The following is a 56,187-nucleotide window of genomic DNA, read 5'->3' as shown; positions in this document are numbered from 1 at the left end:
GACACTGCTACCAAATAGCCGGTCGCAACAGCCTGTTCGAAGAATTCCTCGAGGGTGACCTTCTCCTCTCGCGCCCGCTCTAAGCCCTCAACTGAATAGCCAGTGAGCCAGGAGATAACTTCGTGGAGCTCGTTGACAGTCCTGCCTTTGCGCTCTACTTTGTTGACGTAGTGCGGGTAGATGTCGGCGAAGGGCACGGAAAAGATGCGGTGGGACATAGGGGCGCAGTATATCCATTGTTGCTGGTTTAGCCGTGCCACAGCGTGGAAATGGGCATTGCCCATAGGTTCTTGCCCATTGGTAGGACGTCTTTGCCCGTATACAGGACGATTCCTGCGCGGAAGGAAGCGCCTGCAACCTGCTGAAGATAGCGCAGGCCGGCAAAGTCTTTCGGCTGGATCGACATCGCAGCTTTGACTTCGATGCCAACGATGTCCCGGGATCGCGATTCCAATACGAGGTCCACTTCTTTGCCAGTGGACGTACGAAAGTGGAAGAGGCGATAGTCAATCGAAGACCAGGCCTTCTGCTTCAAGAGCTCGTTGGCGACGAAAGCTTCACAGATACCTCCAGTGATCGTGCTGGAGATATTCATCTCCAAAGCCTCTGGATCGAGTCCTGCAAGGCTTGTAGCAAGTGCGGTATCCGAAAGAAAGACCTTGGGCTTAGAAATTGCCCGCTTCTCTAGATTGGTTCCCCAAGACGGCAACTGGTTGAGCAAGAATACGTCACTCAATGCAGTCACATAGGTAGGGACCGAGCGTTGAGGAATATCGAGCGCGCGCCCAATGTGTGCAGCTACAAGCTCCGCAGTTCCTTGTGCCGCCAACTTGTTGAGAAGATTGCTCAAGCGGTCGGGGAATTGAATGCCGTAGAGCTCGGCAGCATCCTTCGACAGTACTCGTTCAATGTAGGCGTCGAACCAGCGGTGCTGTCGCCGCCGGCTAGCATCTCTAAGCCCTGGGAAACTCGGTGTGCAGAAGAGCTGAAAGTAGTCACTCCGGGAAGGAGTAAACGTGGGATTCAGCCCTGAATCCCCTAATGACCACACCCGTCCGGCAAAGTCATCGTAGATGCCCAAGCGTTCACCCACGCTAAGGCCGTGAAGGCGGATTGTTTCTGCACGGCCAGCGAGCGACTCTTCAGCTCCTGTGAGACTGAGGAGATTCGACGACCCGGTGAGGATAAAGCGTCCTGGTCGTCGATCTTCTTCGAGTGCGCCTTTGACTGCGCGAAAGAGCTCGGGCGCGCGTTGAATTTCATCAATTGCTAGTGTCCCCTCGGGGATCTGCCTGACAAACCCGTCTGGGTCCTCTTGTGCAGATGCCAGCGAAGCGCTCTCATCAAGATTAAAGAACCTATGCTCTTTATCTTCGAGCAATTGATGAACGAGGGTGCTCTTTCCTACCTGGCGTGCGCCAGAAATGGTCAGCACAGGCGTATCCGACAGGATTTCCTCCGCCAGATCTTGTGCGTTTCTATGTAGAAAAGAATCAGTCATGACAGTCAATCTACCTGCGATGTTGCGGTTCTGCAAGGCTCTCGTTGCCGTTTTGCAAAGAACTCATTGCCATTCTGCAATTCCCGCGTTGCCGTTCTGCAAGGGGGCCGTTGCCGTTCTGCAATGCTTGCGTTGCCGTTCGATCACGCTATGAAACGCCAAAAGAGGGCACCCCCTCAGCCGTCGTAAAGCAGCGCGAGGGGTGCCCTCTGTGGCGGGGCCTGGGGGAGGTGAGCTAGTTCAGTTAGTTCCAGACGGGGGCGTCGCCAAGCTGCAGCTCGGAGTAGCGCGCCTCCGGAACGGTGGCGGAGTAGGGCTTGCCTACGGCCTCCCATTCCTGGTCGGCGTTGCAGCGTACGTCCTGGCCGTCAGTGTCGAGCATGGTAAAGCCCCACACCAGCTTGCCCTGGGAGTTCGCCGGCAGCGTGTACGGGCCGACCTTTTGGTTGAGCTTCCAGTGCTGCTCGTGGACGTAGGTGAAACCGTAGGTCTGGGTGAGCACCTTGGCCAGCTCGCCTTCGCCCTTGATGGAGCCGGAGACCTCGATCGTCTGCGTGCGCGCTTGGGTCACGGTGTGGCTGACCGGCACGGGCTCATCGTTGCGGTTGGCCACGCTGGTGGCATCCGTCTGCTTGAACCAGCGGCGTGTAGCGGTGACGTAGGTGCCGTTCTTACCGGGTGTCGAACAGTGCGTGCCCGGCTTGTGGTCCTCATTCCAGCGCTGGGGCAGCTCGAAGTCCCCGCCGAAGTCCGCGGCGTGGGCAACGGGAGCGGCCGCCAGCAGGCTCAGCGCAGCGAAAGCGCTCGCGGCAGTGCGCGCGATGGACTTCTTCAGCACGACTTAGCCCCAATCGTTGTTGTCGCGGGTGGAGACCTCCACGTGGCGCTCCTTCGGCAAGGTAGCGGTGAAGGTCTCACCGTTGGCCTGCCAAGTGTTATCGGAACCGCAGATGGTCTTCTGGCCCTCAAAGTCGGAGACAACCCAGCCAGCGCGCATGACGGCGGTCTTGCCCGGGGCGATGTTGTACGGGCCGACCTGCTCGCCGACCTCGTAGGACTGGGAGTCGGTGTAGCTGGAGGAGAAGGTGAAGTTGATCAGATCCAGCAGCTTGAAGTCCACGCCGGCGGAAACGTTCCAGGTCTTGGTCTTGGTTTCCTTGATGGAGCGGGTAACCGGCAGCGGCTCGTCGTTGTAGTTGGAGATGGTCCAGGAGCCGGCGGAGCCGTCGAAGTAGGTGCGCTTGATTTTCACGGTCTGGCCGGTATCACCCGGGTTGGTGCAGTGCTCACCAATGGTGGTCGGGTTAGCCGGGCCCAGGTCACGTGCCGGAAGAGCGTTGGCGGCTGGGGTAGCGATCAGGCCGCAGGCGATGGCCACGGCGGCGGTGGTGGAAGCAATCTTGGTCTTGAACATGTGGGTGTACTCCTTGGATGAAAAGTAGGGAAGTGCTTAGTAGATGGTTTGGGTCGGAACAGGAAGGTTGCGGTACTCCTCCGGGGTGACGTCCTCGGTGCGAGTGGAGCCGTCCTTGCCCGTGATGGTGGCCTCCGCCCAGAAGCCGCTGGGAGCGGTGGTTTGCTTGTAGTTGGAGGTCAGGCTGTATTTTCCGTCCTTGCCGCAGTGGATTTCGCGGTAGTTGATGCGGGTCATGGTGGTGCCGTACTCCACGCGCACGCGCTCACCAGGGGCCAGGTCGATGTGCTGCAGCTCGGTTCCCACCGGCATGTAGGCGCGCTTGACCGCGCCGACGGATTCCAGCCAGCCCTTCGGGATATCGCCGCGGTTGCCCTGCCAGTTGGTGTAGGGGGCGTGCTCTGCGCCAACGACGAAGTCAGTAACCGGTGCATACTCATAGTCACCCTTGGACCAGTTGAGGAAGTCCGTGGAGTAGCCCGGCTTGCGGAAGGTCGGCGCCACCGCGGTGATATCCAGCGGGTACCAGGAGCTATCGCGACCCTCGCAGGTCTCGCCCTCCTTGGGCCAGGAGGGATCGCGCTGCAGTTCCTCGGAAGGCTGCATGATTTCATCCTTCTTCGGATCCGCAATCTTTTCCAGACTGGGGCCAGATACGGAGGTGTAGTTGCCCTCGATGGGCTTGGAGTTCGCGCCCGGGGAGCGGGAAGGGATTTCCATGGCCAGGTCCGAAACGGAGCCGTCCGCCTTGATGATGTAGGCAAAGGCATAGCGCTCGGCCGGGCCCTTGCCGCGAATGACGTTGGCACCTGGCATGTTCTCTAGGCGGTCGTCGTTGCAGCCGACGAACATAGAGATGAAGTCCTTTTCCACCACGCCGTATTCCACGCGGAAGGACTCGCCCGGCTTGAGCGTGATGGGGCCGAAGGTTTCCTTCTCCTGCCAGCCGTTGCTTAGCTTCAGTCCGATATCGGACTTGGCCGTGGTGTCCCACCCGGAAGGCATCGCGGCCTTGGAGTTGGCCTCGATCTTGTGGTTGGTGCCCGTTTCCACCGAAGCGGTATAGGGCACTTCTTGGTCAGTGGTGTTCTTAAACTGCAGGGTGCCGTCGCTTAAGTAACGACGGCCGGTTTCTGCGAAGTGCCACTCCGGTGTGGCGTTGTCTTCGCCTGCTGCGCTGCAGCTCTTGTAGAGGTTAGTAATGGGGTAGGCCTGTGGCATGGGCGGAATGCTGGCCGCCTGTGCCGCAGGGGTAATGCAGGCCGCGGCTGCCGCCAGCGGTGCAAGCGCACGCAGTCCCTTAATGAGCACCTGTGTACCGTCCTTATATTTTGTTAAAGAGTAAGGAAAGATTCATAAAATCTGGGTACATCTTAGGAGGCGCTGGGTAGTCCGGCAATAGGTTTGTGCGGGCCTTCAAGGAAAAGTTAGGGGTGTAAAGTAACTTCCTTCCAGCCTTTTGACCTTTCGTTCACAAACTTGTGATTACCCAATATGGAGGGTAGTCACACGCCGGGGAGGCGGCTTTTGTTCTTAGAACAGGTCCCAGATGGTAATGCCCAAAATGACTGAACCCAGGGCAAAGACAAAGTAATTCCATGGGTCATTCCGGAATTTCTTGTACTCCTTGACCTTGTGAAACATGTACACCGGCAGCAAGAAGATGAGAATTGCATCAAACACGCCGCCCACCAGGTAGATGAGATTGAGAATCGGCGGATTAAACACGGAGACCGCAGTGCCGGTGATGAAAATGAAGACGTAGACAATGGTTAGCAATGTACGTCGGTTGACCCGGTTTGCTGTACGCGGAGCCAGCAGGCCAACCATGTAGGCGGTACCTTCTTCTGCGCCGAGCATTGTTCCAAAGTAGGAGGTCACGATGGCGAAGATGACAATTAATGGGGCCAACACGGCCAGCGCGTGAACTCCGGTGACATTGGCAAAGTAGGACAACACCGGAATGTTTTGCTCGGAAGCCTCCCGCATACCGTCAGCCCCCAGCGCCAAGACGCATGACCAGACAAAGAACATGGTGAAGATGACCAGCAGCGCGGCCGTGTAGAGCTCAATGCGCGAGACTCGCTTTTCGGTGTTCTTGCCGTAAGTGGATTGCATGTCCACTGACATTTGCGATAGCGCCGCCATGTGGGAGAAGGAGAAAGCCAGCACGGGGAGAATAAGAACGGCGCCGAGCAAGATATTTGGCCAGCTTCCGTCTTTGTAGTCCACGTCCAGGAAGGAATGAAAATCCCACTGGGGGATGAGGTAGATCGACGTTGCTGCAAGCGAAATGATGAGCGGATAAACCAGAATTTGTGCCAACCAGAGCATGGGTTTGCGCCCGATGGCGAAAATTCCGGTGAGGGTGCCCACGCACAGCACCGAAAGCACCCAGCGGTTGATGGAAGGTCCATGGAGCTGGTTAACAATGAAGCTATCAATGGCATTTGTTACGGAGATGGCATAGATGAACACCGTGGGGATGTTGGCCAGGGAGTACATCAATGCCACGAACAAACCTGTGTTGCGTCCAAGGTACTTGCGCACCAGTTCCAAGATGTCCAGCCCGTAGTCCTGGGCAGGGGCGCCGGCGACAATGCGGGCATAGGTTCGGTGGGAGAAATACACCAAAGGGAAAATGATCACCGTGGCGAAGGCGAGCGGCCAGAAGCCAAAGGCTCCTGCCTGTAGCGGCAGAAAGAGGATTCCGGCACCCATCGCGGTGCCAAAAAGCGCAAGAACCCAACTCAGCGCCGTGCCTTCGGACTTCGGTGGTGTGCTCGCAGGTTGTGTGGAATCCCCCAAGTCGGTGGTATGTGCAGTGGTGTCGGCTTTGGACGAAGTCATAAAATTCTTTCTAGTAATCGACGGCCTCGCGGACAATTGGGCAGGTCATACAGTGCCCGCCTCCTCGGCCGCGCCCCAGCTCTGCCGATCCGATCTCCACTACCTCAATGCCGGCGGCACGCAACTTGGCGTTGGTGTGTTTGTTGCGGTCATAGGCCACCACCACGCCGGGTTCGATAGCCACGACGTTGTTGGCATCATCCCACTGCTCACGGGCGGCAGCGTAGGTATCGCCGCCTGTTTCGATGACTTCGAAGGCGCCAATGCCCAGCGCCTTGGCGACGACCTCGAGGAAGGACTCGGTGGGCAGTTCGACGTCGAAAGGCGCCGTGCTTGTCGAAGGATGCAGGACTATCGGCCGGATGGTGTCTACCACCTTGGGGTAGGCGGTGACCTTGTCGGCGTCAAGGAACGTAAGCACGGTGTCGAGGTGCATGGAGGCGCGCTCCTTGGCCATGGCCGCAATGATGACCTTGGTGGCGGCGCCTTCCTCAAATAGGCGCATGGCCAGCTGACTTACGCCCTGCCAGGTGGTGCGCTCACCCATGCCTACCAGTACGATGCCCTTGCCAATCGGCATGATGTCACCGCCTTCCAGTGCCGCAAGCCCCGGTTCCTCATCGGTGTTGCCGTACCAGAACTTGAAGTCTGCCTGCGCAAACCGCGGGTGATAGTTATAAATAGCGCGGGTGAGCAGCGTTTCCTGGTGGCGCGCTGGCATACGCATGGGGTTAAGGGACACGCCGCCATAGATCCACGCCGAATTGTCCCGCGCGTACTGCGTATTGGGCAATGGGCGCAGCGCAAAAGCGGACGGCCCGTAGACCTCACGCATGGCGTCGATGGTGCCGTGACCCAGGCCCTTCGGGATTTCGGCGAAGGGTAGTCCGCCAATGAGGAGTTCGGCCAGGCGTGCAGTGGGCATCTCATTGAACCAGTGGCGCAGCTCGCCGCCAATGCCCGCACCCACATTCTTATCGAGGAGCTTGTAGTCGAGGATGAAATCCCGCCCACCCGGGGTGTCCAGGGTCTCTTCCAAAAGCTTGTGCATTTCCAGAACCTCGACACCGTAGCTGCGCAGCTCGGCGACGAACTCCGCATGGTGTTTCTTGGCTTCGTCGACCCAGAGGACGTCGTCGAAAAGCAGCTCAGCGCAGTTACTGGGGGTGAGCCGCTCGTGCGCGAGCCCGGGTGCGCACACCATGACTTGGTGGAGTTTGCCGACCTCGGACCAGACTCCTAACGGGGAAGCTGCCATGTTTCTGAAACCTTTCTTGACGCCTGCACGGCGCCATCCTGCAACGTGGTGAACTGGTTCACCGGAACTATTGGTCTGTGAACTACACGACAAGTTTATGGACGCCGAATATTTTTTCAAGCCTCGCGTGGGTGAAAGAAAGCCCACGTAGATGGAGGTTTTACGGCGCTCTGCATAATATTATTCACTTTTATTCATGTATTGCGGTGGGGGAGTGGGCGCACTCTTGCTGGGCTTGCCGACGCCCCACCCCTCCACCACTGCGACGACCCTAGCGGTGGCGGAGACCGCAGACCGACAGTGAGCCGGATGCATAACTTTGGGTGGGGTGGAAACTCTGCGCGAATATTAGGGATCGGGGTGCGGGGGTGGGCGTGGCGTGCAGCGCACGGGGGATCGGGGCGTTTCCGCTACTGCGAATCGAAGTCCTCAACAATGAGGCTTGCCGCATGCGCACGGAGGTAGTCGCGCATGTATGGCAAGGCGAAGTCGACTTCGCCGTGGCCCGTGGTGGTGATCATTTCGGCGTCGAGAAGCCGGCGGCGATAGTTGCCTACATAAGAATCAGTCTTATTGAAGCGTGCCTTGATATCCGCCATCTTGGCAGGGCCATCGCTTTGGGCCATGTAAACCAAAAAGCTTCGGTCGACAGTGGAGAGATCCGAGAGCGCGGGCTCATGAACAAGTTGGCCGAGCTTTCGCTGTGCTGTTGCGACTCCGCGTTGGGCAGCGTCGATAGAAATCTCGGTACCTCCGTCAGCGGTACGTTCCTTTTCCCTGAATGAGCACTGGCCGACTAGCTGAATCATGAATGGATATCCATGGCACGCCTCAACCGCGGTTTCCAAAGCGTCCTTTGACCATGAGGTGGCGGCGCTGTGAAGGGGTTCCTCCAGTGCTTCACGTACATCCGAATCGGAGACCCTGCCCAGCTCAATGCGGTTGGCGCGGCGAAGAAAGGTTACTGGATTGGCATCGCCGCGACTGTTCAGCTTTCCGGATAGCAACGGTCTAATTGAAGATGGGATGCCCGCCATGACAACGGAGATGTCTTCACCTTCGCGAACCAGATGCTGAATTGTGCTGCCGAACTCTATGAGCTCCTGGCTGCGTTGGTGGTGCATCTCATCTAATGTCACGAGCACACCACCGGGTTCTTGGCGGGATTTTCGGTCGAGTTCGCGCTTATAAGCCAGTAAATCCTTTAGTGCATTGCGCAGTGAATATGTGGACTCTGCAATAGCTCGAGTATCCCAATTGAGCCCGCCTCCAATGCCGAGGATAGAGACGTTAAGGCCTTTGAGCTGCTTCCTCTCCTTAGCCAAGAGCTGAATGATACTGCTGCGCAAGCGCTCTACAAAGCCGGTTGTTGCAGTGTCACTGAGCGTGAGCCAACCGCGCTCGAGCGCTTCGTCTTCGAAGGCGTTGAGAAGGACTGTCTTTCCGATGCCGCGTGGTCCGATGATGAGTGAGATCCTCTCGTGGGCACCGGGGCCCTCATCGAGTGCAAAACCGAAATCACGGATGGCATCGCTGCGGCCAACCAACAACGGGGGAGTGGCGCCGAACGTAGCCCTAAAAGGGTTGGCGCGCTTCGGATTCATGTCCTTCACCCTAGATCACAGAGCTTTTGAAGTCTTGTGAAGTTTATGAAGTGTATGAATTCTTTGAAGTTTATGAAGAGCTGTGAAGTTTGAAAGAGGGGCCGCACCGCTAAGCAATGGGAAGTGGCAGCGCGGCCCCGGAGTGATAGGGAAGAAGGGCGGAATCTCAGCCTTGAATCCCAGCCTTTCCGTGTAGGGGCATCGTTGACATTAGGAGAGGGGCCGGACATCGCTGCGAATGATTCGAACGCGCGGATCGAACATCCAGTCAGACAAAACGCCAAGTAAGCACGTGCTTGGCCAACAGCATTCATGATCCATGTACTGTAAACGTATGGCGCAGGACGCTTTGGAACCTATATCGGAACTGCCCCGCGGCGAGTTTGCCTTTCCCGGTCCGCTTCGCGACGCCCTCGTCACCGCCATCCTGGACGGCACCAAAACCACCACGTCATCCTTGCTGGTTGAGCACCCGCGCGACCACGATCCGCAGGAGGGTGTGGGTACCCTTGAGGCCGTCCTCGATTCACACGACAACGTGGTGTGCGTCATCCGTACTACCGAGGTCCAGGTCTGCCAGCTCGCAGACGTCAGTGACGAGCACGCCATCGCCGAGGGTGAGGGCTACGCCGATGCCAGTGAATGGCGCGCCGGGCACGAGCAGTTCTGGCGTTCACCCGAGTTCGTTGAGTACATCGGAGAGCTAGATATCAACGATGACACCCAGGTGGTGTGTCAGCGTTTCACCGTTGATGGGCGGTACCCGACCAGGGGCCTAGAGCCGTGGAAATCTTGAGGGAATAGTGGAGATTTACTGCTAAGGACACGAGTCAAGCAGTGTGGAGGTTTTCTTGAGCCGAAACCGCGATGTGTAGCTATCCGCAAATCAAGAAAGATTGATCGAGCGCAGTACCGATTCCCGAAAGGCTCGTGGTGTTGAATTGAGCGACACGCTGCGAAAGGAGATACGGTGTCCGTCGAGATTGAAGTCAACGTCGTTTTCGCTAGCTGCGCTTGCATAAAGCATCAGTCCAGAGGCATGCGTCCATTCCCCACCACGGTGTTCTTGACTGCGCAAGTAGGCATATAGCTGATACATGTGCTCGTTCTTGAGTGTGAGTGCGTCTGTGAAACGAGAGGTAGCAAAGAGATCGGTGAACTTGGCGTCCACAGTGACTAGCTTTCCCTCTGGTGATCGGAGCATGATGTCCGTCAGCATTCCTGGGATAAAAGGTGAAAAACTGTCGGCGTTCCAGGCAAGGCGCTCTGCACCAGAGACGCGCCACCCTAAAGGGGAAAGATGATAGCGAAAAACACCTAGTAGAGCGCGTTCAAATAGAGCACGCAACTGCGGCTGAGTCATTTCGGCCCGAGCAAAAGCGTGCCCCGTCTTGCCTTTGGCAGGAATTGCAAAATCGAGGAGAAGTTGCGCGATATCGAGCACGCCTCGGTCTGCGGGGAGTAGACGCGCGGGAAGTTGAGGAGTAGTTGTCGGTAGAGAGACACCTGCAGCGGCGAGGCGTGAGGAGAGCCGCCGACAGCGTTGGGCGAGCTCGGGTGAGCTCTGGGTGTGCATAAGAACGAACCCTGTTTCGAGTGCTGTGCGTAGAAACTGATTGACCGGACTATCGGTAGTCAGTTCATTGAATCGGCAGGCTACGAGCCCCTTTTCCAAAAGCTGTTCGCGGGCTGTTGTCAGCGTATCGATACGGCCTCGCACGCGTGCTAGGTTGCGTTCCCCAATGGTGAAACCGCGGGTGAGATCGTGGCGCAAGCGCTTTTCGACGCTGTCACACAACATTTCTACCGCAAGTTCTGCAAGTTCAGTGTCGTGTTTGTCCACGTCGCCATCGACAATGCTGCCGTGGGTGTAGGCGTGTGAGGCATAAAGCTGTAGTAGCCACACGCTCCGAATTGGAACGTGTATCTCCTCATTCCGAATTTCTTTAGCGAAGGACATGGAGAGCGTTTTCCAGCGCAGAACCGTTGTCGAACCAGTACTCGGTCAAAAGAGGCTTGAGCTCCGATTCAATGACGTTGTCGAACCATGACATCGTGGTGGCGTAAGAACTGTCCTTGAGTTCGCGCAGCGGAGTGACAAAACTATGCCCAATCTCGTACGCAGGGCCCAACGTGAAATCATCGGAGATGAGTTCGTTGACAGTGTTGAGGCGCTGGGCAATATCGACCAGAGCCGAATCGTCACATTTGCGATGCTCTATACAGAAGCGACGCCACGCAGCATTGAGTTGAGGGCGCAACGTGATGAAGGCAAAGCGGCGGCGCAGTGCCATGTCGAGCATGGCCAAAGACCGATCTGCTTGGTTCATTGTGCCGATTATGTAGAGGTTCTTCGGCAAGAAGATCGTCTCTCCGTCGGGCGAGTACAGCGTGGTTAGCGCATTTTCTGGGTTGCGCTTGTCTGCTTCAAGGAGTGTGAGCATGTCACCGAAAATCTGGGCTGGGTTTCCCCGGTTGATCTCTTCGATGACGACCACATGCGGTGTGGTTTCATCCTCGTTGGCTTTGTCTACTGCTTTGAGGAGCGGGCCTTTAGCGAGTGTGAGTTTGCCGTCTCCACTGGGGCGGAAACCTTGAATGAAGTCTTCATATGACATTGAAGGGTGGAACTGAACCGCAGTAGTGGATTCATCGGAATCTGTACCGCACAGGATGTGCGCTAGCTGACGAGCGACCCATGTCTTACCGGTACCAGGAGGACCTTGAAGAATGAGATTCTTTTTCTCACGTAGCCGATTCATCATGAGTTCAATTTCTTCGCGGGGGATGAAACAGCCCTGCTCAAGAAGATCGTCGATGGTGAAACGTTCATCCTCGTCAGGTTCTTCCGCGGCGGTAATGGATTCCCCGGCTTCGGCAGCATTGGCAAGATCCCATGCTTCATAGGACAGTGCATAGAGCGTCGCCGGTTCTATCTCGGAATCCGCGATATAGGCCCGGACCTCATCAATAAAGTCAAGATATTCCTGTCCATTCGTGACAGTGGTTGAAGGGTTGCGTCCGAGCGCAGCTGTGCTTCCAAGGAACCGGCTGTTAACTGAGTCCAAGGACAAGAAAACATCTGGAGACGCCATGAAAAGGACCATGGTATATCGGACCATGCCTCTGCTTGCTGTTGCGTTATCGAATGATGACGTGAAGGCAGCCGCATTTTCAGTTGAAGGCTGCGAAGAGTAGGCAAGTGCGGCATCAAGAAGTTTCCAGATTCCGTCATAGAAACTTTTGTTCCCCACATCATCGGTTTTTGCTTCAAAACGTGAGTTGAGGTTATTAATGCGAGGAAGTCCGGAGAAGTCCCGCGGCACTGGGGACCCAAGGTTAAAAGTCTCTTTTATGGCGGAGCATAGAGCGATACGGTTTGGATCGGAGATCTGTCGGGCTAACGTGCCGAGCACCGTGAAGGGATCGATGTCGTTTGCTTCTTCAGCTCCTTGTTCGGTGTACCAGGTCCATAGGTGTTTGAAGAGGGAAGGCCTGTGTGACAGGTTTGCGGCGTCTCGCAGCGCGGATAGCAGAGCTCCTCGATCTCCCGAGTAATCGAGGAGCTTGCGTGCGAACTCACCAAAGAAAGGAACCCAATCGAATGAGGGGGCTTCGCTGTGCTCATCCGAAGAAAGCGCGTCAGGGTCCCCAAGGCCGGCGATCACTGAGTTCAATCTTTCGAAAGCATTGTTGCGCTTTATTTTTAGCAGCGTTTGAAGAGCTCCGAGTGAGTTCTTTAGATCTTCCCCTAGGTCGTCTCGGTAAAAGTAGTCAGAAGCCCACTCAATAGGCCTGGCATGCCGGAACTCCATGGGTGCTTCTGGGCGATATTCATATGGGCCAGATACATAGCCGTAGTAGATCCGGTTTCTTTCATGCTTACTGGGCATGAGAACGAGATCGCCCAATTGCATTTCATTCTTAAACCGGTTGAGCTGCCCGGCAAGGTTGCTTATAGTCCCAGCTTTCATTTCAGGATGCTCGGTACGCATTGCCGACTTAATATCCGCTAGTGTCGGTGCGGAATTCGTCAGTGGACCGTAGTCCATGCCGGGAAGCCCTTGATTGCGTTCTAACGCGGCGTGCTCTCGTTCACCAGCTCGGCCTGTTCTAAGAACCCAAGCAAAGTCCGCGTCCCGACCTGTATCTGAGGATTCATCTTTTTCATCATTCGCGCTTGATGTCTGTTTGGATTTGATGGCCTCATTAGCTTGGCTGCGAGTATGTGCAATTTCTTCTTTGCTCAGTGGGTAAGGGTGTGTTTCTACCCACTGAGTTCCTTCATCAGTGATGCTAAAGACGCCGTGACTTATGGTCGTGATGAATCCCAAGTGGCGACCGTTAAAAATCGCCCACCTTGTCCGGTCCTCGGTAACTGACCTGTTCTTGAGCTGGCGTTGTGCCTGGTCGGGGAAGTCTTTCTCAGCCAGAGCCTGAACAACTGGGATCAGCTCGCTAGTTGTGGAAGGGCCCCGTGAGTTGAGCGCATCAAGAACTACAGGAAGAACAGTTGTCCAGTTAAAGGGGCTAAGGGGGAGAGACATCGTCACCTAGGTTCGGTAGCTAGAGGAGGCATTGAGTTCTGTGCCTATGCTACCGACGAAGCACAGCGGTTCAGCGCATTTCGGAATTTTGTGGATTCTGTGAGGCCAACGAAAAGCTGTTTGGCGCAACCTATCTCTTGTCCGGAGACTCCGATAAGTTAGTTTCTGTTGAATCTCTCTTGGACTCGTTCACTCTCTCGGAGGAATCGTGGCAATCACGCTAACTGAAGAATTTCGCCATGCTCTTGATTTAATCGGCGCAGGACGGAACGTTCTCATCTCAGGTAAGGCCGGAACCGGTAAGTCCACGCTGTTGCGGGAATTCCTTGAAAACACGGGGCACAAGGAAGTACTCGTTACCGCACCCACTGGTGTTGCTGCCCTCAACATCGAAGGCTTCACCATTCACCGAGCCTTTGGTTTTCGGCCATCGATGGTCCCCAGTGATCTAGAAAGAGGCGGTGCGTGGCACCCGTCCACCGTGACATGGGACGTGCTTAAGAAAACCGACATTCTCGTCGTGGACGAGATCTCAATGGTTCGTGCGGATCTCTTCGACATGATGGACCAGGCTCTTCGCCGTATCCGCAGGAATGGGAAGCCCTTTGGTGGAGTACAGCTTGTTCTCGTCGGTGACTTGTTGCAGTTGCCACCTGTCGTTACCCCGAATGAAGCCGAGCTTTTCAACTCGATGTGGGAGAGTCCCTATTTCTTCTCCGCCCAGGTGTACACACAGCTCGACCTGGAAGAAGTGAACCTAACCCAGGTCTGGCGTCAGGCCGACCCAACGTTTATTGACCTTCTTAACGAAGTGCGTGAGGGAAGTGTCGGCGAAGAATCACTAGAAATTCTGAACCGTCTGGTTGTTCCTGATTTTGATGCGCCAGATGACTGGGTGACGCTGACGTCACGTAAGTCGACGGTGGCAAGGATTAACCGGCAAAAGCTAGCTAACCTTCCTGCAGCAAAGTTCGTCTCGGTTGCGGAAGGCACCGGCGAGCTTCCAGCCAATTCCTTTAGCGGTGAGGATGAACTTCACTATGCCGAGGGAGCGCGCGTCATGACCGTGATTAATGATCCGAAGGGCCGATTCGTCAACGGTAGTTTTGGCCAGATCGTGCGGGCTACTGAGCACGAGATCGATGTACGAATTGACGCGACTGGTGAAGTGGTCACCCTGACCCCGCACACCTGGGAAATTAACCGGCCAGGAGTTGATGGCTCGCGCTTGGTTAGTGAGACCATCGGAACAATCAGACAGTTCCCAGTCATCCTGGCTTGGGCCATCACCATCCATAAGAGCCAGGGCAAGACAATTCCTAAGCTCTACATCGACCTTGCCGGCGGCACCGCCACCGATGGGCAGTTCTACGTTGCACTATCACGTGCAGTTGATTTGGAACATCTACGCTTTTCCACTCCGGTGGAGCCTCGTCACATACGCGCCAACAATGCTCTTGTCCGTCGGGTCCGGAGAGAAGTAAGTAGCGGTGTCAATACTGACCGCGTGGTGCTCGTGTCATTCAACGGCGTGAGCTTCGGCATGAGTGAACACATCGCACGGATTCATGCGGTTGTGTATCACAACGGTGCTCGGGTAGCGAGCTTTGGCTCGTGGATTAATCCGATGGCTGACCTCGGGGAATTTGGACAGCGCTACAAGGTTCCGGTGGGCGGTCTCGCAATGGCACCGACCTTGGGAGATTTCTGGCCGCTTCTGCTCCGTCAGGCACAAGGAGGCATCGTCGTTGGTGACCGCCTAGCCATGCTCGAGCGTGCCGTTCGCCACCAAGAAAAGGGCATGGATGTTGCGCTCGGAATCGGCTACGAGGTGGGGGACTTTAGCTTTGAACCGGAGGGTGATGACGTCGTCAGCCGGTGTGAGTCGATGGCGGTTGCCTATGAGAAGGGCACGATTGCTCCGTCACGTGGACAACTAGTTCCTCCCGCAGAACGAGAAACCGAAGGCGCAGTGCTTATTCCTTCCTGGGCACCGAAAGCGCCGATGACCCTGGACCAGTTGCAGGCCACGGATTCGGATAATGCGTGGGCAGCGATGTCTGGTGGCACCGTGATGCCGCGTTCATTCGCTGAAGTGGAAGAGTGCGCCGAGCTTCTCTCTGCATGGGCGGTATCAAGGGGCTTGTGGACGCAGGAGCTTTACGACGACATCCTAGCCCGCGTCGCACGCATCGATACCCGCACCGTGGAACTGCCAGCAGTCGAAAACACCACTGTGGATGTCCCGAGTCTCCTTGTTCCGGGAACCCGAGTAGCCTTCACCGGCCGTAACGAGCTGCTCGGCGGCCCCGCTGACGACGAGCGTCTCGACCGCATCTGTCGTATCCGCCGTCTTGAATACAAGAAGGGAATGTCGAAGACACGGTGCGATGTTCTCGTCGCCCGCGACGTGGCATCGATGTCTCGTAAAGCTCAAGCAGCTCGCGAGTTCGGGAAGCCGATCATCTCGCAGGAAGATTTCGAGTACTGGTACGAGCACGGCCCGTTCCTCGAAGCACCCGCCTACGCTGCGGAGGCCGACGTAGCGAACACCGGCGCAGTAGTAGTAGAGGAACCAGTCAGTGCTCCAGTGAAGGAAACTGAGGCTGCTCCGGCAGCTGCTGCCGGCTCGCACGTTGCGCAGGCAGAAAACAATGTTGCGCGGGCCGCGGACGTCCTCACCCCTGGCACCCGCGTGGCATTCCGTGGCTCCACCATCATTGACAATCAGCTTTACCCGCAAGGACCGGTGCTCCAAGAATTCTGTGCGGGGCTGGGTCTGGTCTACAAGCAGTCCGTAACGAAGACGCGGTGCGATGTCCTCGTAACTGATGACCTCACTGCTCAAGACGGCAAGACGAGTCTTGCGGTGCGCTATAAAAAGCCGCTGGTGACACGTGAAGACTTCGCCGCATGGGCGCAGGAGCAGCTGCGACAGGAAGAGGAAGAAAAGGACGTTATGGCGGCCGCAACAGTCTCAGAACTGCAGGCGGCTAATCCATTCATTGTGGACGACGAGCCGACTACTCCTACGGAGACAGTAGAGCCGGAGACGACCACGGAACCTGAGCTTGAGGATGCCGCCGACGCCTCAGCTCCGCTCCAAGACTGGAGCACTTCTCATGCACCTTGGGTGCCAACACCACAGGCACAACCAGAGCCGTCGCCTGAGCAACAACCATCACCGTGGGCAGAGACGCCAAAGCAGCGTGAGCAGAACACACAGGATGAATCTTTATCTTGGTTCGCGGAACCGACGCCGAAGCAAGAGTCCCCCTTCGCACCGGCACCATCAGCGGAGCCAGCTCAGCCCACCCCTGCCGCAGCATTCCCGGTACCCGACCCTGGTGCAAAGCCACTTCCGGAAACCCCTCAGCCGCGCAAGGAGAGAAAGTCTCCACGCTGGTTCAAGCGCTCAGCTCTAGGTTTGCTCGCGTTGACAATCGCAATAGTCGTGGGAGCAGTTGCTGGCGCCCCAGATGTGTTTCTAGCATTGATGATGCTCGCGTGGATGGTTGCGGCATTCGGCACCGTCCTCTTTGGCGCAGTCGCCCTTGTTACCTGGAAACGCTAGACAAGAACCGCCTCGTCGAGGCGGTTCTTTATCAGCCGAGTCGGTACACCTCGTAGTCGCCCGGCACTCCTGCGCCGGGGACGTGCTGAAGCCCGAGCTTCAAGGCTAGGGCTATCGACGCCTCATTAGTGGGATCGATGATGGCGACAACGGGCAGCCGCGGAAAACGTTTGCGCGCACTGGTAATCGCAGCGGCCGCTGCCTCCTTGGCATAGCCCCGGCCTTGCGATTCGGGTGCGAAGCGGTAATAGAGGTTGAGTACTTCTTCACCGGCTTCCTCGCTATGGCGCACACCGGTGAACCCAATAGTGGTGCCATCAAGCGTAGACACCACGTAGTAGCCCAGCTGCTTCTTACTCCAATTCTCTTGCCACGAGCGTGCCAGTTCCGCAGCTTCTTCCCTGGACTTCATAGCTAGTTCGGGCCGGTGCTCGTACGTACGCGCATCCGAGTGAATCGCGAAGATGGCATTAATGTCGGCATCCGTAGGCACCGACAATGCAAGCCGCGGTGTGTTCAGAGCATGGGTGTCATTCATTGTGAGTCCTGACGCTTAGAGTTATGGCCTGCTAAGACTACACAATCTGTGTGTGCATGGTGCAGGTTCGTTAGATCTGCAGGTAGCCTACAGGGGCAATGAGGTAAGCCCAGTTTTCGAGGGCCCAGAGACACCCAAGCAGTATAGAAACGTAAACAGCGGTTTTCCACAGCTTTAGTTGGGCAATGGTTATCAAGAAGGCTATGGCAAAAATACCCGTTCCGACATACAAGCCGAAGGCAAATACCAGCCATACAAAAGCGAGAACCCAAAGTAGTGATTTAGCGACAGTGATTACTGTTTCGCGCCACTCTCGCTTTTGTGTCTCAGAGACGCTGAGCGTGCGGATTTTTAAAATATCTTCCACGATAGCTATGACGGAAAGCGCGAGCCCGACGCTACCTACCGCATATGGGAACAGCGAACCATTTCCTGAATATTGTGAAGAAAGCAGCAGCTGCACCAAGAAGAAAAGAAAGAACACTCCCGAAATTGCTAGGCGGATAGTTGGAGGAGCTCCGAGCCCTTCTGCCTTATCGGCGGCTTCTGATTGTTCATGATGAATAGTTCGACCGAATCGTTTTTGAGCCCATGGCACTGCCAGAACACCGACGAGAATGATGATTACGACAATTACAAAGGGGCGCGTAAGCCATTCAGATGGGGAAAATGCCTTCACAGTTAGGAAAAAGTAACGTTCAAGTGGCTCGGCCAGAACGAAGGCGATAAGAAATGGCGCGCGTGGGATGTTGCAGACCTTACAAATCCAACCGACAATGCCAAGGCCGAGCATGACATAGAAGACATTCAAATTATAGGAATCTTGAAAGCCGCTCATAAAAAGGATTGGAATGAGCGTGGCAGCCAATAGCGGGAAACTCACAAAAGAGAGCTTTGCTAGAGGTCGAGCGAGAAGAAAAGCGAGTGCTGCACCTACAACGCTTGCAATCGCAAAGGACCAAACCATGAAGTACACCAAATCAAGGTGTTTGGTAACCATATTCGGTCCGGGTTGGATTCCGAAAATCAGTAGGACTCCGAGCAACAGGGCGAATGGTGCGGCGCCTGGAACACCGAATAGTAGCGTTGGAATGAGGGCGCCCGACTCGATACCGTTGCTGGCTGCTGAAGGGGCGATGACTCCACGAGGGTCTCCTTTTCCGAAACGTGAGTTGCCCTTCTTAGAAGCAAATGCTTGGGCTTGTCCGTAAGAGAGCCAGGAACCTGCGGTGGAACCTACACCAGGGAGGAATCCAACTCCGACGCCAACTGCGGATCCTCGAATGACATCCAATGGGTAGCGGAGGATGTCCTTCGCTCCTTCCTTCCATCCACCTCCTAGCTCGATCTTTGCATCAGCTACCGAAGCTTTCTTAGCCACGAGGTCGATAATTTCTGCAAGGCCAAAGATACCCAGTGCAACCGCAACAAGTCCTAGGCCTTCTGTGAGATATTCCGAACCAAAAGTAAACCGATATTCAGCACTTGTTGGGGATACGCCAATCAGCCCTAACGCCAAACCAAAAACTGAGATCATCAACCCCTTAGCCATGTTTCCTTTTGAAAGCATCGCGGTAAGGAAAACACCAGCGACAATCAATGAAAAGATCTCAGGCGAACCAAAAGTGGAAACAATGGGTTTCGCAATAGGAACAACGACTGTCAAAGCAACAATTCCTATCAAGCCGCCAATCATCGAAGAAAGGAAGCTGACGCTTAGGGCTCTACCTCCCTCGCCCTTCTTCGCCATTTCGTGTCCATCTAGTAGGAAAACTGATGCAGCGGCTGAACCAGGGATTCCTAGGACGACGGATGTGATGACATCGGATGTATGAACGACCGCTACCGCACCAATGATCATTGCGATAGCTTGGTTCGGTTCTAGGACAAAGACGAAAGGCATTAGAACGGCTACGGCACCAGTGCCGCCAAGGCCAGGAATAACGCCGATGATAATGCCTACGACTACGCCGGCAAACAGGTAGAGCAGCATTGCAGGATCTGCGAGCTGCGCGAGTGCCGTTGTGATAGCTTCAAACATGTTCTTTCATTCCTTAATGAATAGCTGTTCCGTATTTGTCGAGTAAAAGATCGACGATGTATTGCTCGACTTCGGGACTGATATTCATCGCTTTGTCGAAGTTTCTTTTGGCTTCCTTTCCAGAGACAAGGTCGTAGCCACCCAGCGCCGTGTTTGCCCGTTCGGAAAACTCTTTATCTGCGTTTAGGTCTTTGACAAGTTTGTCGTACTGATCAATGACTTCGGGATCCGTTCCTTGGTTCGCCCATAGGCCTTTTTGATAATAGAAACCAGGGACAACAAAGGACTGGAATGCTTCGTAAGCTAGTTGTTGCTCCTTTGTTGGGGATTCCTGTTGATGATAAAGCTCGTCAAAAGTGGGAAGCGCTGAAAGATTTGGATCGCGCTTTACTTTGTCACCATCGGGGACTCCAATGCTGAACAGTGGTACTACTTCTCCGTCGTCTTCGCCCTCTTTTAATTGCGAAAGATAGGTAGCCGTAGTTTGAAAGTCGAGGTCTGTCTCTCCACGTTGGGTAGCAAGGCGAGACGCCCCGCGCCCTTCGAATCCGAATACTCCCTTGTTTTCAACGCCCAGTGCTTCGAGGGCGAGCAAAGCGACTAGATCGAGTCCCGACGCGGACATTCCTCCAAAGACGTACTCTTGCTCAGAGTTGAGTAAATCATCGATGCTCTTAATTCCAGAATGATTCGAGGTCCATAGAACTGCACCAGTGCCATTGAAAGCAAGAGGCTCCATTGATGCGAAATCGAACTCTGCTGCTTTGTGGTTAAGCATGTCCTGGAAGTAAGTAGTAGCTGACGCTACAAGTACATAGTCGCCATTGGTTACTCCACTCTTAACGTAGGAATTCGCTCCAGTGATCGTTTCTCCGCCAGGAACATTCTCAATCTGGAATCGATCGACACCGTCTAGGCGCGTGGCGAACTCCTGCGTGATAAACCTTCCCCAGGTATCGGTTCCTCCTCCGGCTGAGTATGGAACCATGACATCTATAATTCCCAGTCCGGATGGTTGATAGGCAGACTGTTCAGGGGCGCAAGCAACCAGCAAAGAGGAAGCGGAAATCGCAAGAACAGTCTTTAAAGGTGAAATTTTATTACGAAGCATTTCGTACCTCCAAGGGCATTGGGTCTTCAGGGATGAACAAGGTCGCTTCGGCTAATGTCCGGCAGGTACGAGCGGAACCCACCAAGGTTTTTCCTTCCTTGGACTCGTAAAACGTCGTTAGAATTCCTGACGGCGTGTCAATTTTCAAAAGGCCTGAATCGACGCTTCTACCGGACAACGCCTCGTGCACCGTAGTTTGCGGTGTCTGTGCGCCGATGCTGACCGCTACGCTCCCCGTGATCGGCATTGCAGGGTGTAGGTTTCCCATCGAGAGCATTTGGATTCGCAAGGAAGCCTCTTCATTTGAGGTTGGTCCGACAATGCCGATCTTTGGGATGGCGCGATCAGCATCCTTAGCGTTGCTGCATAGTCCCATTCGCACTGCAGCAGCTCTGCGGATTTCTTCTAGAAGGCTGAGCGTGTCGGTTGATGTTGATGTCCAATCCTCTCGGTCGGCTTCCCACAAACCAAGCTCTCGTGCGGAGACCAGAACGGTGGGAGCACCAGCGTCCAGGAGGCTGGCACGATATGTCGAACCATCAATCTGGAAAGATTCTTGGTTTTGACCAGTTGGGAAAAGCTTACCGGTAGTCTTCCCCTCCGGTTCCTCAAAACCGAGTGTGACTTCGAAACCGGGGTATACGGAGCCCGGCATTTCCGCAGTTCCTTGACGGGGGAGTCGTCCTAGAGGGGTTGGTACTCGTTGAATAATTATTTGGTCCGTATTCTCATTGAGTACACGAACCTCGGTGACCTCGGCAGTGGGAACAATCCACCCCTGTTCGATTGCGTAGAGCGCTACGGTGGCAGAGCAGTTGCCGCAGTTGCTTCCCCAATCAACCTTTGCTTCATCGATTCCCACTTGTGCAAAGAGGAAAGATAAGTCGGCTCCGGTGTGGTCTGTGGGAGAGACGATAACCGCTTTACTCGTAGTTGAGGTGCCGCCTCCAATTCCGTCTAGTTGTCGGACGTCGGGGCTGCCAAATACTCTCAACAGGGTATTTTCAATTCCCAGATTCGATTTACTGAGATCGTCGCGCTCGAAAACCCAGCACTTACTAGTGCCGCCGCGCATCCACACACCAGGCAATTCCATTGTGTCTCCAATCATATTTCGTCTGATATATGGAGCGTATCCCGGTCACTACGTGTAGTAAAAGTAACCATAAGCACTGTAGGCGTAAGTAATACTTCATCTAAAGTGCTAATGATTTGCTGTTATCTAAGGTGTGTTTGGTGAGTTGATTGAAGGTGCTGTTGGGAGCATCTATTTATCGTTTAGTATTGCTTTACGGTATTGAAGGAGAGGTAAGATTGTTAGATTTAAATCGTCTTGAAATGTTTATGGCGGCGGTTGAGTCAGGGTCCATCGCGAAAGCGGCAGCCGATTTGGGTGTCTCGTCCTCTGCAGTATCGCAACAGATTAAGAAGCTGGAATCGGAAATGGGCGTCTCCTTACTTCGGAGAGGGGGCAAGGGTGCCATTCCTACTGAAGGGGGTGTGATGCTGGCTGAGCACGGCCGTCGCCTACTTCGGCAGGCCGCAGCTGCTGAGTCTGACTTGAAGGAGATGAGGGATGGTCGAGCGGGGACCCTGCGGATCGGTACTTTTCCTACATTCGCTGCATCGCACCTGCCGGGGGTCATTGTGGAGATGCGCGATAGGTTTCCGAACGTAGAGCTCGAAATTCTAAGCGCGCGCTTCGACAAGTTGCTGAAGTATCTGGAGGAGGGACGAGTCCATCTCTCCGTTTTGTGGGAGTACCCTTGGAATCCATTTTCGGCTAGTGGCATCGTGTCGACTCATTTGTTTAAAGAAGGGATGGTTCTGATCGTCCCTAAGGGGCATTGGGTGGCGGAGCATGCCGGTTTTGATTTTGCTGATTTGCGTGAGGAGAACTGGATTCTGCGCAGCGATAACCATCCGGCTGGTGAGGCTTTAGAACGAATTGCTAGCCGCTCGGGATTCCGACCTCGAATCACAATGTATGCAAATGATTACAACGAGACTCAAGCGATGGTGAGCATTGGAATGGGGATAGCCATGGCTCCAGCTTCAGCTGTTGCAATTAAACATCCAGATGTCGTGATTGTTAATTTGCATACTGCATCTAGAAGGAGTGTCTTTCTAGCGCAGCGAGCTGAACGAAGCTACTCCACCCTTGAAAATGCATTTAGGAACATTTTGATTGAGAACCTGTCGAAACGGGCTTGACGACGGGTAGGGAGGCACCCCGCGGGTGGCGTTATAAGCTTTCGATGGGTCGTTTTAAATTCCCGTTCGACCTGCGACGTTAGTGTAGGAAATACTGTGTCAAGGCTACAGTGCTCGCAGGTTATCCAATCTGCACGCGTGTGGTGCAATCAATCTTGGCGTAGGGGCGTCCCTTCTTGTCAATGCTGGTCATTGCGTAGTTGCCGCCGTAGGCGCGGCAGCCGGTGTAGTTGTCCACCGGATTGCTGGGCGCCGGTGCGGCTGGTGCCTGGTAGGCGGGTGCGGCTTGCTGTGCTTCCTGTTCCGCGCGACGGGCCGCCTCCGCAGCCTCAAGTTCTGCACGACGGGCTGCTTCTTCTGCTTCACGTTGCGCGGCCTCTGCAGCTTCGCGTGCTGCTTCTTCCTCGGCGTGCTTCTTTTCGCGTGCGTCTGAAGCGTATGTGATCTTGCGGTTCAAGAGCGTTTCAATCTCGGTAGCGTCGTTATCGAGCTCGTCTAGCAGTTCGGTTTGCTTATGCCCGAATGCTGCTTTCTGGAAATCAGATTGTTCCGCGACCGATTTTTCCAGTGCGGAAATAGACTTCTTTGCATCGGCTACGCGGGAAACGTGAACGTGAGCGCCGTTGAATTGCTCGTCATTCCACATGTCATCAAACTGAAAATGCTGTGCCGCATCAATGGTGGAGCGTGCGTCGCGGTAGGTTCCGTCGTCGCCAAATACGCACTCTGGACCGGCCGAGTTGATGCCCTTGCCGGCAGCACGGGCTCGGTCGGCGGCGGCCGAGACCTCCGAGAAGAAACGAGTGTTGCCGCCCACCTTCATCGGCACAGCGAAACCCTCCTCAGCAACGGAGGCGTTGATGAACGATCCTTCTTTGGATACTCCGGCTAGTGTTCGGCCATACTTGTCTTCGCGTTCATCGTCGTACTCCAGTGTCACTACCGTGCCCACTGGCAGCAGACCGGCCAGGTATTGCTTTGCTTCCTCGGCCAAGCACTCTTTGCCCATCTCTGGAGTATCGATGTTGAGCAGACGAATGCGTGTGGTCTCACCGTCCTGCGTGACGTCGATGGTGTCGCCATCGATGACGTTTTGGACCGTAATGACGTCATCGGAAGAGTCCGGCCCTAATACGGCATAGGCACCGTAGCTCACTCCGCCGGCGGCTAAGAGCCCAGCGCCAACCTTGAAAAATCCCATATCAGGAACCCCACGAGAGAAAGAGAGTAACAAGAACATCAGGAGTATATATGCCTCCAAAAGGGGGTCTATGGTGTTGGCACATGCTTGACGACGTCCGGTCCTGCTTGCAGCCGTTCATCTACTTCCGGTTCTCTCGGTCACGGCACGCACGGGCGAGTCGAACGCACCTACAGTCACGTGTTGGCAGGTGCGCATTCACAACTGTGAGGTGCTCCATCTTTACCAAGAGAGCGGCCTCTTTTTGGAGTCTGAAGTTAACTTGAATCGTGTTACTGAAGGGCCGATTGCTCTAGACAAAGGTGCCCGCCGGGTTTCGGTGTCAATACAAGGGAGGGTTGTGGACGTTAGTGAATTTGCAGTAGATAGCCGACCATGTTTTGGGGCTTGGTGGAGCTAAAGCGTGCTCCTTGACACAGTTGTTGACGAAGAGTGGCTAGTCTGGCAGTATCTGTATTAAGTGCTTAGCTCTTTAGAGCAGCCAAGGAGTGTAACCCCGTTCAATCGGGAGCAAGACCTAGGACAGCAGTCTGTTCAAGACTGCTTCAGTTGACCCATGTCTGCAGCAGTTTTGTTGTCTGCAGCCTGGGTCTTTTCTCGTTTTCGTGTTCCAGTCGTGGCGGGCAAGGCTTTGCACGAAGTGAATCTGAGGTGTCGTAATCGTTGCAGCGGCTCAGATTGAATTATTTGACCGAAAGGAGCCATAAGGATGGCGACGAAAGCGGATTTTCAGCCTCTTGCGACAGAAGTGCTGCGTGCACTCGGCGGGGCGGAGAACGTAAACAGCGTGACGCATTGTGCTACACGGTTGCGGTTCAAGATAGCGGACGCTGACAGGGTAGACGAGGCGGCAGTTAAATCAACCAACGGTGTGCTTACACTTGTTAAAGCCGGTGGGCAGCACCAAGTCGTGGTCGGAAACGACGTACCGCTGGCTTATCAAGCCATTACTGCTTTGCCTGGAATGTCGGCTAAAGGTGTGAAAGACGGTGAAGCGCAGTTGCAAGCTGCGGACAATGAAACAGTCAAGAGCGGGAACCCCCTAAATGCGTTCATTGACATGATTTCGTCTCTCTTCAGCCCGATTGTTTGGTGTCTCGCTGGACTGGGCCTAGGTAAGGCCTTCCTGACGCTTGCGACTAATTTCACCTCGCTTAGCGCTGATTCTGACACGTATATCGTTTTTAATGCTGCGTTTGATGCTTTCTTTTTCTTCTTACCGCTCTTCCTAGCAGCAACTTCAGCGCGGTATTTCAGGGTTAACCAATACGTAGCTATGGCCACGGTTGCTCCACTGGTTTACCCGGCGATTGTGGAACTAGGTACTCGAAATGATGTACGTTTCTTTGGAATTCCGTTAATGACGGCAAGCTATGCCTCCTCCGTTATTGCCCCTGTTATCGCAGTTTGGTTGGCTGGGTATTTGCAACGGTGGCTTGAACGAGTACTTCCCGGCGCCATCCGAAATTTCTTTACGCCGCTAATCGTCGTTGCGGTAATGGTACCTGTGGTGCTTCTTACCGTCGGGCCGGCAACTGCATGGCTTTCACAGCTCATTGCTGATGGCGTGAACTCAGTTTTTGTTCACATCCCATGGCTTGGTGGCGCAATAATGGGTGGGTTCTGGCAGGTCTTAGTCATTTTCGGCCTACACTGGGCATTCAATCCTATCTTCCTAAATGAACTTGCCGTGGATGGTCATTCATTCATTATGGCTACTATCATGGCGGCCGTACTTGCCCAAGCCGCCGCTGCTCTTGGAGTATTCTTGCGGACCAAGAACGATGCGCGTAAGAAGGTGGCCGGTGCCGGCGTATTTTCCGGATTTATGGCTGGTGTCACCGAGCCAATTATTTACGGCGTTAACCTACCCCTCAAGTTCCCGTTTTATGCAGGATGCGTGGGCGGTGCCGTTGGCGGCGCAATCATCGCTATGGGCGGAAATGCCTTTGATGTATACGCCTTCCCGTCGTTGCTGGCGCTTCCTGCTGCCATGAATGTCGGTTCTTTTGCAGCACAGCTAGTTGGTAGTGGTGTAGCGATTGCGATCGGATTTATCGGGTCTTGGATTCTAACCCCAATGGCAGAACGTCGCACAGACGCATCCACGACTGAAACTGGTGCAACGTCACTGAAAAACAGCGCTGAAGCCACAACCTCGGAAGCTACTACTGATGGGAGAGCCGTTGACGTTCGGGCTGCAGTACCTGGAACCATTATCCCGCTCAATAAAGTTGCGGATGAGGTGTTCGCTTCGGAAGCTATGGGTAAAGGCGTTGGAATTAAGCCGACCACGGGAAAGATTTCTTCTCCAGTGGCTGGAACAGTGATTGCCGCACCGAAGTCGGGCCACGCCTTTGGCATCAAAACCGCGGATGGAATTGAGGTCCTCGTGCACGTCGGGATCGACACGGTAAAGATGAGGGGCGACGGTTTTGACGTTCATGTTTCCCGAGGTGACCAAGTGGAACTAGGGCAGGTGCTTGTTGACGTCGACCTCAACGCGATTGAAAGCGCGGGTTATGACGATACCACTATCGTGGTGATTACAAATACCGCGAAGCTGGAGGACGTAACCGTTGTTGCAGAAGAAAACGAAGCGGTCGTAGATGAAGTAGTCATCACCGCGACCAAGTAGCTTTCAAGAAAGGAATCGAATCATGAAAAAGTCTGCTTTCCCCGAAGGATTTCTGTGGGGTGGAGCCACTGCGGCGAATCAGCTGGAAGGGGCATTTGATGAAGGTGGAAAAGGCCTATCGATCCAAGACGTGATGCCTAACGGCTTGATGACGCCGCCGACCGAAGCTCCCACTTCGGATAATCTGAAGTTGAAAGGCATCGACCACTATCACCGCTATCAAGAAGACATTGCCCTTCTTGCCGAGATGGGGTTTAAAGTCTATAGGTTTTCGATCGCATGGTCGAGGATTTTTCCGAACGGTGATGACGAAGAGCCTAACGAAGAGGGATTGGCGTTCTATGATCGTATCCTCGATGAACTCGAAAAATACGGTATCGAGCCGCTTGTGACTTTGTCTCACTATGAGACTCCATTGAACCTAGCTCGTAGCTATGGTGGTTGGTCAAACAGAAAACTGATTGACTTCTATGTTAAATACGCTACAACGGTCTTTAACCGCTACAAGGGGCGCGTTAAGTACTGGTTGACCTTCAACGAAGTGAATTCAATTCTGCATCAGCCATTCATGGGTGGTGCGATTGAGAAGACTCGTGAAGAGATTTCAGAGCAGGAACTGTATCAAGCCATTCACCACATCATGGTCGCGTCTGCTCGCGCAACCGCGGTTGCGCGAACCATTAGTCAGGATTTCTCAATTGGGTGCATGGTCATCAGCGTCCCTCGCTACCCGCTCAGGCCGAGGCCCGAAGATGCATTCAAGGCGCTTCGCGAAACGCAGCTAGACGCATTGTTTGGCGATATTCATGTAAATGGTGAGTATCCAAATACGCTGCTCCGTGTGTTTAAGGAGCATGAAATTGAACTCGACATTTCTGAGCAAGACCTCGTCGACTTGCGCAACACCGTCGACTTTGTGTCTTTTTCCTACTACATGTCCGTTGCTGAAACCACTGATCCGAGTGCGGAACGGGGCGGCGGAAATATCATGGGAGGTGTAAAAAATCCTGAAGTCGAGGTGTCCGATTGGGGCTGGGCCATTGACCCAGTGGGGCTGCGCTATGCGTTGAATACTATGTATGACCGGTGGCACAAGCCACTGTTCATCGTCGAAAATGGCTTGGGTGCGGTAGATCAACTGGTAGATGAAGGAACTACCAAGACCGTCCACGATGACTATCGCATCAACTACATGAATGACCACCTAGTCCAAGTTGAGGAAGCGCTCAAGGACGGCATCCCTATTATGGGCTACACATCTTGGGGCTGCATCGACCTAATATCCGCTTCGACAGCTGAGATGAAAAAGCGGTACGGTTTCATTTACGTGGATCTTGACAATAATGGTGAGGGGACTCTCGAGCGATACCGGAAGGACTCTTTTTACTGGTACAAAGAGGTGATCGCGACGAACGGTGAATCGCTGAAACGAGGATAATCAAAGACAAGGAGAGGACTATGACTGAGATGAAGGTTCTTCGGGCCCTCAATAATAACGTGGTCCTCTCCGTGCGCCCGGACGGTACAAAAGTAGTGGTAACCGGGTGGGGAGTTGGCTTTAAGAAGCGGCCGGGGGAGCCAGTGGACGCGGGAAAGATAAATCAAGTATTTGTCCCGGAAAATAATCGAGACATAAGCAATTTCGCTGATTTACTCGCTTCGGTTGACCCAGATTATTTGCAGTTGGCTGAGTCCCTACTCCACGAACATGCCAGTTCGATTGGAATTGATGTCGCTTCTGCAACCACCGTAGCACTGGCGGATCACCTTCAAATGGCAGTACGCCGCTTTTCTATCGATCCGCAAATAGCAGCGTCAGCAAATCCTCTGGAAGCAGAGGTTAAAAACCTCTATCCCGAGGAGTTCGCCATCGGAGGCGAAATTCTTTTAGGCGTTAATAGGTGGCTAAATCGGCGGTACCTTGATCCGCTGCCAGAATCCGAAGCAGTTGCTATCGCACTCCACTTGGTAAACGCGGGTTTTCGAGTTGAGGATCTCTCTTTTACTTACGAAATGACCGAGTTGTTCACCCAGCTCTTCGATGTGATAGACCGAGCATTGGGATTGAGGGTGGATCGGAATTCGGTTAGTGCAGCTAGGTTCATAACCCATATGCGGTACTTTTTCGTGCGAGTGAAAAGTGACCAGCAGTTGGACGAAGGTATGGCAGTTTTGCAGCAAGGGCTTGAAACTAAGTATCCAGAAGCAGTCAGATGTGCGCTTTTGCTCAAGGATGTCCTAGAGCTTCGCCTCACCACTCATCTGCTGGATGATGAAGTTTCTTATTTGGCTCTTCATGTAGCTCGACTGGCTAATGAGTTTACGTCTGAGGACAGGCCATAGTTCGAAGTAACGAAGCGGCCGGGATAACGGCTGACCTACTGGTCGGCGGTATTTACAATTTGGTGGGTCTAAGCATGTACCGAGTTTCTGGGGCGAGAAGCTTCGCCCATTGAAGGTCCGGACTTATTGATGGAGTTCTCGAACTCCTGAGCCACAATCAGCCCAATTCGGTCCATCCCCGCTGCTACCTTGGACTCCATGAGCCTTACCGACTACTCCCAGCTCGCCCCCGGCGTGACCATTTCCTGCCGTGACGAGCACTGGCTGGTCAGCAACGTCGCGCGCACCACCGACGGCTTCCGCATCCGCGCTCGCGGCGTGAGCGACTACGTGCGCGATACCACCGCCACCTTCTTTACTGCGCTCGATGACATCGAGGTCTTCGACCCCGCCAACGTCACCGTTAGCCCGGATGAGTCGCCGCACTTTCGCCACACCCGCCTGTGGCTGGAGTCCACGCTGCGCCGCACGCCGGTGCCGCTGTACCAAAAGCAGCTTGAGGTGGCCACGCAGATGCTGGCGGACCCGCTGAATTATCAGCTCTCCGCGGTGAAGTCGGCGCTGTCAGATGAGCGTATCCGCCCGCGCGTGCTGCTCGCCGATGCCGTCGGCCTGGGCAAGACGCTGGAGATCGGCATGATCCTGGCGGAGCTCATCCGCCGCGGCAGGGGAGAGCGCATCCTCGTCGTCACGCCGAAGCACGTCATGGAGCAGTTCCAACAGGAGCTGTGGACACGCTTCGCCATCCCGCTGGTGCGCCTGGACAGCCAGGGCATCCAGAAGGTCCGCCAGAAACTGCCGGCGTCGAAGAACCCGTTTACGTACTTCCCGCGCGTCATTGTCTCCATGGACACGCTCAAGGCGCCGAAGTACCGCGCGCAGCTGGAGAAGGTCCGCTGGGATGCCGTAGTGATCGATGAGATTCATAACGCCACCAACGCTGGCTCCCAGAACAATGAGCTGGCCCGCACGCTGGCGCCGACCACCGAGTCCCTCATCTTGGCCTCGGCCACCCCGCACAATGGCCGCGAGGAATCCTTCAAGGAGATCCTGCGCTTGCTCGACCCGCTCTCCGTCCTCCCGGATGGCTCCATCGACATGGAGGCCGCGAAGAAACTGATTATCCGCCGCCACCGCAATTCACCGGAGGTGGCCTCCGTGGTGGGGGAGAAGTGGGCCAAGCGCGGCGAGCCCCGTAACATCCTGGTGGATGCCTCGCCGGAGGAAAACGCCGTGGCGCGCGCCATCGCCGAGGATTGGGTCAACACCCCAGCCACCACGGCGAATGATCGCCTCTTCCCCTGGACCTTGGTCAAGGCCTTCCTGTCCTCCCCGGCAGCGCTGGCGGAATCTATTGCCGCGCGCCAGAAGCTCGACAAGCCCAAGGAACAGGAGAAACTCGAGCGCCTCGCTGAGCTCAACAACAAGGTCACGGAGGAACACTCCAACAAGTTCGCCGCGCTCATTGATTACCTCATGGAGATTGGCGTCAAGAAGGGCTCCGAGCGCCGCGTGGTCATCTTCTCGGAGAGGGTGGCTACGCTGCGGTGGTTGCAGGAGAACGTCGCCAAGCATCTCAAACTCCCGCAGGGCGCGGTGATAGTCATGCACGGCGGCCTGTCGGATTCGGATCAGCTGGCGCTTATCGACGAATTCAAGCGCACCGACACCCCTCTGCGCGTGCTGATTACTGGCGACGTCGCCTCCGAAGGCGTCAACCTGCACGCCCAGTGCCACCACTTGGTGCACTATGACATCCCGTGGTCGCTCATCCGCATTCAGCAGCGCAACGGCCGCATCGACCGCTACGGCCAGGAGCACGAGCCGGAGATCACCTCCCTGCTGCTGGACCCGAAGGACGCGGATGTCGCCGAATCCATCGGTGAGCTGCGCGTGCTCACTCGTCTCATTGACCGCGAGTATTCCGCCAACCAGCTCCTCGGTGATGCCGCCCCACTCATGGGCAAGCACAACCCGAAGGCGGAGGAGGATGAGATCCGCGCGGTGCTCATGCACGAGCGCGACTTCGATGAGGTCGTGGCCTCCCCGGAGGAGATCCTCACCGGTGCGCACGCCAAGCCGGCACCCAACGCAGAACCCGAGGATGTCGCTCCGGCCTCCGGCCTGGGCGATGACATCTGGGCGCTACTCGCTGCCGCTGCCACCAACGGCCCCGACGACGCCGAGAGCGCCGAGGACTCTATAAGCACTGAGAACGCCGCAAACAACGAAGCGACAACGTCCGAAAGTACCGCACCCGCGCCGTCACGTCGCTCGCTGCGCCACAGCCTTTACCGCGCGGAGAAGGACTACCTCGGCGATGCGCTGGCGGAGGCCTACCAAGATTCGGCAGACAAGCCCTTGAGCGCCGGTGGGGTGGACTATGCACAGCACGATAATGACATCGTGGAGCTAACCCCTCCGCGCGATCTGTGCCGGCGCTTTGATTACTTACCGCAGGATTATGTGTCCTACCGCAAGGTCACCGAGCGCCTCATGCTCGCCACCTCTGCGCGCCGCGGCAACCAACACCTCAAGGCCGCGCGCGAAGGCGACTCGGAGAAATCCTGGCCGCGCGCCCACTTCTTGGGCCCATTGCACCCGGTCTCCGAGTGGGCTGCCGACCGCGCCCTGACCAACATGGCACAAAGCGAAATCCTCGCCGTGCTTGGCGCGGTGGACACACCGACGCTGCTGCTCATGGGAACGCTGACCAACTCCCGCGGCCAAGTGCTTTCCCGCACTTTCCTCACCGCCACGGAAGGCCCCTTCGGCTTCGACGTCCCCGCCGGCATGCAGGCCGTGGACATTGAGGTACACGAAGACGTTTACGCCTGGCTGGGCCGCATCGGCCTGACAGACAACGCCATCAACCCCGGCGAGTTTGCCGTCCCCGAAACCGCAGCACAGCTTATCGCGGCCGCCGTGGAGGCAGCGCAGAGCCATCTCACCGTGGTCAAGAACACCAACCTAGACCACGCGCAGGACCGCATCGCCGGCTGGCAGCAGCGCGCCGATAACTGGCAGCAGGCCAACTCCGGCCAGCAGACCCTCAAGATTAAGGACACCAAGCGGCTTATCCACCAGGACGAGGAGCTGCTGAAATCCATGGCCCCGGAGCGCTCCCTCGTGCGCCCACTGGCACTCGTCCTCCCAGATAACACCGACGCTGCACATACCAGCGCCGCACGCACCAACCCCAACGAAGCAGAGGCACGCTAATGGCAGACTTCGATTCCATCATCAACGTCGAGGAATGGATCTCGGATTACTATCTCACCACCGATGACAAAGGCAGCTCCTTTGGCAAGCGCGTGGAGGAGGCCGTCAAAGAGTGGAAGGCAACGGATAAGGATGCCAGCGCCGCTGAAAGCAACGGCGCACACCACCGCGCTCAATCCCCGTTGCTGCGCCTGACGTCCCGCAGGGAAGCACTGCACACCAAACTCTCCGCGCTCTCTATGGAGGCAACCGACGATGCACTGCATGAGGTCTACGACCTCATCGCCGAGGCATTCGGCTACCCGCAGCCACAGCGCCTCGAGTTTTCCCGCAACGGCCAACCCCTCACGCTGACTGCCGCCGCGGACAAGAACCACTCTCTGGTCATCCTGCGCGCCGGGCAGATGGACTCCGTGGAGGATCTCACCACTGTCCCACTTCTTGGCGTCGACCCGGAGCTGGGCCACCAGAACTCCGACGGTGAAGCCAAGGCCCTCGACATCACCGCCGCCAAGCTCGTTGGCGAGCTCTTCCTCACCGAGCAAGCTCCCGACCTCATCCTGGTCCTCGCTGGCCGCTGGGCAGTCCTAGCAGAGCGCGAAACCTGGCCACTGGGCCGCTACCTCGCCGTGGACCTAGGCCTAGCCGTTGAGCGCAATGATCAGAAAGCTAAAGGCGAGCTTCCCCGAGTAGTCTCCATCCTCGCCGCCGAGCACACCATGCGTGGTGCTGATGGCACCACCTGGTGGCTCGACACCCTGACCCAAGCCCGCGAGCACTCCGTCAAAGTCTCCGAGGAACTGCGCGGTGCCATCAAGGCCTCGATTGAGATCATCGGCAACGACGTGTTGCAACGTCGAGCGTTGCAACACGCGAACAGCGAACAAAACATCACCACCGACATCGACGGCAACGAACTGGCCAACCAAGCCCTGCGCTACCTTTACCGCATCCTCTTCCTTCTCTTCGCCGAGTCCTCCCCAGAGCTACAAATCCTGCCCACCGGGGACAATGACTATGACGAAGGCTATGGCCTTTCCCGCCTGCGCGACCTCATCCTCACCGAACCCACAACGCACCGCACCCAGAACGGCACGCACCTCTACGACAGCCTCCAGCTGCTTTTTGAACGCGTCAACCGCGGCCACGATCCGCACGATGAGAACGCTGAGCTCTTCGATGCCAACGCCACCGAGGACGGCCTGGAGTTCCGCAACCTCGATGCAGACCTGTTCAAATCTGAAGCCACCTCTTACATCGATGAGGTCAAGCTCTCCAACCTGGCACTGCACCGAGTCCTGCAGAACCTCCTACTCACCAAAGAAAAGCGGGGGAGCGACCGCGGCTTCATCTCTTATGCCACCCTCGGCGTGACCGAGCTGGGCCAGGTCTACGAGGGCCTGATGTCCTATACCGGATTCATCGCCCAAGAAGACCTCGTTGAAGTAGCCAAACACGGCGATACTTCCAAGGGCTCCTGGGTGGTCCCCGAACCACAAGCGCGCATGCTTCCGCAGGATTCCATCGTCTACGAAGACCGCGAAAGCGAGCACGGTGGCGTGGAACGCGTCCAACGCACCCACGCCCGCGGCAGTTTTGTCTACCGCCAATCCTCCCGTGACCGCGAGCGCTCCGCCTCTTTCTACTCACCACCTGTTATCACGGAATTCACCGTCGGCCAGGCCATCGAGGAGCTCAAAGCAACCGGCCGCATCGACAACGCTGACGACATTCTCACCCTCACCATCTGTGAGCCCGCCATGGGCTCCGGCGCCTTCGCCGTGGAGGCCGTCAACCAACTCGCGGAGCTTTACCTGACCAAAAAGCAAGCCGAACTGGGCAAAGAAGTCCCCGGTGAGGACCGCACCCAGGAGCTGCAAAAGGTCAAGGCCTCCATCGCCCTGCACCAGGTCTACGGTGTGGACCTCAACAAGACCGCAGTAGAGCTCGCCGAAATCTCCCTGTGGCTCAACACCATGACCAAGGAGCTCAAAGCCCCCTGGTTCGGCCTGCACCTGCGCCACGGCAACTCCCTAGTGGGTGCCACCCGTTCCACCTTCAGCGCCAAGGAAGTCTCCTCCACCGCATCGAAGGCGAAGGGCACGCAGAACTACCTCACGCTGACCCCGCAGCACCATCCACTCAAAGAGCTAGCGGATGCCATAGATGCCAACGAGACGGACCAGCACCCAACCGGCCGCATCCATCACTTCCTGGTTCCTAGCCGTGGGTGGGGAAGTGCCGTGGATGCCAAGGACTTGAAGAACCTTGCAGCCGAGGAAATCAAGGCGATGAAGGCCTGGCAACGCTCCATCTGTAAGCCTCTAAACAAGACGCAGACCAAGCTTGCCACCGCACTGTCCAACCAGGTTGAGCGCCTTTGGGAGTTGTCCCTTATCCGCCTGCGCATCGCCGAAGACCAAATCCGCCGTGACCTGGACCTGTGGGGCCAAGAGCCGAACACTGCCAAGCGCACCGACGTGGTTACCCGCGCCCAGGTGGAGGAAGAACTCCTCCACAACAATGAAGGTGCGTACCTTCGCCTGCGCACCGCCATGAATGCTTGGAACGCACTCTGGTACTGGCCGGTCACCGCCACGGATGAGCTTCCGGATATCACCGAGTATCTCGCCACCATGCAGGACCTCCTCGGCATCCCCAACGAGGGCCAGAAGCGCTACCGCAAGGACAACCAGTACGCCTTCGGCTTCGACATGACCTGGGACGAACTGGACTACGTCGAATCCCTCGACCGCTCCACCTCCGGCCGCCTGCGCTACGAGGACATCCTCGAAGCCCACCCCTGGCTGACAACCGCCAACACCATTGCCCAGGAACAAGCCTTCTTCCACTGGGACCTGGACTTCGCCACCGTCATGGCCAAGGGCGGTTTCGACTTCCAAGTGGGCAACCCGCCGTGGGTTCGGCCGCGTACTGATATGGACGCGCTGCTGTCTGAACATGACCCGTGGTTCAGCCTTGCCAACAAGCCCACCCAGGCAGAAAAGAAACAGCGCCGCGAACTCCTCGCCGGCAACGACGCCGTACTGGAGACCCTCTCCAAGGGACTTGCGGAAGCAGTGGTCACCTCCGCCGTGCTTGGCGACGCTACCCGCTACCCCCACCTACAAAACCAACAGCCCGATCTTTACCGCGGCTTCATGGAACGCACGTGGGCAAATGCTGCCGAGAATGGCATCATCTCACTCATCCACCCCGAGTCCCACTTCACCGAAAAGAAGGCAGCGGCGCTAAGAGCTGGTGCTTATCGACGCCTGCGCAGGCACTGGCAGTTCATTAATGAGCTTGTGCTGTTCGATATTGATCATCACAATTCGTACGGAATCCATGTTTACGGACAACGCTGGGAACACGCGAACTTTCTCTCAGCAGCGTCGCTATATCACCCGCGCACGGTCGTTGATTCCTTCAATCATGATGGCACCGGAAGCCTTCCTGGTTTCAAAGACGACGACGGCAAATGGGACTTGCGCCCGCACCGTGACCGCATCATTACGGTCGACGAGGACACCCTCAAGGTGTGGAACTCCATTATCGAGGAACCAGGTACTCCGTTACTGGAGACACGCACCGTCTACTCGGTAAACAGTGAGGCTGCAGCAGTTTTGGCTAAGCTTGCCGGGGCACCCCGCATCAAGGAATTAGGGCTCCAGTTCTCCAGAGGTTGGGATGAGTCAATCGATAAGAAGAAAGGGTACTTTGATTCTTCGTGGCAGCATCCTGATTCCTGGGATGATGTGATCCTTCAAGGGCCTCATCTCGGAGTCTCGACTCCGATGATTAAACAGCCGAACCCGACTATGAAGCACAACCAGGACTGGTCCGAGATTGATCTCGAGGCTATCTCTGAAAACTTCATTCCCGCGACGGCTTACCTACCGAACCGCTCTATCGAGACTTACGACCGTGATTACGGAGTATGGGAAGTCGACGGTGTAACGGTGTTCGTCAAGGACCAGTATCGCGTTGCGTGGCGTCGTATGGCGGCCACTACTGGATATAGAACTCTCTATCCTTCGCTTATCCCTGCGGGAGCAACCCATGTTGATGGAGTCTTCTCAATCGGTCAACCTAAGGATATTTCCGAAACAGTCTTAGTGGGTGCTGTTTGGTCATCGGTTTTGTCTGATTTTGTGGTCAGATCGCTTGGAGTCTCGAATCTATTTATGACTTATCTCGAGAGCTTAGCCTTCGAGGTTCAACCGGTCTTGCGCCAATCAATGATTGAAAATTATCTTGCGCTTAATTGCTTGACAAAAGATTTTGGTCCTCTCTGGGAAGAGCTAGCCAAAACCGAGTGGACCTCCGACGCACCCATTCGAAATGCCCGTGAACGCTTCCACGCACAGAACGAAATTGATGTCATGGTGGCGTTGTCGTTGGGAGTGACGCTGGATGAGTTGCTGATGATTTATCGGACGCAGTTCCCAGTGATGAGGCGTTATGACCAAGAAGACTTGTATGACGCTAATGGTCGCAAGGTTCCAAAGGACGTTCTGAAGTTAGAGAAGAAGCTCAAGGATGGGCAGCAGCTTTCGGAGACAGACCGTACGTGGACGCATCCGCAGTCGGGTGTGGAGTATGTCTTTGAGTATCCGTTCGCGCCACTGGACCGTGAAGCGGACTTGGCGGCAGCGTATGAAAAGTATGCTGCGATGATGGAGCAGCAGTAGTTCCGGAAGTCAGAAGCGAAGCGAAGACTGAAAGTATTGAAGTAGCACCTTATGTCGAGTCTCATCCCTACTTACGCCTCCACCCACATTGTTGACGGGCTCTCGGAATACCTCACCACGACCTTCTCCTTGGCAGAGGATCTGACCTCCCAGCAACTACGGGAGTTCCTCAACGATCCGCAGGGTGGCATGTTCTACGGGCCGTATGTGCGCACGCGTTTGCCGTATGCACCAGCAAGGTCGTGGGATGGGATTCTGGGTTGGTTGCCGTCAGGCTTTAAGCCTTACCGTCACCAGGCGGAGGCGTTTTCGCGGTTATCGTCTTTTGATTACGACACGGGCAAGTCACGTCGACCGTCGCCCACGTTGGTGGTGACGGGTACGGGTTCCGGTAAGACGGAGTCCTTCCTCTATCCGATTCTGGATCATTGCCGCCGTTCTAACGGCAGCGGAATCAAGGCGTTGATTCTGTACCCGATGAACGCGCTAGCATCCGATCAGGAGCGCCGTTTGGCCAAGCTGCTGCACGCGGAGGCTGAGCTTGCCGGGGTGACGGCAGGTATCTACACAGGTGAGGTGGTCACAGGCGGACGCAGAAAGGTATCGAAGGACGGTCTGATTTCTGATCGTTCGGTGCTGCGGGATACCCCGCCGGACATCTTGTTGACCAACTACAAGATGTTGGACCAGTTGCTGCTGCGCGAGCAGGACCGTGAGCTCTGGGAGAAGTCCGCGCAGTCCTTGCAGTACTTGGTGTTGGATGAGTTCCACACTTATGACGCAGCACAGGGCACGGACGTAGCGATGTTGCTGCGCCGACTGGGATTGATGCTCAAGAAGTACCAGCCTGAAGATTTCCTTTCGGCTGAGGATGCGCAGCGCCCTTTGGGTAAAGTAACGCCGGTGGCGACCTCCGCAACGTTGGGGGACAAGAGTCCCGAAGACACCCGAAGCGAAGGCGCGACCGAGAGTACGTCTACCGATACTAAGTCGGAAGCACCGCACAGCGACATGTTGTCTTTCGCGTACACAGTCTTCGGCGAGCAGATGCCGCCGGATGCTGTGGTCGGGGAGACTCTCATGACCGTGGAGGAGTGGCAGGCCACGGTCGAACCGTTGGTGGCGAAACTGCGTGCCGTCGTTTCATGCGACGACGATGTTGTGGATCTAGACTCAGCAGCTATTGCTCCGGAGGACTCTAGCTCTGCGGAAGTGCTTCCACCGTCGACGCCGACACCTTCGGTGGAGGTGATGCAGAAAGTTGTTGATGATGTAGCGGCCGCGGTTGCTGCTTCTAGCTTTGCTTCTGCTGATGGTGAAGACGCTGCGGACACATCGTCGTTTGATGTGGCGGTATTTGAAGCGATGAGCCGACACGTCTTCGGTTCTTCGCCGGATCTGGCTGACTCTGTTCTAGCGATGGCAGGCAATGAATTGGTGTGCGCGATTCTTCGGGAGGCGGCAACGCCGGTGCCACTGGAGCACGGTGAAGCCGGTGTTCCGGGCACGGATATTGCTGCGGTGGAACCGCTGGTATCGCGAGTATTCCCTGCCAGTGTGCTGCGCAGCCACCATGAGTTGGCCGTGGAATTCTTGTCCCTGACGTTATCCTTCATCGCGTATGTGCGCGCGGAGCTCGGTGCAGCGCTGGGCTGGGATGGAAAGAAGTTCCCCGGCGTGGAGCTGCACCTGTGGGTGCGTGAGATTTCCCGCATCGATAGGGCAGTTGCGTCATCGTCGCGCACCTCGGTGTTTAGGTGGTCCGATGATGGCGGCATGGGTGCGCACACGGTGCAGACTGCTGGCGATGCACCCAAGGCATGGTTGCCGGCGATCTACTGCCGTCATTGCGGGCGTTCCGGGTGGATGTTGGCGGAGCAGCCCGGTGGGGATACGTATGTCACCGCACCGCAGGAGATTCGCCGCATTGCCATCAGCGCACCGGAGCGTCAGCGCCCGCTCATTGATGCCATGAGTGAGGTAGCGCAAGGGGTTACGCGCGCAGACGGCGAGAGCTCCCGCGTGGCGTGGTTGAACCTGGATTTGCCGGGCCTGACGCCTCAGGCGCCGGATGCGGAAACCATGGAGGAGTCCCCCGTGGTGCCGGTGCTGGTCTATTCCGGCGAGGATACAGAGGAGCGCGCGAAAGCGCAGCAGTGTCCGTCTTGTGGTGAAGACGATGCGATGCGCTTCTTAGGCTCCTCAGTGGCCACGTTGCTCTCAGTGGCATTGAGCAATCTCTTCGGTATGGATGATTTGGATTCCTCAGAGAAGAAGACTTTGGTCTTCGCTGACTCTGTGCAAGATGCCGCGCACCGTGCGGGTTTCGTGCAAAGCCGTGCGCGGGCCTTCGCGCTGCGTGCGCGTATTTGGCGAGCTGTTCGTTCTTTTGCTGACCCTGTCGCGTCTGCTGAATCAGATTCAACAGACGCGGATTCGTCGTCAAGCGCGGCGCTGTCCTCGCAGTGCTCACAGTCCTCACAATCTCCACAGGCCACCCTGTCCGCAGGCGTCCCGTTGTCTTCGGTGGCTTCGCGCATGGTGGAGCATGCGCGCGCGGAATCAGACCCGGCAGTAAGGTCGCGCGCACTCTATGAGTTGTTGCCACCGCAGCTGAAGGAGTCACCGCGCTACCGGGCGGTATGGGAAAAAGGCGCGGGTGCTGCGGAGCAGCGGCGAGCGTTGTCGGCGTTGCAGTCGCGCTTGGACTTGGACTTGGCGTTGCAGTTCGGTGACCGGGTGGATCTGCCGCGCTCGTTGGTGACGACAGGGACGCTATCGGTGTCTGTGGACGTGGATGATGCGGTGCTGCTGTCGGCAGCACGGTCGGTGGCAGGAACACTGGCCACGGATGCGGAGCTGCTGGCGTGGGCGCGCGGCGTGGTGGAGTACATGCGCATTGCCGGTGGCATTGCCCACCCGTGGCTCAAGGAGTACCTGCGCCAGGACTGCAACCCGTGGTTGCTTAACCGCCGTCAGGCTCGTGCCAAGGGAATACCTGCGTTTGTGCGCGGTGGAGCGCCGAAGTTCCCGCGTGCGGGTGCGGCGCTCAAGGGGGCGCTGGGCAAGCGCGATAACAACGCGACGATGCCGCTGGATTCCCAGAAGGGCTGGTACGCAAGGTGGACGAAGGCGGCGCTGGGGGCTTCGACAAGCAGTGTCTTCGATGCCGCCAACCAAGTAGCGGAGTTGTTCAAGCAGCTCGAATTTGAAGAAGTGGTCTCCTCCGTCCCCACCGCAACGGGCGGGCGCGTGTATATGCTATCTCCGGAGAACATCGTCGTGCGCGAAGAAGCTGAGCCCGGGCTGCTGGAGTGCCCGGTGTGCCACCTACGCGTGGGTGTGGATGCCGCGGCGCGTGAGGCAATGTCCTCGGTGGCGTGCTTTACGTTGTCCTGTACCGGGCACTTCGTGCCCGTGGGTGTGGAGGATAACTACTACCAGCAGCTCTACCGCACCACGAATACCCGCACAGTGGTGGCGGAAGAACACACAGGCCTGGTGCCCACGCCTAGGCGCAAGGAGCTGGAAGATGAGTTCAAGCGGCCCTTTGCTGAGCAGTCAGCCTCCGCGCCGAACGTGCTGGTGGCCACGCCGACGCTGGAGATGGGTATCGACATCGGTGACCTGTCCACGGTGATGCTCTCCTCCATGCCGCACACGGTGGCCAGTTACGTGCAGCGCGTGGGCCGCGCCGGGCGTTTGACGGGTAACTCGCTCATCGTGGCGCTGGTGCGCGGGCGCGGGCGCGCACTGACCACGCTGGAGCACCCGCTGGAGACCATCGCTGGTTCGGTGACAGCACCTGCGGCGTATCTGTCCGCGCGCGATATCATGCATCGCCAGTTCGTGGCCTACCTGCTGGATAGCACTGATGTGGCGAGCTCAGTAGAGCAGCTGCGTAGCGCGCGCGATGTGTTCACGCATGCCAGCTACTCCGTGGTGGATGCGCTGGTTGAGCTCTCACCCGCGGTGGTGTTGGCGGCCTATGAGCGTTTTGCTTCCACGGTGGCGCAGCATGCTTCGGCGGAAGTGTTAGAAGAGCTGCGCGGCTGGTGCCTGCCGGGTGAGGACGGTGCTTCGTCCGGCATGGTGGTGGACCTGCAATCCGCGCGTGAGCGCTGGGGTGCAACACAGAAGCTGCTGTTGTCCCGCCGAGAAGTGCTGAGCAAGCGCGTGACGGAGTTGAAGGCACGCGTGGAGGCCTCCGCGGTGGAGGATGAGGAGATGAAGAACCAGTATGACGCCACGGTGGCTTCCCAGAGGTTTGTGCGCAAGCAGCTGGAGGACCACGCTGATGAGTACTGGATCAGCGCTTTGGAGCGCTTTGGGCTGCTGCCGAACTTTACGTTGTTGGATGATGCCGTGGAGTTCAACCTGGCTGTCTCCTCCTTCAATGAGGAGGTGCAGAAGTTTGAGACGGAGACCTATAGCTATAGCCGTGGAGTCTCTTCCGCGCTGACGGAGCTAGCCCCCGGCAATACCTTCTACGTGCAGGGCGTGGGCGCGAAGGTGGACTCGGTGGAGCTGGGCGAGCACCACTCGGCGCTGACGCAATGGCGCCTGTGCCCGGAGTGCTCATATTCGGAGGCCACGGGTGCGGTGCTCTCGAGCGATGAGGATGTGGCCGTGGCCGCTCCGCGCGTGGGTGCGTGCCCGGAGTGCGGGTCCAAGGGCTTTGCGGATAGGAACCAGCTCATTGATGTGGTGGAGATGACCAAGGTCTATGCCACCGTGGACGCAGCGCGATCCGCCATCAATGACATCACCGATGACCGCACCTCGCTGCGCTTCCAAACGCAGCTGAGTTTTGATGTACCAGAGGGCGGGCGCGGTAAGGCCTGGTACCTGTCTGACTCCGGCTTCGGTATGGAGTACCTAGCGCACGTGGAGATGCGCTGGCTGAACCTGGGACGCATGGGCGGCGGCAGCCCGCGCACGTTCGCAGCTATAGAGCGCGAGGCACCGCTGTTCCGCGTGTGTGAGCGCTGCGGGCACTTAGATTCTGATGTGGGTGCTAACCGCTGGCAGGACCACGCGCCGTGGTGCGAGTACCGCAATGCAGCCGAGGAGCACTCCATTAGCTTTGCGCTGGGACGCAGCCTAGGCACGCAGGCGGTCCTGGTGCACCTGCCAGCACTGCTGGGCATGGTGGAATCTACTACGCTGCCTTCGTTGGTGGCGGCGTTGAAACTCGGCTTCAAGGAGTACCTGGGCGGCAACCCGGATCACTTGGACGTCGAGCCAGTGCGCGTGGATTCCGATGGCAGTCCGGTAGATATGTTGCTTATCCATGACACCGTGCCGGGTGGTACCGGGTATCTGGCGCAGTTCACGGAACCGGTACACGTGCGCCAGATGTTGCTCGTGGCTTACCGCCGCTTGGCCTCCTGCCACTGTGCTGAGGAAGCGCGGCAGTGTTGCCCGTCGTGTTTGCTGCCCTTCGCACGCAGTAGCCAGATTCCGCAGACCTCCCGTGAGGCTGCGGTGGTGGCGCTGCGCAAGATTCTGGCCGATGACCTCCATGTTTCCATTGATGCTGATCCGGCGTCCTTTAGCTGGGAAGGCCACCTGACGGAGGAGCGACCGGAGCGGAGCGAACAGTCCAAGCTGGAGCAGCGCTTTGTGGAGCAGCTGCGCGCGGACTTGAAGGAATGCGGCGCCACGGTGGTGGAATCCATGAAGGGCAACCATGCGCAGTGGGACATCAGCTTTGAAGGCTCGCGCCACGATTGGGTCATGGAGGAGCAGAAGCAGATTGGTGGCACCATCCCGGACTTTGTCTTCTCCACGCGCGATAGCGCGATCCGTGATGTCGCCGTTTACCTTGATGGCGCGGCCTTCCACGCGAGTGCGGTGCACAACCGCGTGAAGGATGACTTCGATAAGCGCAATGGTTTGTACGAGTTGGGATACTTGCCTTGGTCGCTGACATGGCAGGACATCGATGCCCATCAGGCAACTGTGCGCAACGAGCCGGTGGAGCCGCCGGTGTGGGTGAAGCCAGACCTACGACCACCCATGGCAAAGAAGTACAACGCATCCCAAGACCTGTTGAATCGCGTGGACATGGATCCGATGGGGCTGCTGCTTGCTCTCTTGTCGGAGCCAGTCAACAAATGGGCCACGCTGAGCAAGACTGCGCTGCTCGAGGCATCCTTTGGCGGTAGGCAGGTCCCGGATGGATTTGAGAAGAATTACCTGGGAACCGTTACCGCGGGCGTGGGGGATGCCCACCGTCGCGTGCGGTTCGATGCCAGCAACGTCTCCGAGGACTTGGAAGCCTGGCGGCTGTTCTTGGGCTTGAGCAACATGGCCTACCTGGACCCTGACCTCGCACAGGTCGAGGTGAAGGAGTCCGTGCTGGAGGAAGTGGTGGCGCGTGGCGTGCCGTCGGTTGTCCCGCAGCCGGTCGATGAAGCAGCTGAGCCTGCGCTGCGGGCTGTGGATGAGGCTGCGGATTCTGCAGCGGAATCTGCGGTAACGCCTGGCTGGGTCGAGGCACTGGATGCCTTCGCCGACGAGCCGGAGGTGCACGCAGCGCTGCGGGCGATGGCGGCAGCAAGCCTGCCCGAGCCGGATGCTGATTCCATCGGTGGTGAGGTCTCCGGTATCCCGGTGGTGGTGCAGTGGCCGCAGCAGAAGGTTTTGTTGCTCTTTGCTGAGGATGTTGAAGACTTGCGCGAAAAATTCGAGGCTGAGGGCTATGCAGTCTTCGGCGCTGACTTCGAATCTGTTCCTGATCGTTTGACCGCGGCGCTGAGCGCCTCCTGATCCGCTGACTTTAAAAGAGAGGAAAGCAATGGCAACGAGCCTGTCCTTCTACCGCCGCATTGAGGACCGCTACAACCTGGGCAACCAGATCTTTGAGTTCTGCAACAAGTTGGTCGAGGATCCCACTAACCCTTCGCTGCACGTGGAGCCCATTAAGGATGCGGCGGATAAACGTGTGCGGACCGCGCGGGTTAACCGCAAGTACCGCGCGGTGCTCTTTGAGCTGCACGATGGCAACGACACCATGTTCGTGCTCATTGACATCCTCAACCACGATGATGCTTATGCGCTCGCCACGTCGAAGACGCTGGTGGTCAATGAGGTCTCCGGAGTGCCGGCGCTCGTGGATGCCACCGCGCCGGGAGCTTCGGCGGCGATGTCGCAGGCGGAGATTGAATCGCGTGCCAAGCGCTTGGCGGCCGAGCAGCTCGCCGCCGAGGCAGCAGCTGCAGAGGCAGATTCTGCAGCGGGCTCTGCAGCAGAGTCTTCGGCTGCGCCGGCAGGGGATGCTGCGGGTTCTTCGGAAGCGGAGCCGTCGGCCACGCCCTCGGCGGATACTACTGATGACGGTGAGGGTCTGCGGCCGTGGGATGTGGTGGGCGTCGCCAAGCATGAGCTCACCGATGACCTGGGCTTGTCACCGCAGACGGTAGCGGTGCTGGAACAGGCCGCCACAATCGATGAGGCCCTGGAGAAGTCGGAGAGTGCGCCGGATTGGGAACACCATGCCGTGGTTGGCCTGCTGTCAGGGATGAGCATTGCTGAGGTGCGCGAGGAACTGGGCTTGGACCTGGTGGAGCCCGCGGCGGTGGCTGATGCTAGCTCCGACAAGGCGTTGGTGGAAGGTATCAAGTCCCCGGCTGCCCGGATGGACTTTGCCATCGACCCAGGTGAAGAGGAGCTGGCAGCGATCCTCAAGGGCTCTTTTGCCGAGTGGCGTGTCTTCCTCCACCCGAGCCAGCGCCGCGCGGTGGAAGCAGAGCACTCTGGCTCCGCGCGCATCACTGGTGGTGCTGGTACCGGCAAGACCGTGGTGGTGGTGCACCGCACGAAGCACCTGCTGGAGAAGAACCCGAAGGCGCGCGTCTTTTTGACTACTTATACGCGTGAGCTGGCCAATGCACTCAAGACACAGATGAATGAGCTGTACCCGGCCTTCCCGGAGGCCTCCGTGCATGGCGCGCCGGGGCTTTGGATCAGTGGCGTTGATGCGCTCGTCTTCGACGTGCTGGCGAATGCGCAGGCAACGGAGCGCGCCGCCGCGATGGCTGCGGTGCTCAACATTGATGCGGACTTCGTGCCCCGTGGTTTGGACGGCGTGGAGGAAAAGCGGCAGTGGCAGGAGGCCGCGGAGCTAAAAGGCAGCTCCCTGCCGCGGGAGAAATCCCACCCGACGTTCCTGGCACAGGAGTACTCGGCGGTGATCCTCACGCAGGGGATTACCGATGAGAAGACCTATCTCCGCGCACGGCGTACCGGGCGTGGCACGCCGCTGACTCGTGCTGAGCGTAAGGCGGTGTGGGCGATTGTGGAGTACTTCCACGCGGCGTGCGCGTCCATTGGGAAGCTGACCTACGCGGCCGCAGCGGTGGTAGCCGCGCATATCGTGGAGCACCGTACCGGCACGGAGGGCATGTTTGATCACGTGCTCATCGACGAAGCCCAGGACTTCCACGCCGGCCACTGGAAATTCCTGAGGGCGGTGGCCAAGCATGGGCCGAATGACATTTTTATTGCGGAGGATTCGCACCAGCGCATCTATGGCCAGCGTTTGGTGCTGCGTGACTATGGGATTGAAACACGCGGGCGTGCTACGAGGAAGCTGCGGGTGAATTACCGCACGACCCGGCAGAATCTGGGCTATGCCACGGCGATTTTGGAGGGGACCGAGTGGATTGACTCGGAAGAGGATATCGACGATCTGCACGGCTACCGTTCGGTGCGCCAGGGCCCGGCACCGGTGGTGCTGAGCTCTGCTAGCAAGGCGGAGGAAGCTGAGGCTTTGGCCGCGCATATCCGGGACTGGACCTCCGGGGAGGAAGATGTCTCCATTGGTGTGCTGACCCGTACCAACCCTCGTAAGGATGAGATTGCCACGCAGCTCGGTGAGTTGGGCGTGGCCGTGAGTACTGGGCGGCGCACCTCCCGGGAGCGCCCGGTGGCGGTGATGACGATGCATAACGCCAAGGGCTTGGAGTTCACGCACGTCATCTTGCTGGATGTAAGCCGCGAGGCGCTGCCGCAGCGCTACCTCATGAAGGGCCTAGCGCCGGCCGAGGCCGACGAGGCGCTGCAGCGGGAGAGGGCTCTGCTTTACGTGGCGGCCTCCCGCGCCCGCGATGTGCTCGTGGTGAGCGTGGTGGGGGAGGCTTCCGAGTTGTTGCCGGGATAGGCTAGTCGGCGTTTTGCTCCGCTTCTTTTCGCTAGAAGGAACTGCATCACAATCCTAGGAGACGTATGATGTCTTATGACTCCAATACAAAGGCGAATGGGAAGGTTCCTGAACATGACTGCAAATACACAGCTCTTGCGCGGCGTGGTGCCACCGCTGCTGACCCCGTTTAATGAGGACTACTCCGTTGACACCGACACCCTCAAGCGCCAGGCTGAGCGGCTTATCAAAGCTGGCGTTCATGGACTGTTCGTTCTCGGCTCTTCAGGTGAGGTAGCTTTCCTCACTCGAGAGCAGCGCAAGGAAGTCATTGCAACGGTGGTGGAACAGGCTCAAGGGCGAGTTCCGGTCATTGCCGGCGTGATTGACATGACGGCTCCGCGAGTAATCGAGCACATTGAAGATGCCGTCGCGCTCGGGGTGCAAGGGCTAGTTGCTACTGCACCTTTTTATGTTCGTACGCACGATGTAGAAATTGCAGAGCACTTCCGACTTCTTCATGAAGCCGCGCCAGAGACCCCTATCTATGCGTATAACATTCCGGTCAGCGTTCACTCGGTGCTGGATATCGCTACTCTTATTTCCCTCGCCAAGGAAGGCGTGATTGCCGGCGTTAAGGATTCCGGCGGCAATGATGGATACACGCGTGCTCTGATTAGCGCCCGCAACAAGGCTGGGGTGACAGACTTTGTGGTCTTGACTGGCTCGGAAACTACGGTCGACTTTGCTTACCTGGCAGGTGCCGATGGTGTGGTACCAGGCCTGGGCAACGTGGACCCGGTGTCCTACGTGAAGCTGCATGAGCTCCTGGTTGACGGGGCGTACGCCGAGGCTGCGGAATTGCAGTCTAAGATTTGTGACCTTTTCACCATCGTTGGTGTTGGTGATGGCACGCGCATGGGCGGAAGCTCGCAGGGCCTCGGCAGTTTCAAGGCAGCGCTGCATCACTTGGGTGTCTTCCCGTCGGGGCTGATGTCCCGTCCGCATGTCGCTCTGAATGATGAGGAGCTGGCCAAGATTCATGAGATCGTCGATGCCGCTCAGGTGATCGAGCCCTAATTTCGCTGAACTACGACGAAACGAGTGAAGAGTGACTAGTACCCTTGCGCTTGATGTCGGTGCAACAAAGATTGGTTGGGGTTTCGTGTCTGATGAAGACCCAATGCAGGCGGTAGCGCTGGGAAAGATTCCTACCCAGCCGGCCGGGGCTTCGCCACAGGAGCAGATCAAGAAAGCCGTCCAGCTGGCGTTGGAGGAATCGGGTATTGCCCCGGCGAGAATCGGCATTGGTTCGCCAGGAGTGATTCAGGCGCCTGAGGGACTCGTCACCTACAACGGGGACACCATTAAGAACTGGGCTGGTACCAATCTTCGTGAGGTTGCGAAAGAGGTTGTTGACCTCCCGTGTGCAGTTCATAACGATGTGCGAGTCTGGGCGTACGGAGAGCTGATGCTCGGAGCCGCGAGGGAGTTCCAGTCCGGCAGAGTCCTGTACCTTTCGTTGGGAACTGGTGTCGGTGGTGCGGTAAGCGATAACGGGAGTCTGCTCAGCGGACCTACCGGATCGGCCGGAGAGTTTTCGGAGCTCTTGTGCGCTGATTTCCGGGGCTTTGCGGACCGCGCCGAAAACATTATGAGCGGCAATAGCTTGGCTGCGTATTATGAAGAATTTTCTACGAACCCGGCGAGCGAGCGGGTGCAGTGGAAGCAGCGAGATCAGTTAGCGCTTCCTCTCGAAAAGGTCGTAGAAAGAATGAACCAGGGAGATGAACTCGCTTCCCGGATTATTCGAGGGAATTCTTATGGCCTTGGCCGTGCGGTGGCGGGTCTTGTTTCAGGGCTCGATCTCGATGCCGTTGTCTTGGGCGGCGGTGTGTGCCAGATTGGGGCCGCTGTGGAAGAACCATTCCGTCAGGCCATTGAGGATTTCGCGTTGAAGCCGAATCGCTCCGTTGCAATTCGGGTTACTGAATCCCCGGCGACAGCACCGTTAGTAGGCGCAGCGGCTTTTGCTCGAGACAACGCTTTTTAGCATCAAGTATCTGCGATATTTCTAGAAGAAGGCTCAGGTAAATGTTTAGGTTTAAGAGCAGTGAACTGGCGGAACGCCGAGAAGAAGTTCACGACATGATTCGGAACTCGGTGATTGTCTCGGTGCAAGCGCCAGATGGTCACCCAATGCGCGATACTCACACCTTGGCGCATGTCGCCCGTGCGTGTGTTGAGGGCGGAAGCCGCGCAATCCGGTGCGGCGGATATGGCGGCATCAAGGATGTCGAGGCAATCGCAGCCGCGGTAGATGTACCAGTTTTCGGCCTAACAAAAGAGGGGAGTGAGGGGGTTTATATCACCCCGACCGTTGAGTCCGTACGCCAATTGGCCGAGGCCGGGGCTGCCGTTATCTGTGCGGATGCTACGGATCGCCCTCGGCCTGATGGCTCAAGCTTTTCCGATCTTGTCGCGGAGTGCCACCGGCTGAATGTTTTGTCGATGGCTGACTGTTCTACCCCGGAAGAAATGCAGCGGGCGCACCAAGCAGGTGCAGATATCATTTCAACGACGCTGGCTGGCTATACAGAGTTCCGGAGCAAGACCGAAGGCCCAGATCTTGAATGCTTGGCAGAGGGGCGACGGCTCTGCGGTGAGGATGCCTTTGTAATCGGCGAAGGCAGGTTTGCCTCGCGCGATGATGTGGCTGCAGGAAAGCGCGCCGGCGCCGATGCAATCATCATCGGCACTGCCATCACAGATCCGGCGTGGATTACACGGAGCTTTAATAGCTGACGCGGACTGTCACAGCGAAGTCAGCAGGGGCTCGTAATGCCTGAGCACAGACGCTTGGTACTTCTTCAGGTCGTTGTCCTGTAGAGCATCGACGATGTCCTGGTGCGCGCGTACCGTTCTACTGAAGTCCTGTGGTTCTTCCAATTTGCGAAGTGGAATGACGTTCATGTGCACTTGCCAGAAGGCATCGTTGAGCTCACGGATAATCGGATTATCTATTTCGGAGAGCAATACCTGATGGAATTCCCGATCTTCCTCGGCAAAGTTGAGACCTTGCTCCCGCTTGGCCGACATCTTTTCAACGATGGCGCTCAACTGATCTAGCTTGGAGGGATCGGGTTTGGTAGTGATTTCTTGCCCGATAGCAAGATCAATTGCCTGCCGAATCTCCACCACATTACGTAGTGTTTCAAGGTTGCCATCATCGTCGAGAGTCGCGCGAAAGATGAGGCCTTGAACTAGGGCTTTGAGTGATGTGCCGGAGACAAACGTTCCTGTTCCGTGCCTGACTTCGACGATATCTAATGTCGTTAGGATTCTGATGGCTTCTCGGACAGAAGAGCGAGAGAAGCCGAGTTCTGCACAGAGCTCTGATTCGGTTGGCAAAGTGTCCCCGGGCTTGAGTGCGTTGTCCTGGATGAATTTTTTGATGCCCTCTACAGCCTGCTGTGTGGTTGAGGCAGGGCGATGCTCCGCTTCACTGAATCCCCATGTTCCGGTGTGCACTGGTTAATCCCTCTTTTCTTTCTGAACCATCTTAAGCCTCCCACGTTGGCGGGGTTCTCAAAGGATGAGCGCTGCTGGGGGAGGAGCACTTCGCTCTGATGATCAGGGGTAGACGGCTTTATCTTAAATCCCTTCACACATCAGACGTCTGATGTATTGTATCTTTCAACATGCTTTGTTGCACAGACGAATTGGAGAGTGATTTAGCTCTCTGCACTGAAAGCCCTGAAGGGAAGGTCACATGCAATCGTTCGGAACACTCAACTGGATAGTTCTGATCCTCTATCTCCTGGGAATGCTTCTTGTCGGCGCTTATTTTGCGCGCAGGGCCGGCAGTGATCAGGACGAATTCTTCAAAGCGGGTGGCAGGATTCCTGGCTGGGCGGCAGGATTCTCAATCTATGCCACGACGCTGTCTGCCATCACGTTTATGTCCACTCCGGAAAAGGCATATCTGACTGACTGGGCCTACTCGGCTGGTAACCTCGCTATTTTTGCCATTGTTCCAATTTTGATTGGTTACTATGTTCCGTTCTTTAGGAAGCTGGATGTCACGACGGCCTACGAGTACCTTGAGGAGAGATTCTCCGTAGCCCTCCGAGTTCTAGGCTCGCTCCTCTTCGTTCTGTATCACGTTGGGCGCATCGCCATCGTTATCTATTTGCCTACGTTGGCAATCACGTCGGTGGCAGATATCAACCCGCTGGTCGTCGCCGCGTTTGTAGGCGCTCTTTGTATTGTGTACACCTTCCTGGGAGGCATGGAAGGCGTGATTTGGTCTGATGTGATTCAAGGCATCCTGCTGCTGGCTGGCGCCGCAGCGGTAGTGCTGACGGCCATGGCCATGACTCCCGATGGATTTAGCGGTGCGGTGGTTAACGCCGCTGAAGAAGGAAAGTTCTACTCAGCGGACAACTTCACCACGAATGCAGTCTTCTCCTCGATACCATTCATCTTTATCGGAAATGTACTGAACAGCTTGCACCAGTACACCTCTTCTCAGGACGTCGTTCAGCGCTACCAAACGACTCCCACGATTCAAGCGACGAAGAAGTCTCTCATCGTCAACGGAATTCTGGCGCTGATAACTATTCCGCTGTTCTACGGGATGGGAACGGCTTTGTATAACTTCTACGAAGCGAAGGGTGGTCTGCCTGAAGGAGTCAACACTTCTGCTGTAGTGCCGTATTTCATTCTTTCGGAGCTGCCTGCAGGCATTGCTGGACTCTTGATTGCTGCCATCTTGGCGGCTGCGCAATCGACAATTTCTTCTTCGCTCAACTCGATTTCCGCGTGCGTTGCCGTGGATATCTATAACCGCTTCTCCCCGAAGGAAGCGTCGGTTACTTTCTCTCGCCTGGTCATCATCGTTGCCGGAACCTTCGGATTGGCCGTTGCACTGTATCTCATCATTACCAACCAGTCGGACCTGTGGGACCTGTTCCTCGCGATTACTGGTCTTTTTGGAGTTCCGCTCACTGCGGTATTTGTCTTGGGTATCTTTACGAAGTCCGCAAATTCCAATGGTGTTCTCATCGGGCTCCTGTGCGGTGCGATTGCTGCGTATTTCGCTGGAAAGCTGGACCAAGGCCCATTCTTGGTCTCGATTGTCGCCTTCGTAGGAACTCTCGTTATCGGCTACCTGGCATCCTTCATCTTCAGGAAATCTGACCATCACGACATCACGGGCTTGACTATTTACGGAAAGGACCTTGAATACACGCGGCGCGGTGTCAATCAAATACCCGTTGCGCAAAGTGAGTAAGCAATACGAATAGGCTGCCGCTAGGCTTGGTTTGCGTGTACACCGAAAGCAACTGAAGGAAACATAATGACCACACCCGATATCGAGGTTGACTACGACTCCGTCGATTCGATTCTGGATGTAATCGGTCGATGCCTACGCGTGGACCGCAAACTCAATCAGCGTACACCGTGGGATGGCTTTGTGGTCGTGTCCGGTTACGAGCAGGGGCACTCGGCGCACCAAGCATGGCGGTTTGTCGGTGATAAGACTCTGATCACCACGGTGTCCGCACTCAACCCAGCGTTCAACTGTACGCTTATCGCACGGTTGCGAGAGCTCACCGCCGATCCGGAACGCGGTGAGTGGCAGACGTGGATCGCGCGGTACGATCTTGCCTCCGATAGCTTCGACCACACATTCCTGTGGCCCGGAGAGGACGAAGGCTTTAACGTTCTCGCCTATGACACTCCGATGTCCACGATCGAAACCCTGAACCCAGCCCATCACGCTGAATAAACCCATGGCGCAACTGGAGGGAACGCAATGACTATATCTGATTTCACCGTCGACATGGACTCCGCCGATTCGGTCCTTGAAGCAATGAGCGAGTGTCTGCGTTTAGATAAGGAGCTCAATGAGGAGAAACCGTGGGACGGCTTTGTGGTCGTGACCGGCCTCAACGAGGTGCAAGGTGCATCACAAGCATGGCGCTTTGTCGGCAAGGAGACCCTGCCCACGCCGGTGGGCATACGCAATCCGGCACTCGACCCCGACCTGCTGGACTGGTTGCGACAGCTCACCGCCGATCCGGAACGCGGTAAGTGGCAGACCTGGATCGCGCGCTATGATCTCGCCTCCGATAGCTTCGACCACACATTCTTGTGGCCCGGAGAGGACGCAGGCTTTAACGTCCTCGGCTATGACACCCCGATGGCCACGATCGAAACCCTGAACCCGGCCTTTCACGCCGAATAACCGCGACTACAGGACCCGTTTCAGCATTGGTATCGCCCCGGCAACGCCGGCCCATCTCGTATGCTTGCCCGATTGGAAGTAACGCGTGAGCATCACTAAGGGGCCCGTATGAAGCGCTGCACCCTGCCGCTTCTTGGTTTCGTGCCCGTGGGTGTCTTGGTCGGTTGGGGCCGAAACCAAACAAGCGGGAGCCGCGGTAGAGGGTTTAAGATCCAAATAGAAATAGGCTTATCCGTGGACTTGTGTTGCCCGTGAAGAAGCCAGTGGATTGATTTGGTGCTTTCGACCTTTCAAGACCCGAATGCTCCGTGGAGGAGGACGAAGGCGGAAGACTAATTGGAGATTGGTGCCCTTGTTTCGATCTGCGTAGATGTGGAAATGCCGGAATCATGTAAATCCACCGAGAACGATAGTGTCCCTTAATATGTGATTCCCCGCGAGCGGAGGAAGTCTAAGTAGGTGGAGCACTGAACTCCTAATGCAGCAGCGGCGTCGGGGAGCTTGACTCTGTTGATTCTGCGCGGTTGGGATTTCTCATCGGTGATGATTGACATGTTCCGTGCATGAGCTGAGGCGACTAGCCATGAGTCGGCAGCATCATCGAGAAACTCTCGTACCGCCGCTTCATCAAAGCGAGGCACACGATCGAAGGCTACCCATGTGGAAAGGCGACGGTATGACTCAATTTCGTCGTTGTCCACGTGCAGAATTTGGTCTTGAGGTACGAAGCTCCGGAACCACGCTGAGACGGAGTCCTTTCTGCGCTCTAGTTCCTCTTGAACAGAATAATGGAAGAAAAACGTTTTGGCGGTCACGAAGTTCTCCAGAGAGGTCCAATAGCTTGGGAACACGTCACGAGGATAGAGCCGAACCGCATTGATGATGATGTTGGAATCGAGCAGATACCGAGTCATGGTAGTCCCTGATACTGGTCAACCAAAGCTTCAATAGCGCTGATCTTCTTGACACCGAGCTGACGGGATGCCTCGCGCTCGTCAATTCTTCCTTCGACGAGTGCTCCGGTCACGGCCTCTAGGAAAAGCCCACCCAAACGGGAACGCAGTCCGACTGTGAAGTCGCCACCTCGATTGCGCTGTGCCGTCGGAGGGGAAGGGGCCTCTTGGAGGAAGCGCTGACCAGCTTCTCGGGGGAGTACACCGTTATCTACGAGGAGCCATACAGTGACGTCGCGGCTTACGCCGAAAGTTTTGAATGACCATTGGCAAACTGACTCTAGATCTCTAGTTTCGGACCAACGGTTGAGGATGTCCTTGGTGGAAACAAGTAGCGCAGTAGCGAACTGATTGCACCAGCGTTCAACGGTGCGCTGGTTGAGCGGGCCACCGGAAATCCCTTGCTCGCCGATGAGAATGTGTCCGAACTCGTGGGCCAAGCTGAATAGCTTTCCCACTCCAGAATCAGCACTGTTTATGAAGATAAGACCGAAAGAATGCCGAATCAACGTAAAACCTCGGAATTCATCAGGGTCAAGCTTGTTTTGAGCGTTATTGCCCACGACGGAGCTACGCATGACCAGAATTCCTGTGTGCTCAATGGCATCGGCGAGGGTTGCCACGCGGTCTCGGCTACGTTCTCGCTTACCTGGAACCCAGTCCAATAAGGCGCATGCCCAGTCAGTAGCTTTTCCCACGGACGTATCCGTAGAGAACCGGCCGATAAAACTAGGCCCTGCAATACCGCTAGCTAGTGCATCTTCGGCATACCACTCTAAGCGCCGTTCACAGGCATAAATCGTCTGCTCGAGCGCAGGGCTGTAGTCGGATAACGGGGTGCTTCCCGGAGTCCTGAAATCAGGAAGGTGAGGGGTTCGTTGTACGGGCTCTTCGAGGAGCAGGTATCCAAAAGGTATTCCAGCCAGCTTGGCCAGCTTCTGAGCTTGTCGGAACGTTGGCGTGCTTTCGCCGCCTAACCAAGAGCGCAAACAATGGAAGTCAGACTTCTTCTCCAATTCGTCGACAGGCAGCCGGGTCCTCTTAACCGCCCATTCGAGGACAGGAGGGGACATCGGGACACGTACGGTCATAGCCTTTCCTATCGTTGCGCTCCATGTTGGTTATCGAATGCTAAAGGCAATTTTAGAGGACCAGATACGAGTACGTACAGCATGGTTTTGATCTGCTCAACGATGAGTGGTTCCTAAAGGTTTGGTCGCTCCTTTGATTGGTTCTTGGGCTAAGCGGACATGCAAAGAATGCCCTTGGGACTCACAACGGTAGATGCGCCCGTGAGAAGGAGTAGCAACCTCACAGACGCATCTTAATGGCAGAAAGCGCGACGCTTAGCGTCCAAAATTCTGGACGGCATATAGCTTGCCGTTTGCGCCGATGGCCATGCCAATACCCACGGACTTGGCGCGCGGGTCAAGCAGGTTCTTGCGGTGCCCGGGGGAGTCCATCCATAGCTGCACGATGCGAGCATCGGAGTAGTCGCTCCATGCCTGGAGGACGTTCTCGCCACCCGCTGGCAGGCCGGCGGGGTAGTGCGTCCAGTAGTTCGGGCGGTGACGGGTGTTGCCATCGCGGCTCAAGGTGTTGGCCCAGTCCTGCGCCAGGTTGGTCAGGTTCGGGTCAACGCGCAGCGGTGCGAGGCCATTAGCCACGCGCTGGGCATTGGTTTGATTAATGATCCCCTGGACGCTGGCGGAGGTCTGCGGTGCCGGGGTAACCGGACCTGCGGCTGCGGGGACGGTGAAGCCGAACGCGGCTGGGTTGAACGTGCCGAAGGAACTTACAGCCTGAGCAGGGGCGTTGACGGAGCCAGCGAAGAGCGCTGCGGCGGCAGCAATCGGGGCGACAATCTTAGTGGCGGTATGTCCAAACTGGAGGCGGAACATGGCGGGCACCTCTTTCTGCTTCAGGGGTTAAGTGGCGGCTTTCCTGCCGCGTACCGAGCGGTACTTTCACTTAAAATTAAAGCTCTCTTCGGTATGGAAAGGCCAGCTGACCAGCAGTTTTAAGCTTTGCCCTTATGTTTGTCGCCTTTTACGGCTCGTCCCTTAGGCTTCTTTAGATTTCCCCTACTTTTGGCTCGACTTTGTAAAGGTTGAGCTGATAGTTTCGGACAGTGGGGGTAACGCGTGGGGGTGGTCGTTCAGGATTGCATTCCTATATCCAGGGCTTTTAGGGGAAAGGGGGGCTAAACATAGCTGAAACCTTGGCTATTTCTTGGCAAAAGCATGGGTAGCTTCTGTGAATGTATAGCTTGTGCTAATGGGCGCTGTTGTGGCGCGGTGCATGGAAATGGTGATGACGAGCGTGAATAGATCCCGGGGAGAACGATCGGACCGCCTAAAGATTAAGAAAACCAATACGGCTATTGGGGTGGCTTATCGTGATGGTGCGGGGTGACTGCGGAAGCCATTGCTAAGCTCATGCGCATGGTCCTTCATACCGCGCCGCTGCTTCTCGATGGCGGCCTGGGAACCTACCTCGAAGCCCAAGGACACGATATCTCCGGCCCGTTGTGGTCGGCGCGAGTACTGCGTGAGAACCCAGCGCTCATCGAATCTGCCCACGCTGACTTCTTCGCCGCTGGTGCCCAAGTGGCCACCACGGCGTCCTACCAAGTCACCTTCGAAGTCCTTGGCGAGGAGGCGGAAACACTTCTGCGCCGCAGCGTTGCGGTGGCACGTGATGCGGCGGGCGGGGCCGTCGACAAGCACGGCGCCCTGGAGGAATTTTTAGTTGCTGCGTCCATCGGCCCTTATGGTGCAGGCCTAGGTGAGGGCACCGACTACGACGGGGCCTACGGCCTTAGCCACGAGGAGCTGTACCGCTGGCATGCCCGCAGGGTAGCGGTGCTCGCGGATACGGACGCTGACTTTTTGCTTGCTGAGACCATCCCCAACGTCGACGAGGCTGCGGTACTGCTGGAACTCCTGTCGGCTCAGCCCAAGCCCTTCGCGCTGAGCATTACCGGGGCCATTGCCGCTGACCCGGTCAAGCTCATGCGTGTTATTGAGCTGGTCAACCAGGCACCACGGCTGGGTGCCGTGGGCGTGAACTGTGTGAGCGCACCC

Annotated in this window: 36 protein-coding genes; 17 read left to right on the top strand and 19 right to left on the bottom strand. The window is 56.7% G+C overall.

Annotation, left to right across the window (positions count from 1 at the left end; all coding sequences use genetic code 11):
- From HMPREF2993_RS04300 to HMPREF2993_RS04265, 8 genes are all read right to left on the bottom strand, one after another.
- Window positions 1-218: DUF2200 family protein (locus HMPREF2993_RS04300; protein ID WP_141758250.1), on the bottom strand; the 218-nt coding region annotated here is incomplete at its 3' end.
- 29 nt (window positions 219-247) lie between these two features.
- Entirely contained in the window at window positions 248-1,501 is a 1,254-nt protein-coding gene (locus HMPREF2993_RS04295; protein ID WP_070517202.1) for an ATP-binding protein, read from the bottom strand.
- Between the two features lie 244 nt (window positions 1,502-1,745).
- Window positions 1,746-2,339, bottom strand: coding sequence for a hypothetical protein (locus HMPREF2993_RS04290; protein ID WP_070701198.1), 594 nt, complete (start codon window positions 2,337-2,339; stop codon window positions 1,746-1,748).
- Window positions 2,340-2,342: 3 nt separating this feature from the next.
- Entirely contained in the window at window positions 2,343-2,915 is a 573-nt protein-coding gene (locus HMPREF2993_RS04285) for a hypothetical protein (RefSeq protein WP_070701197.1), read from the bottom strand.
- A 36-nt stretch (window positions 2,916-2,951) separates the two neighbouring features.
- Window positions 2,952-4,226 (bottom strand): hypothetical protein, encoded by a 1,275-nt coding sequence (locus HMPREF2993_RS04280; RefSeq protein ID WP_070701195.1) that lies wholly within the window; start codon window positions 4,224-4,226, stop codon window positions 2,952-2,954.
- A 222-nt stretch (window positions 4,227-4,448) separates the two neighbouring features.
- Window positions 4,449-5,765: an amino acid permease gene (locus HMPREF2993_RS04275; protein ID WP_070701193.1), complete on the bottom strand. Its 1,317-nt coding sequence runs from the start codon at window positions 5,763-5,765 to the stop codon at window positions 4,449-4,451.
- A 10-nt stretch (window positions 5,766-5,775) separates the two neighbouring features.
- Window positions 5,776-7,023, bottom strand: coding sequence for an arginine deiminase (locus HMPREF2993_RS04270; protein WP_046649198.1), 1,248 nt, complete (start codon window positions 7,021-7,023; stop codon window positions 5,776-5,778).
- Between the two features lie 410 nt (window positions 7,024-7,433).
- Window positions 7,434-8,627 (bottom strand): ATP-binding protein, encoded by a 1,194-nt coding sequence (locus HMPREF2993_RS04265; protein ID WP_083318690.1) that lies wholly within the window; start codon window positions 8,625-8,627, stop codon window positions 7,434-7,436.
- A 319-nt stretch (window positions 8,628-8,946) separates the two neighbouring features.
- On the opposite strand from HMPREF2993_RS04265, the gene HMPREF2993_RS04260 reads away from it, so the two are divergent.
- Window positions 8,947-9,423, top strand: coding sequence for an ASCH domain-containing protein (locus HMPREF2993_RS04260; RefSeq protein ID WP_246822346.1), 477 nt, complete (start codon window positions 8,947-8,949; stop codon window positions 9,421-9,423).
- 90 nt (window positions 9,424-9,513) lie between these two features.
- Here the strand turns inward: HMPREF2993_RS04260 and HMPREF2993_RS04255 are convergent, their stop codons facing one another.
- Complete coding sequence (locus HMPREF2993_RS04255; protein WP_070701189.1) at window positions 9,514-10,587, bottom strand: 5-methylcytosine restriction system specificity protein McrC; 1,074 nt, start codon at window positions 10,585-10,587, stop codon at window positions 9,514-9,516.
- Complete coding sequence (locus tag HMPREF2993_RS04250) at window positions 10,574-13,174, bottom strand: AAA family ATPase (RefSeq protein ID WP_070701187.1); 2,601 nt, start codon at window positions 13,172-13,174, stop codon at window positions 10,574-10,576. Before HMPREF2993_RS04250 ends, HMPREF2993_RS04255 begins: the two co-directional genes overlap by 14 nt.
- 208 nt (window positions 13,175-13,382) lie before the next feature.
- On the opposite strand from HMPREF2993_RS04250, the gene HMPREF2993_RS13965 reads away from it, so the two are divergent.
- Window positions 13,383-16,748 (top strand): AAA family ATPase, encoded by a 3,366-nt coding sequence (locus HMPREF2993_RS13965; protein ID WP_070701185.1) that lies wholly within the window; start codon window positions 13,383-13,385, stop codon window positions 16,746-16,748.
- 31 nt (window positions 16,749-16,779) lie between these two features.
- Here HMPREF2993_RS13965 and HMPREF2993_RS04240 read toward each other — a convergent pair whose 3' ends face one another.
- The 4 genes from HMPREF2993_RS04240 to HMPREF2993_RS04225 form a co-directional block, all read right to left on the bottom strand.
- Entirely contained in the window at window positions 16,780-17,286 is a 507-nt protein-coding gene (locus HMPREF2993_RS04240; RefSeq protein WP_070701183.1) for a GNAT family N-acetyltransferase, read from the bottom strand.
- 70 nt (window positions 17,287-17,356) lie between these two features.
- Window positions 17,357-19,327, bottom strand: coding sequence for a tripartite tricarboxylate transporter permease (locus HMPREF2993_RS04235; protein WP_070701181.1), 1,971 nt, complete (start codon window positions 19,325-19,327; stop codon window positions 17,357-17,359).
- Between the two features lie 13 nt (window positions 19,328-19,340).
- Window positions 19,341-20,438 carry a type 2 periplasmic-binding domain-containing protein gene (locus HMPREF2993_RS04230; RefSeq protein WP_141758249.1) on the bottom strand — a complete coding sequence of 366 codons (1,098 nt, stop codon included), beginning with the start codon at window positions 20,436-20,438 and terminating at the stop codon, window positions 19,341-19,343.
- The gene (locus HMPREF2993_RS04225) at window positions 20,428-21,534 is read right to left on the bottom strand and encodes a PrpF domain-containing protein (RefSeq protein ID WP_070701177.1); all 1,107 of its coding nucleotides are present in this window, start codon (window positions 21,532-21,534) and stop codon (window positions 20,428-20,430) included. The genes HMPREF2993_RS04230 and HMPREF2993_RS04225 overlap by 11 nt, the downstream gene beginning before the upstream one ends.
- A gap of 155 nt (window positions 21,535-21,689) precedes the next feature.
- Here HMPREF2993_RS04225 and HMPREF2993_RS04220 point away from each other — a divergent pair, with 155 nt between their 5' ends.
- The gene (locus HMPREF2993_RS04220) at window positions 21,690-22,652 is read left to right on the top strand and encodes a LysR family transcriptional regulator (RefSeq protein WP_168166762.1); all 963 of its coding nucleotides are present in this window, start codon (window positions 21,690-21,692) and stop codon (window positions 22,650-22,652) included.
- A gap of 121 nt (window positions 22,653-22,773) precedes the next feature.
- On the opposite strand, the gene HMPREF2993_RS04215 is transcribed toward HMPREF2993_RS04220, so the two are convergent.
- A complete protein-coding gene (locus tag HMPREF2993_RS04215; RefSeq protein ID WP_070701173.1) occupies window positions 22,774-23,853 on the bottom strand; it encodes a thermonuclease family protein in 1,080 nt (359 codons plus the stop codon).
- A 709-nt stretch (window positions 23,854-24,562) separates the two neighbouring features.
- Here HMPREF2993_RS04215 and HMPREF2993_RS04210 point away from each other — a divergent pair.
- From HMPREF2993_RS04210 to HMPREF2993_RS04165, 10 genes are all read left to right on the top strand, one after another.
- Complete coding sequence (locus tag HMPREF2993_RS04210; protein WP_070701170.1) at window positions 24,563-26,491, top strand: beta-glucoside-specific PTS transporter subunit IIABC; 1,929 nt, start codon at window positions 24,563-24,565, stop codon at window positions 26,489-26,491.
- 22 nt (window positions 26,492-26,513) lie between these two features.
- Window positions 26,514-27,929 (top strand): glycoside hydrolase family 1 protein, encoded by a 1,416-nt coding sequence (locus tag HMPREF2993_RS04205; RefSeq protein ID WP_070701168.1) that lies wholly within the window; start codon window positions 26,514-26,516, stop codon window positions 27,927-27,929.
- Between the two features lie 20 nt (window positions 27,930-27,949).
- Window positions 27,950-28,834 (top strand): PRD domain-containing protein, encoded by an 885-nt coding sequence (locus HMPREF2993_RS04200; RefSeq protein WP_246822345.1) that lies wholly within the window; start codon window positions 27,950-27,952, stop codon window positions 28,832-28,834.
- A gap of 198 nt (window positions 28,835-29,032) precedes the next feature.
- On the top strand, window positions 29,033-32,056 hold the full coding sequence (locus HMPREF2993_RS04195; RefSeq protein WP_070701167.1) for a DEAD/DEAH box helicase: 3,024 nt from the start codon (window positions 29,033-29,035) through the stop codon (window positions 32,054-32,056).
- Window positions 32,056-36,750: an Eco57I restriction-modification methylase domain-containing protein gene (locus HMPREF2993_RS04190; protein WP_070701165.1), complete on the top strand. Its 4,695-nt coding sequence runs from the start codon at window positions 32,056-32,058 to the stop codon at window positions 36,748-36,750. The genes HMPREF2993_RS04195 and HMPREF2993_RS04190 overlap by 1 nt, the downstream gene beginning before the upstream one ends.
- 51 nt (window positions 36,751-36,801) lie before the next feature.
- On the top strand, window positions 36,802-43,524 hold the full coding sequence (locus tag HMPREF2993_RS04185) for a DEAD/DEAH box helicase (RefSeq protein WP_083318687.1): 6,723 nt from the start codon (window positions 36,802-36,804) through the stop codon (window positions 43,522-43,524).
- A 28-nt stretch (window positions 43,525-43,552) separates the two neighbouring features.
- Window positions 43,553-45,916 (top strand): 3'-5' exonuclease, encoded by a 2,364-nt coding sequence (locus HMPREF2993_RS04180; RefSeq protein ID WP_070701161.1) that lies wholly within the window; start codon window positions 43,553-43,555, stop codon window positions 45,914-45,916.
- Window positions 45,917-46,030: 114 nt separating this feature from the next.
- On the top strand, window positions 46,031-46,975 hold the full coding sequence (locus HMPREF2993_RS04175; protein WP_070701159.1) for a dihydrodipicolinate synthase family protein: 945 nt from the start codon (window positions 46,031-46,033) through the stop codon (window positions 46,973-46,975).
- An 85-nt stretch (window positions 46,976-47,060) separates the two neighbouring features.
- Complete coding sequence (locus HMPREF2993_RS04170) at window positions 47,061-47,948, top strand: ROK family protein (RefSeq protein ID WP_246822343.1); 888 nt, start codon at window positions 47,061-47,063, stop codon at window positions 47,946-47,948.
- A 41-nt stretch (window positions 47,949-47,989) separates the two neighbouring features.
- Window positions 47,990-48,700: an N-acetylmannosamine-6-phosphate 2-epimerase gene (locus HMPREF2993_RS04165; protein ID WP_070701155.1), complete on the top strand. Its 711-nt coding sequence runs from the start codon at window positions 47,990-47,992 to the stop codon at window positions 48,698-48,700.
- Between the two features lie 9 nt (window positions 48,701-48,709).
- On the opposite strand, the gene HMPREF2993_RS04160 is transcribed toward HMPREF2993_RS04165, so the two are convergent.
- A complete protein-coding gene (locus HMPREF2993_RS04160; RefSeq protein WP_070701153.1) occupies window positions 48,710-49,426 on the bottom strand; it encodes a FadR/GntR family transcriptional regulator in 717 nt (238 codons plus the stop codon).
- Window positions 49,427-49,667: 241 nt separating this feature from the next.
- Between HMPREF2993_RS04160 and HMPREF2993_RS04155 the strand changes: the two genes are divergently transcribed.
- The 3 genes from HMPREF2993_RS04155 (at window position 49,668) to HMPREF2993_RS04145 (ending at window position 52,148) form a co-directional block, all read left to right on the top strand.
- The gene (locus HMPREF2993_RS04155; protein WP_070701151.1) at window positions 49,668-51,191 is read left to right on the top strand and encodes a sodium:solute symporter family protein; all 1,524 of its coding nucleotides are present in this window, start codon (window positions 49,668-49,670) and stop codon (window positions 51,189-51,191) included.
- Between the two features lie 66 nt (window positions 51,192-51,257).
- A complete protein-coding gene (locus HMPREF2993_RS04150) occupies window positions 51,258-51,689 on the top strand; it encodes a hypothetical protein (RefSeq protein WP_070701149.1) in 432 nt (143 codons plus the stop codon).
- Between the two features lie 27 nt (window positions 51,690-51,716).
- Window positions 51,717-52,148 carry a hypothetical protein gene (locus HMPREF2993_RS04145; protein ID WP_049155944.1) on the top strand — a complete coding sequence of 144 codons (432 nt, stop codon included), beginning with the start codon at window positions 51,717-51,719 and terminating at the stop codon, window positions 52,146-52,148.
- A gap of 419 nt (window positions 52,149-52,567) precedes the next feature.
- On the opposite strand, the gene HMPREF2993_RS04140 is transcribed toward HMPREF2993_RS04145, so the two are convergent.
- The 3 genes from HMPREF2993_RS04140 to HMPREF2993_RS04130 form a co-directional block, all read right to left on the bottom strand.
- On the bottom strand, window positions 52,568-53,062 hold the full coding sequence (locus HMPREF2993_RS04140) for a DUF4411 family protein (protein WP_049155947.1): 495 nt from the start codon (window positions 53,060-53,062) through the stop codon (window positions 52,568-52,570).
- Window positions 53,059-53,724: an ImmA/IrrE family metallo-endopeptidase gene (locus HMPREF2993_RS13825; RefSeq protein ID WP_168166761.1), complete on the bottom strand. Its 666-nt coding sequence runs from the start codon at window positions 53,722-53,724 to the stop codon at window positions 53,059-53,061. The genes HMPREF2993_RS04140 and HMPREF2993_RS13825 overlap by 4 nt, the downstream gene beginning before the upstream one ends.
- Window positions 53,725-54,447: 723 nt before the next feature.
- Window positions 54,448-55,002, bottom strand: coding sequence for a CAP domain-containing protein (locus HMPREF2993_RS04130; RefSeq protein WP_070701145.1), 555 nt, complete (start codon window positions 55,000-55,002; stop codon window positions 54,448-54,450).
- Between the two features lie 543 nt (window positions 55,003-55,545).
- Between HMPREF2993_RS04130 and HMPREF2993_RS04125 the strand changes: the two genes are divergently transcribed.
- Window positions 55,546-56,187, top strand: a 642-nt coding sequence (locus tag HMPREF2993_RS04125; protein ID WP_070701208.1) for a homocysteine S-methyltransferase family protein, incomplete at its 3' end; no start/stop codon positions are given.

Source organism: Corynebacterium sp. HMSC068G04 (genome assembly GCF_001814885.1).
Lineage (GTDB): Bacteria > Actinomycetota > Actinomycetes > Mycobacteriales > Mycobacteriaceae > Corynebacterium > Corynebacterium hiratae.
The sequence above is the reverse complement of the archived record's forward strand: the minus strand, read 5'-3'. Positions and strand labels throughout refer to the sequence as shown.

Bases quoted from the DNA above. Each gene is read 5' to 3' on its own strand.
- HMPREF2993_RS04295 (WP_070517202.1), bottom strand. From the start codon at position 1,501: ATGACTGATTCTTTTCTACATAGAAACGCACAAGATCTGGCGGAGGAA.
- HMPREF2993_RS04285 (WP_070701197.1), bottom strand. From the start codon at position 2,915: ATGTTCAAGACCAAGATTGCTTCCACCACCGCCGCCGTGGCCATCGCC.
- HMPREF2993_RS04275 (WP_070701193.1), bottom strand. From the start codon at position 5,765: ATGACTTCGTCCAAAGCCGACACCACTGCACATACCACCGACTTGGGG.
- HMPREF2993_RS04270 (WP_046649198.1), bottom strand. From the start codon at position 7,023: ATGGCAGCTTCCCCGTTAGGAGTCTGGTCCGAGGTCGGCAAACTCCAC.
- HMPREF2993_RS04265 (WP_083318690.1), bottom strand. From the start codon at position 8,627: ATGAATCCGAAGCGCGCCAACCCTTTTAGGGCTACGTTCGGCGCCACT.
- HMPREF2993_RS04260 (WP_246822346.1), top strand. From the start codon at position 8,947: ATGTACTGTAAACGTATGGCGCAGGACGCTTTGGAACCTATATCGGAA.
- HMPREF2993_RS04255 (WP_070701189.1), bottom strand. From the start codon at position 10,587: ATGTCCTTCGCTAAAGAAATTCGGAATGAGGAGATACACGTTCCAATT.
- HMPREF2993_RS04250 (WP_070701187.1), bottom strand. From the start codon at position 13,174: ATGTCTCTCCCCCTTAGCCCCTTTAACTGGACAACTGTTCTTCCTGTA.
- HMPREF2993_RS04240 (WP_070701183.1), bottom strand. From the start codon at position 17,286: ATGAATGACACCCATGCTCTGAACACACCGCGGCTTGCATTGTCGGTG.
- HMPREF2993_RS04235 (WP_070701181.1), bottom strand. From the start codon at position 19,327: ATGTTTGAAGCTATCACAACGGCACTCGCGCAGCTCGCAGATCCTGCA.
- HMPREF2993_RS04230 (WP_141758249.1), bottom strand. From the start codon at position 20,438: ATGCTTCGTAATAAAATTTCACCTTTAAAGACTGTTCTTGCGATTTCC.
- HMPREF2993_RS04225 (WP_070701177.1), bottom strand. From the start codon at position 21,534: ATGGAATTGCCTGGTGTGTGGATGCGCGGCGGCACTAGTAAGTGCTGG.
- HMPREF2993_RS04215 (WP_070701173.1), bottom strand. From the start codon at position 23,853: ATGGGATTTTTCAAGGTTGGCGCTGGGCTCTTAGCCGCCGGCGGAGTG.
- HMPREF2993_RS04210 (WP_070701170.1), top strand. From the start codon at position 24,563: ATGGCGACGAAAGCGGATTTTCAGCCTCTTGCGACAGAAGTGCTGCGT.
- HMPREF2993_RS04205 (WP_070701168.1), top strand. From the start codon at position 26,514: ATGAAAAAGTCTGCTTTCCCCGAAGGATTTCTGTGGGGTGGAGCCACT.
- HMPREF2993_RS04200 (WP_246822345.1), top strand. From the start codon at position 27,950: ATGACTGAGATGAAGGTTCTTCGGGCCCTCAATAATAACGTGGTCCTC.
- HMPREF2993_RS04195 (WP_070701167.1), top strand. From the start codon at position 29,033: ATGAGCCTTACCGACTACTCCCAGCTCGCCCCCGGCGTGACCATTTCC.
- HMPREF2993_RS04190 (WP_070701165.1), top strand. From the start codon at position 32,056: ATGGCAGACTTCGATTCCATCATCAACGTCGAGGAATGGATCTCGGAT.
- HMPREF2993_RS04185 (WP_083318687.1), top strand. From the start codon at position 36,802: ATGTCGAGTCTCATCCCTACTTACGCCTCCACCCACATTGTTGACGGG.
- HMPREF2993_RS04180 (WP_070701161.1), top strand. From the start codon at position 43,553: ATGGCAACGAGCCTGTCCTTCTACCGCCGCATTGAGGACCGCTACAAC.
- HMPREF2993_RS04175 (WP_070701159.1), top strand. From the start codon at position 46,031: ATGACTGCAAATACACAGCTCTTGCGCGGCGTGGTGCCACCGCTGCTG.
- HMPREF2993_RS04165 (WP_070701155.1), top strand. From the start codon at position 47,990: ATGTTTAGGTTTAAGAGCAGTGAACTGGCGGAACGCCGAGAAGAAGTT.
- HMPREF2993_RS04155 (WP_070701151.1), top strand. From the start codon at position 49,668: ATGCAATCGTTCGGAACACTCAACTGGATAGTTCTGATCCTCTATCTC.
- HMPREF2993_RS04150 (WP_070701149.1), top strand. From the start codon at position 51,258: ATGACCACACCCGATATCGAGGTTGACTACGACTCCGTCGATTCGATT.
- HMPREF2993_RS04145 (WP_049155944.1), top strand. From the start codon at position 51,717: ATGACTATATCTGATTTCACCGTCGACATGGACTCCGCCGATTCGGTC.
- HMPREF2993_RS04140 (WP_049155947.1), bottom strand. From the start codon at position 53,062: ATGACTCGGTATCTGCTCGATTCCAACATCATCATCAATGCGGTTCGG.
- HMPREF2993_RS04130 (WP_070701145.1), bottom strand. From the start codon at position 55,002: ATGTTCCGCCTCCAGTTTGGACATACCGCCACTAAGATTGTCGCCCCG.